This window comes from Maribacter sp. PR1 (assembly GCF_028464145.1).
Lineage (GTDB): Bacteria > Bacteroidota > Bacteroidia > Flavobacteriales > Flavobacteriaceae > Maribacter.
Window position 1 is genome coordinate 1 of record NZ_JAQPCG010000008.1, and the last position, 57,671, is coordinate 57,671.

A 57,671-nucleotide genomic window follows, 5' to 3' on the forward strand; every position below is an offset into this window, starting at 1 on the left:
ACCGCAAGTGTATTTTGGGGGGTGGCGATTCGTTGAAAAACACGCGTTTCTCGTTATCCGACAACGATTCGGACCAAGTGTAGATTTAGTTCGATAAACGACCGAGGGGTAAAAAACAGCTTACCGGAAAAAATGTGTTTTTAATCGGATATTACTACCTTATTTTCAATAACAGATTGGGGTCAATACAATTATTCCGATAGAAATCTAGCTGCTGCTTGGAACATACGCCAGGGTAATCCCCCCTACTGCCCTGCAAATCTTTTATTATTTGAAAATGAAGATGTGGCGCGTAGTTCACATTAATCTCGGGGTTGCCTAAAGTTGCTAAAACACTTTTGGCTTCAAACTTTTTTCCAATCGACAATCCTACTAGCGATTCCAAGCTCAAATGACCATAAAGGGTGTAAAAGACAAAATCCTCCAACGAATGTTCCAAGATAATCGTTGGTCCATAATCCCCAACATTACTATTATTTTTAAAACTATGCACGACCCCGTTGAGGGGAGTGAAGACTTCTGTTCCTTCCGTAGCCCAATAATCAATTCCTAAATGAATATTCCTAGGTTCCCCGAAATTCTGATTGAAACCAGACTTATCCTTATAAAGGTTTCTAACTTCCAAATACCCACCGTAGGCAACTTTCCCAGCCTTACTTTTTAAAATGTTATCAATATAGGACTGACAACTTTCCGGGTCTGTAATATCGAAATCCTTCAATTCCGTATTATCAGCGGATAAATCTAAAGGAACATACGATTGAATGGGCAGGGTATTTTCAAGTATTGGAATTGACTGGTCAGAAAAATTAGTCAGTATATGTTCAAGTGTATTCATTACCTAAAAATAAGGTGACATTTTCTAATCCTTAACATTTTTTAACCATTTATGGGGTAAGTACTTTGTAATTTACCTACTAATTGTGAAAAAGAAACAAAAGATGAAACTATTTAAAATCTCCCTACTTTGCCTAACCGTGTTGATGGTTACCAGTTGTCAATCCAAAACCAAGCAAAATAAAATTTCAGAAAACACCCCGAATACCATTGAGGAATCAAAGGATATTAAAAAATTGAGTCCTCAGGATTTAAGCAAATATGAAACGGCGTACTTTGCCAGTGGATGTTTTTGGTGTGTAGAAGCTATTTTTGAAAGTGTGAAAGGGGTTAAAGAGGTCATTTCCGGATATGCAGGTGGTGAGGAGCAAAATCCTACTTACGAAATGGTGGGGCGCGGACAAACAACACACGCAGAAGCGGTAGAGGTCTATTATGACCCAGAAACTATTTCCTTTGTAGAATTGGTCCAAGTATTTTTTGGATCGCACGACCCAACTACATTAAATCGTCAAGGCCCTGACCGGGGCACACAATATCGATCTATAGCCTTCTATAAAAATGAGAGACAAAAGAAAATTATAGAAAGCTACATTCAAGCACTAAAGGATCAAGATGTATATAGTGGAGCAACGATAACCACTCAAGTAACTCCATTTACCAAGTTCTATGATGCGGAGGACTATCATCAAGACTATGAAAAGAAACATCCCAACAACTCCTATATAAGAAATGTATCCATTCCTAGATTAAATCGATTTAAAGAGAATTTTGGCGATTATCTAAAAGAGGGAGCGCATTAAGCATTTGGCTTAATTGTTATTTTAATTTAGTATTTTAAAGGACGTAAACCCTTCGCCATGAAAAAATTACGTCCTTTTCTCTTTTTGGCCTGTCTCTGTATAATGGGCCTTCTTTCCTTCAATACGCCCGTACAGGAAAGCATGCAGGTCAAGAACATCCTAGGGAAGCTCCTGCTCTATAGCAAGAACGAAAGACCTGAGAAGACCTACTTGCATACGGACAAGGATTTCTATACCAACGGGGAGACCATATGGTTCAAGACCTATCTCGTGGACGGCATAGACCACAGGGCCAGTGATAAGAGCAAGGTCGTATATGTGGAACTGATAGATTCCGAAGGAAACATCCTGGAGCGAAGAAAACAGTTCGTAAGCGATCTGGGCGCAGAAGGAGAAATACAGCTGGAACAAAAACTGGCACAGGGAGAATACACCCTAAGGGCCTATACCAAATATATGCTCAACGAGGAAGAACCTGTATTCTTCGAGAAGAAAATCCCTATTTGGATGCAACAAATGACCAAGGGCGATGTCGCAGGGATTCCACAGAACAGCACTAATTCAGGAGTAACGGACGTAGTCGACGAAAAGGAAGGGGTTTCGAAGACCAAGGTCCGATTCTTCCCCGAGGGCGGGCAGCTGGTCACCGGAATGAGCTCCAAACTGGGGCTTGAGGTCACCGATGGCCAAGGGAACGGACTGGCCTTGCAGGGAACAATCGTGGACCAGGACGGCAACGTGGCCGCGGATTTCAGAAGCGGGGAATTCGGCCTGGGCGTGGTCAACCTCAGACCACTCTCCGGAAAGACCTATTACGCACGGTTGGACGGAGAGGCAACCGATAGTGAATTTGAACTGCCCAGGGCCATGCCCGAAGGATATCTGCTCAACGTTACGGACCGGGGGGAACATATCCTGGTACAGGTGGCCACAAACCTGTCGGACGGACTGCAAGGAGCACTTTTACTGGGCCACCTAAGGGGCGAGGTCTTCCTGAAACAGGTGGTTAACGGGTACGGGACAAAGGAACATGCAGTAAAAATATATCCGGATCAGCTTAAGGAAGGAGTGGCACAGTTCACCCTGTTCACGGCCAAGGGCGAGCCCGTGAGCGAACGGCTCTTCTTCGTGGAAAATCCCGATCAGCGCGCATCGCTTTCCATAGATACGGACAGGAAAAGCTACGGAACAAGGGACCGGGTACAAGTGGACCTGGCCCTTACAGATTCCCAGGGCAAGTCCTTGGAAGGTGAGTTCTCCATGAGCGTGGTTTCCAAAAACGCCCTGTCCTCCGAATATTCCGGCGATATACGCAGTTGGCTCTTGCTCGACTCCGATGTGGGGGCGACCGTTCCCGATGCCGGGTATTTTTTCAGGAATGCCTCCAAGGACAGAAAACAGCTTTTGGACGCCCTGATGCTCACACACGGGTGGAGAAGGTTCAAATGGTCGCAACTTTTGGAGAAAAAGACAAGCAAGAAGCTTCGGTTCCCGCCCGAAAAGGGCATTACCATCAGCGGAAGGGCCGTTAACTATTACGATAATGAAAAATTCGGGAAAAGCCTGGCCAGCCTTACCCTGATGGGCGAGGACCTGGTCTACGACAAGGATTCCACCGACAACAACGGAAGGTTCGCCTTCGGGTCCTTTTTCTTCCAGGACAGCGTGGACGCCATCCTGCAGGCCGAGGGTTTCGGTAAAAGACCGAAGGTCTTGGACATTTTACTGGACGCCCCCTACCCAGAAAATATGCCCGCACCCAGAAAAATACAATATCGGGAAACGCGCCACGTGGAACCCAACAACGACTACATGGCCAATGCCTACAGGCAAAAGGTGGCGGACTTTACCTTCGATCCCGACAAAGTGACCCTACTTGAAGAAGCGACCGTCACGGCCAAAAGACCAAATCCGAGAGATGTTAGAAACAGAATTTTAACCGAACAGATGGATGCTAAGATGACAACTGGCCAGTTTTCAGACAGAGTTCATATGGACTCAATTCAGGGTACAGAAACACTTTCTGCTTTGGAATTACTTCGATATTCAAGATATTCTTTCAGAAGGGGAATTACTTCAGTAAATGCTGGGACAGGTGCGTTATATCTAGTAGATGGTGTAGTTGCAAGCCCAGATTTTATAAGCTCGATGAGAGCTAATGAAATTCAATTTGTGGATATCGTCACTGGTCCAGATGCCACGTTATGGGGTGTCAGGGGTGCAGGCGGAGTTATCGCCTTCTATACCAAAAAGGGAATTTATTTGGGGGATGAGACGAAGGATGTTCCCGGTATCATCAATACCAAAATTATTGGTTTCAACAAGGTAAGGGAATTCTATACCCCTAATTATTCAGTGGACAGAAAAGAACATGAAAAGCCCGATTACCGCTCTACCCTGCTCTGGGAGCCCAACATAATGCTAAAAAAGGAAGGGGACAACAAACTAGAATTCTTTACCGGGGATAACCCCGGCAATTACCTGATCAAGGTAGAGGGACTGACCGTTAATGGAGTCCCGGTTAGCGAGACAATGGAATTGGAAGTGGATTCCTCTAACTAATAAATTGTAAAAAAATTAGTATTTTAAAGGACGTAAACCCTTCGCCATGAAAAAATTACGTCCTTTTCTCTTTTTGGCCTGTCTCTGTATAATGGGCCTTCTTTCCTTCGATACGCCCGTACAGGAAAGCATGCAGGTCAAGAACATCCTAGGGAAGCTCCTGCTCTATAGCAAGAACGAAAGACCTGAGAAGACCTACTTGCATACGGACAAGGATTTCTATACCAACGGGGAGACCATATGGTTCAAGACCTATCTCGTGGACGGCATAGACCACAGGGCCAGTGATAAGAGCAAGGTCGTATATGTGGAACTGATAGATTCCGAAGGAAACATCCTGGAGCGAAGAAAACAGTTCGTAAGCGATCTGGGCGCAGAAGGAGAAATACAGCTGGAACAAAAACTGGCACAGGGAGAATACACCCTAAGGGCCTATACCAAATATATGCTCAACGAGGAAGAACCTGTATTCTTCGAGAAGAAAATCCCTATTTGGATGCAACAAATGACCAAGGGCGATGTCGCAGGGATTCCACAGAACAGCACTAATTCAGGAGTAACGGACGTAGTCGACGAAAAGGAAGGGGTTTCGAAGACCAAGGTCCGATTCTTCCCCGAGGGCGGGCAGCTGGTCACCGGAATGAGCTCCAAACTGGGGCTTGAGGTCACCGATGGCCAAGGGAACGGACTGGCCTTGCAGGGAACAATCGTGGACCAGGACGGCAACGTGGCCGCGGATTTCAGAAGCGGGGAATTCGGCCTGGGCGTGGTCAACCTCAGACCACTCTCCGGAAAGACCTATTACGCACGGTTGGACGGAGAGGCAACCGATAGTGAATTTGAACTGCCCAGGGCCATGCCCGAAGGATATCTGCTCAACGTTACGGACCGGGGGGAACATATCCTGGTACAGGTGGCCACAAACCTGTCGGACGGACTGCAAGGAGCACTTTTACTGGGCCACCTAAGGGGCGAGGTCTTCCTGAAACAGGTGGTTAACGGGTACGGGACAAAGGAACATGCAGTAAAAATATATCCGGATCAGCTTAAGGAAGGAGTGGCACAGTTCACCCTGTTCACGGCCAAGGGCGAGCCCGTGAGCGAACGGCTCTTCTTCGTGGAAAATCCCGATCAGCGCGCATCGCTTTCCATAGATACGGACAGGAAAAGCTACGGAACAAGGGACCGGGTACAAGTGGACCTGGCCCTTACAGATTCCCAGGGCAAGTCCTTGGAAGGTGAGTTCTCCATGAGCGTGGTTTCCAAAAACGCCCTGTCCTCCGAATATTCCGGCGATATACGCAGTTGGCTCTTGCTCGACTCCGATGTGGGGGCGACCGTTCCCGATGCCGGGTATTTTTTCAGGAATGCCTCCAAGGACAGAAAACAGCTTTTGGACGCCCTGATGCTCACACACGGGTGGAGAAGGTTCAAATGGTCGCAACTTTTGGAGAAAAAGACAAGCAAGAAGCTTCGGTTCCCGCCCGAAAAGGGCATTACCATCAGCGGAAGGGCCGTTAACTATTACGATAATGAAAAATTCGGGAAAAGCCTGGCCAGCCTTACCCTGATGGGCGAGGACCTGGTCTACGACAAGGATTCCACCGACAACAACGGAAGGTTCGCCTTCGGGTCCTTTTTCTTCCAGGACAGCGTGGACGCCATCCTGCAGGCCGAGGGTTTCGGTAAAAGACCGAAGGTCTTGGACATTTTACTGGACGCCCCCTACCCAGAAAATATGCCCGCACCCAGAAAAATACAATATCGGGAAACGCGCCACGTGGAACCCAACAACGACTACATGGCCAATGCCTACAGGCAAAAGGTGGCGGACTTTACCTTCGATCCCGACAAAGTGAACTTACTCGACGAGGCCAAGGTTAGAGGGAAGAAAGTGAATATAAGTATTTTACGAAATCATGAGATTACTAGACAAACTGATTACGCGCAAATCACCTCAGGTCCATTTACCTACCGTATTCATGTAGACTCAATTCAAGGTACCGAAACACTTTCTGCTTTGGAATTACTTCGATATTCAAGATTTTCGGCTGTAAGCGGTAGAACTTCAATATACGCAAGTAACGAACCACTATATCTTATTGATTTTATACCCGTTAGCAAAAGTACGTTAAATGGATTTAGGGCAAATGAAATTATGTTTGTGGATGTCGTTAGAGGTCCGGGTGCTTCAATATTTGGCTCAAGGGGTGCTAATGGCATTATTGCGTTTTATACCAAACGACCAATCTTATTTGAAAATAAAATTTTTCAAAAGAAAATACCTGATATTATCGACACCAAGATTATAGGCTTTAACAAGGTAAGGGAATTCTATGTCCCAAACTATTCTGTGGACAAAAAGGAGCACGAAAAACCGGACTACCGCTCCACGCTGTTCTGGCAACCCGATATTCAATTGAAAAAGGACAGGGCAACGAAGCTCGATTTCTTTACCGGCGATAACCCGGGCAATTACCTAATAAAGGTAGAGGGACTGGCCGATGATGGAATCCCGGTTAACCAAACGATGGAATTGGAAGTGGGTTCTTCTAATTAAAAACCCTTAAAATTTACTATCTTCAAGCGTCTTTAACAAGACGCTTTTTTTATAAAACCAATTTAACAACAATGACAAAACAAAAATTAAAGTTTTCCGTAGTATTTATTTGCGCCTTCCTTTTTATATGCTGCAAACAGGAACCTACCGATGACACTCCATGGGTATCCCTTTTTGATGGGGAATCTTTAAACGGATGGACTCAAAAAGGAGGAAAGGCAAATTATACGATTCGGGATAATAGTGTGGTAGGGAGTACAGTCCACAACACCCCAAACTCCTTTATGACCACGGACAAAATGTACGGGGATTTTATTATGGAATTGGATTATATGGTCGATTCCACCATGAATTCGGGCATACAAATCCGCAGCAACAGCTATCCACATTATATGGACGGACGAGTTCATGGCTATCAAATTGAAATAGATCCTTCGGATAGGGCCTGGAGCGCTGGTATTTATGATGAGGCCAGAAGGGGATGGCTAAATCCTATGACCGAAAACCCCGAAGCCCAAAAGGCATTTAAACAAAACGATTGGAATCATTATAGAGTTGAAGCCATTGGGGATACCTTAAAAACATGGATTAATGGGGTACCTGCCGCTCATCTTATCGATGATAGAACATCTGAAGGGTTTATAGCCCTGCAAGTCCATAGTATTGGGGAAGACCAACAAGAAGGAACTGAAATTATTTGGAAAAATATCAAAATATTGACCGACAGTCTTTCGAAGTATTCCAAGGAAACTCCGGTCCCCCCAATTATAACCAAAAACGCCTTGGGTGTCGATGAAGCAAAAAACGGGTGGCAAATGCTTTGGAACGGAGAATCGACCGAAGGATGGCGTGGAGCCCGTTTGGATGAATTCCCCGAAAAAGGCTGGGAAATAAACGATGGTATCCTTACGGTACTTTCATCAGGAGGGGAAGAGTCCGCAGCGGGAGGTGACATTGTCACCAAAGAACTCTATGGCGATTTTGAACTTAAATTGGATTTTAAAATTACAGAAGGGGCCAATAGTGGGATTAAATATTATGTAGATACGGACCTCAACAAGGGACCAGGTTCTTCCATTGGTTTGGAATATCAGATTTTAGATGATGAACGGCATCCTGATGCCAAATTGGGCAATCATGAAGGCAGTAGGACCGTAGCTTCGCTCTACGATCTAATAAAAGCGGACGAAGACAAACCCATCAACCCCATTGGCGAATGGAATACCGCACATATCATTTCTAAGGATGGGCATGTAGAACATTGGTTGAATGGTATGAAGGTGTTGGAGTATGAACGGGGCAGCGACGAATACAAAAAATTAGTGTCCGAAAGTAAATATGTAACCTGGCCAAATTTTGGAGAATCGGAAACCGGTCATATTCTATTACAGGACCATGGCGATAGAGTTTCCTTTAAAAACATAAAAATTAAACCAATCACAAAAGAATAGGCAATGACAACAAGAAGAAACTTTATAAAAAAAACAACGGCAGGTACCGCTGCAGTGACCCTAGGAGGGTTAGTATTACCTTCTTCGTCCTATGGTAATATATTGGGTGCCAATGATCAAATTAATTGTGCGGTAATAGGTGTAAGAAGCAGGGCAAAGGCACACGTAAAAGCCATAAACGAAGATCCAAATGCAAAAATTTTATACAGTTGCGATGTAGATGATGTTATCTTGGAAGAGCACAATGCTTGGTGTCAAGAAAATATTGGGTACATCCCAAAAGTTGAAAAAGACTTTAGGAAAATGTTAGAGGATAAAAAGGTGGATGCCGTTTTTATTGCCACCCCTGAACACTGGCATGCCCCAATGGCAATTTTGGCCTTACAGGCAGGAAAGCATGTTTATGTGGAAAAACCCTGTAGCCATAATCCACATGAGAATGAACTATTGGTGGCGGCACAAAAAAAATATGGTAAGAAGGTGCAGATGGGAAATCAGCAGCGCTCGGCTTTTACCTCCATAAGCGCTATAAAGGATATTAGGGAAGGTGTAATTGGCGATGTCTATAAAGGCGAAGCCTATTATTCGAACAACCGCGGCTCTATTGGTAATGGTAAGGTGATAGAGGTGCCGAAGACATTGGATTGGGAATTATGGCAAGGACCTGCCCTAAGGGAAAAGTATAAAGACAACGTACATCCTTACAACTGGCATTGGTTCAGAAATTGGGGTACCGGTGAAATTCATAATAATGGCACCCATGAAATCGATATTTGTCGTTGGGCACTTGGAGTGGACCTACCCAATAGCGTGACCTCCTTTGGCGGTAAATACACCTACGATGATGATTGGGAATTCGTGGACAACCAGCAGGTCACCTATACTTTTGACAATGATAAGTTTATTACTTGGACCGGTCATAGCAGAGGTGTTCTCAAGCCAAAAAGACCCGGTAGGGGTATCACCATTTATGGTAGTGAAGGCTCTATTATGTTAGATCGGAATTTTTATCAATTGTACGACCTTCAAGGCAACCTCATAAAGGAAGAAAAAGAGGGTGGTTCCAGTGAAACGACCAACACTAGAGGGGAAGGATCACTGGATGTTAACCATGTAGGGAACTTCTTTAAAGCCATAAGAGCGGATGAAAGTCTACATGCGGATATTAAGGATGCAAGTATTTCCACGATGCTATGTCATTTGGGAAATATGGCTCAAGATGCTGGTGAGACCCTAAAAATAGACAACTCCACTGGAAAAGTATTGAACAATGAAATGGCCATGAATTTCTGGAAAAGAGAATATGCCCCAGGTTGGGAGCCCAAGTTATAGCAGAAATAAACTTTTTATAAAAAAGGTCATTTTTTGGATGGATTGTTTATTATACTAAAATTCCTACAACGAATAGGAATTTCTGTATATTTAATTGAATAAACCCCAAATTATTGACTTATGAGATGTATACTGGCCCTAATAATGGTGTTGGTGTCCTTTTCTTGTAACAGGCATGAAACGAAAAAGGACACCAACATTATTGAAGTTTCGCATACAGACGAACCACCAACCATTGATGGAGAATCCAAAGAAACACTTTGGAAGCTCAATGAATGGCTACCACTGGACCAAAATTGGATGGGCGGCCCCTATGAACATGCTGATTTTAATGGCAGGTACAAGTTGACATGGAACAGGGATGCGCTATATGTATTGTTAGAAATTACGGACGACACGCTTTTAGATCGAACCAAAGATCCCCTCAAACTTTATTGGAACGATGACTGCGTAGAGGTTTTTATTGATGAGGACAATTCGGGAGGGCTGCATCAGTATAACCATAATGCCTTTGCATATCATGTCGCTTTAGATGGTAATGTTGTTGATTTAGCACCGGACAAAAATCCAAAACTTTATAATGGGCATATCACCTCCGAACACACTACAGTGGATAACTTAACCACTTGGGAGTTGGCCATACGGGTTTATGATGACACCTATCAAGAAGGACAAAAAAACAATCCTGAGGAATTAAAACAAGAGAAAAGAATAGGTTTTGCCTTGGCCTATTGTGACAATGATCATAGTACGGAAAGGGAAAATTTTATTGGATCTGTTTTCGTTCCAGGAGAGGACAAAAATCAAGGATGGATAAATGCAGATATCTTTGGGACTTTAGTATTAAAAAAATAGACTACTCAACGGTTACTTCGCTAAAATCAGAAGTGATAACAATAGAGCGATTATCATTTTCGGCAATACTATGTCCCTTAAGTATTTTAGTGTTCCCATTTTTTGTCTCTTTCAATTTTAAATTTTTGGGCAAAACCATATCAGAGGCTGTTCCCTTGATATAAATATTAGTGGCTGTAGCAGGTAACTTAAAATTAAGTTCCGCGTTTTTTAAGGAGACATCCAGCTCCTCAAAATCATTGGCAATTGATAAAATTCTCAAGGGGCCAAAATCATTCTTTATAAATGCCTTTTTCAGTAATTTATCTATGGTCACATGAGAAGAATTGGCCTGTAACTGTAAGGTGTGAACCTCGCTTAACGCTATATCTTTGGAATAGTTGGTCTTTAATTGACCATAGTTCCAGTTGCGTACGTTTACTGGCGAATACGATACGGACACTTGGGTTTCATCCCCATCTATGGTCGTAGCCCAAAGGCTTGAATGCGACAAAGTCGCATTCAAGTTCCTAGTATTTTCAGCCAATTTAACCTCTCCATGTCTTACATTCATCTTTATCTTGGTAGACTTGGGCATCTTAATCTTGATGGTTTTTTTAATCTTATAGTTCTTGTTTTCCCCGTCTGTAGAGAAATAAAATATACTGGGACCTTCATGCTTCTCCCTGAGCTCCATCATCTCACGTCTTGCTTCTCTTTGGGCTTCCCTGGCTTCTTGTTGTACTTCCCTGATCTCTATCCTTTGCTCTACTATTTCAGCTCTTTTTTTCTCCATTTCCTCTCTTCGTTTATCCTGGGCCTCAAGACGTTTTTCCATCTCTTTACCCCGCTTTTCCATACGTTCGGCCCATTCTTCCAATCGTTTTTGATGCTTTTCATCAAAACTCTCTTTAAATTCCTTTTGCCATTTTTTCATGTATTCCTCACCATCCTTTTGATAGGCCTTATAATCAAACTTAAAAGCTTCTGTTTGCGGTAAGGGTGGCATTTCAACTATTTCAGGAAAAGGGGCAATCTCTGGAATTTCAACCACAAAAGGAGCGATTTCGGGAATTTCAATATCCAAATCCCTAAATTCAAACTCAACATCCTGGGGTCCAAAAAGGCCAAATCTCTTTGAAGTAGATGTGATTTCAATTCTTGAGCTATTACCCAAAATTTTAATAGGGTCGCTTTCAAAGTAGTTTTCTGACTCTTCTTTTTCGGCCCCTTCCAACTCCACGGTAGCGACTATCTCTACCACATTCTTATTCCATGTTTCAAACTCAATATCCGCATAACTGGTATTGATGTCCAAAACGGCATCCTTATCCACATTAAAGCTTTCCTTGTAGGTCTTACTTTCCTTCTGGCCAAAGACGCCGAACGTGCTGATTAAAAATCCTAAAACAATGATGAGTTGTTTAGATACTATTTTCGGTGATCTGTTCATTTTTTGATGATTTTAATTGATTTAACTTCTTTTTTAACTTCTGTAATAACTGTAATCTTAATTGTAGGTTTTCTATAAGGGCCGATATTGTTTGATCATTGGGGCCCAATTCGTTCAATTCACTGTTTAGATTCTCATATTCAGAATTGAGTTCGGTCAAACGTTCCATAAAACTGTCAACAAGCTCCTTATTCGCTGCAGATACATCCAACTTTGAAAGCTCCATATTGATATTGGCCACATAATAGTTTTCAACTTTCTTCAGATCAGGGGAAAGGTCACCAAAAGAAAATGTATTGTCTTTTTCAATAGGTCCCCCTTTATCCACTATGGTAGTAGGAATATCCTCCGTATTAAAAAATTGTAAGTAGCCAATCATTCCCAAACCTAAAAGAACCACAATTGAGGCAGCAACTTTCCAGATATTCCAAAGCGATTTTTTTTCTACTGGCAGTGCCTCATCCAGCTTGGATAGAAATCGGGCTTCATGTCCTTTCTTAAGTTCAAAACTTTGTTCCTCCCGCTCCTTTTTAAATAATTTTATAAGATCTTGTTTCATCTGCTATTTTTTTGTTTTTTTGGTCAAACACCATTCACCACCGACCGTTTTTATTGTATTTTAAGAATTGTTGCGCCTCATTTCATATTTTTTCGATTGCAACAATTCCTTCAATTGTCCTTTTCCCCTTAATAATCGTGTTCTACATGCCGTTTCGGTTATATCCAATACCTGAGATATCTCCTTATGGTCAAAACCTTCCACTAAATACATCATAACTACATATTTATATTTTTCGGATAACTTCACAATGGCCTCTTTAACATCGTCCATCCCAATTCCTTCCTCAATGGTCCAGTCATCATGCTCTACGGGACTCATATAACTCTCGTCCAAGGCTATAGTCTGTTCCTTTTTGGATTTTAAAAAATCTATGCATTTATTCACCACTATTCGCTTTAGCCAAGCACCAAAAGTTACTTCCCCCTTAAACTGATGTATTTTCTGAAAGGCCTTTACAAAGGCCTCTTGCAATACATCTTCCGCGTCGTCGGCATTCTTCAAAAAACGCATGGCGACACAGTACATTCCGTCACAATACTGCCGGTACAGTTTTAGCTGTGCGGAACGGTCATTTGCCTTACATTTTTCTACAATGTCTAATTGAAACATTGGTCGGTTTGGTGTTTGTTCTTAGTTGTTGTTATTTTAAAGACGAAAGAAAAAAAGTGATGTTGCAAAAAACTTTTATTTTTACGAATCTTTTTTAAATTTTTCGCTTGAAACAAGTTACGATTTCCAATAAATTTATAACGCTAATGGTCTTGGACTACGGTGCAACCATTCAAAAATTATTGGTAAAGGGTAAGGATGGCAACTATACCAATACGGTTGTTGGTTATAATCATCCCAGCAGGTATAGGCTGGATGAAAATTGTCTAGGTGCTTGTGTAGGAAGGTATGCCGGCCGTATTTCCAATGGCATTTTTGAATTGGATCGTGAGAAATTCCTTTTATACCAAGAGGAAGGTGTTCACTTACATGGGGGCAAGGAGGGTTTTCATCAAAAATACTGGAATATTGAAGAAGTGTCCTACTCGGACCATCCAATGATAAAGTTATCCTACCGGAGCAAACATTTGGAAGAAGGATACCCTGGAAATTTAACCGTTAACGTTACCTACAAGCTAGTGGGTAATGCCCTGCAAATTATACATGAAGCGGTTACGGACAGAAGCACTGTGGTAAATTTAACCAACCATTCCTATTTTAAGTTGGACGATAGCCCCTACATAGACGAATGCGAGTTACAGCTCAATTGCCCCTATTATTTGGAAACCGAAGAAAACCTACTTCCCACAGGTAATATTGTACCGGTTAGAAAAACTAGCTATGATTTTTTGTTGCCAAGGGAAATAGGCGTGCAACGATTAGACACGCCGTATGTGAAAGATATAGGAAATGAAAAAGTAGCTGAACTACACTCCAATAAGTCCGGAATTTCTATGAAGGTGTATACGAACCAACCTTCAGTTGTTGTATACACTCCTTTGGATTTTCCAGGAATTTGTTTTGAAACACAAAACTATCCAGATGCACCCAACCAACCCGACTTTCCCAATAGCGTTTTAAAACCTGGTGAAACCTATAACAACATTACCATCTTTAAGTTTGATTTACTACCTTAGAATTACCAAATCTATTAAGCTACAAAGTACCCATGAAATTTTTGAAAAGACTGGTAATCGCTTTATTGGTATTGTTCGGCTTATTTTATTATGTAGGCTTGCCCTATCTAAGAAATCAAACTAAAAAATACAGCCCGGAGCGGACGAGTACCTTTACCTTGAAAGGTGCCGAACTTGCTGTACACTACTCCAGTCCATCGAAAAAAGGCAGGGATATTTTCGGAGACCTGGTCCCATTTAACCAGGTTTGGAGAACAGGAGCAAATGAGCCCACCACCTTTACAACAAGTGAAGCCATAAAAATCATCGACAAACCGCTATCTGCAGGAACGTACTCACTTTGGACCATTCCGAACAAAGATAGTTGGAAGGTCATCTTTAATAAGGAAGTCCCAAATTGGGGTGTGACTTTTTTTGGTAATGGAACCCAAACAACAAGAGATGCTAGTGAAGATATAGTTAATGTGGAGGTACCCTCAAGAAAGGCCATGGAACCCATTGAAGAATTCACTATAGACTTTTCCAAAAATGAGCAGTTATATCTAAGTCTTTCATGGGATGATACCATAATAAACATACCTATAAGCAAATAAGCAATATCCTAACAGTACTACCATTAAATCTAAAGAAAACAGCTCTGAAAAGAAGAATGACTCAGACTTTATTGAAAGTTTGACCAAAGGAGTACTGTCCAATAATACCTCTATCCTGGGCAAAGCAATTACCTTGGTAGAAAGCGAAAGAAGAGAGCATCAAAAACTGGCGAATACACTTCTTGAAAAATGTATAACCCATAGAGCCGATTCAATAAGAATTGGAGTTACTGGAGTTCCAGGTGTTGGAAAAAGTACGTTTATCGAAGCCTTTGGGAAGTTGTTTATTAATGATGGAAAAAAATTGGCTGTACTTACCGTAGATCCATCTAGTAGTATGACCAAAGGGAGTATTCTGGGCGACAAAACCAGAATGGAAGCGTTGTCCAAAAACCCGAATGCTTTTATTAGGCCCTCGGCTTCTGGGGGTTCCTTAGGAGGCGTTGCCCGTAAAACCCAAGAGACAATTATTCTATTGGAAGCCGCTGGATATGATACTATAATCATTGAAACTGTGGGAGTTGGTCAAAGTGAAACGGCCGTAAGGGAAATGGTAGACTTCTTTCTATTATTAAAACTTCCGGGAGCCGGAGATGAACTTCAAGGTATAAAAAGAGGGGTTATGGAAATGGCAGATGCCATTGCTATAAACAAGGCCGACGGGGATAATATTAAATCGGCCGAATTAGCTGCAACCGAATTTAAAAGAGCTTTACACCTTTTTGCGCCAAAAGCAAGTGGTTGGACTCCTGAGGTATTCACTTGCTCTGCCCTCAAAAACAAAGGTTTAAAAGAAATTTTAAGTTGCATAAAAAACTATGTAGCTCAAAACAGGGAAAGCGGTTTTTTTGAGCGAGCCAGACAACATCAAAATAAAAATTGGTTTAAACGTCATTTAGAAAACTCCTTACTAAAGGACTTTCATGAAAATCCAGAAATTTCCAATTCACTTGAGCAATTGGAAAACCAGGTCGTGAAAGGAGAGATTACTCCATTTATGGCTGCCGAGAGATTACTAAAAACCTATAGGGATATTTAGGGTTGAAAATCCTTTCTGTCTTTTTTAAGGATAAAAACATAACTTTGCCCACGTAATCCAAAATCGACTTAATGGATATTGTTACTCCTTCCCTACTCTCCGTAGTAGTGCCTCTCTATAATGAGGAAGATAATGCCGTTCTGTTAACGGAAAAAATCCATGAAAGTCTTGTTGGCTATGATTATCAAATCATTTATATCGACGATTTTTCTGCGGATAATACCAAAAAGGTAGTGAAGGCGATGGATGACCCCAAGGTTCATCTTATCGAACTAAAAAAGAATTACGGTCAAAGTTTGGCACTCGCAGCGGGCATAGATTATGCGGAAGGAGAATTCATTATTACCATGGATGGGGATTTACAAAATGACCCTAGCGACATCCCTCAAATGTTATCCTTTGCTATTGAAGAGGAGTACGACTTGGTAACCGGAATACGGCAAAAGCGCCAGGATTCATTGGTAAAAAAAATACCCTCTAAAATCGCCAATTATTTGGTTAGGAGAGTAACGAAACTGGATATAAAGGATAATGGTTGTGCTCTAAAAGTTTTTACAAAGGATATTGCCAAAGACCTAAATCTATATGGTGAAATGCATCGGTTTATAACGCTTTTGGCCCATTTGGAAGGCGCTCAAATCAAACAGGTGCCCGTAAAACATCATGCCCGTCATGCCGGTGTCTCCAAGTACGGTCTGGAACGTGTATTCAAGGTCGTCGCGGATATGATGCTTTTACTCTTTATCAGGAAATATTTTCAAAGGCCGATTCACCTTTTCGGAATCTTTGGTTTTCTCTTAATCATTTTGGGTGTGCTGATCAACGTCTACTTGTTAATTGTTAAGTTCGGATTGGGAGAGGATATTGGAAACAGACCCTTGCTAACTTTTGGTCTGATGTTTATTTTAGGGGGCATACAACTGTTCACCATAGGAATTGTAATGGAGCTTTTAATTAGGACCTATTATGAATCACAAAAAAAGAGACCTTATCGAATTAAAAAAGTAAGTATAGGTGGCAAATCCTCGTAAGACCTTAACCACCATCCTTAAGTTGGTGATAAGTGCATTGCTTATCTACTTTATTTTCACCAAAATTGATTTTTCGGAGATAATGGGTACGCTAAAAAAAAGTAATCCCCTTTATCTGATTTTCGCCTTATTATTTTTTCTTATTTCTAAAATAATTGCCTCCTATAGACTTAATGGTTATTTTCATCAGTTAAAAATTCCGCTGACCCAAAAAAGTAATTTGAAGCTATATTTACTCGGCATGTTCTATAACCTTTTTTTACCAGGAGGAATAGGCGGAGATGCCTATAAAGGGTATTTAATCAAGAAGAATTTTCAAGTACAGACCAAGCGCGTAGTCAGTGTATTGGTCCTGGATAGGTTAAGTGGGCTTTTACTTCTCTTTGTCTATGCTTGTGGTTTAATTGTAGTTTTAGGAAACAGCCTTTTGGCTCCTTATAAATATCTGTTTATTATCGCCATTCCTTTAGCGATAGGGGTATACTTTTTGTTGAACAAGAAATTCTTTTCCTATGTGCTGCCTGTGTTTTGGAGTTCCTTAGGACATTCTTCCCTAGTGCAGCTTGCACAACTCGTAAGTGTTTTTTTTATAATGCAAGCCTTGGGTATTCATGCAAACATATTGGCCTATTTGGTAGTCTTCCTTATATCCTCCATTGTATCCGTAATACCTTTAACCATTGGTGGACTTGGTAGCAGGGAAATAACATTTTTCTATGGTGCCGAGTTTTTAAATCTAGATGAAAGTACTTCGGTAGGTATTAGTGTGGTGTTCTTTTTAATAACCGCTTTTATCTCTTTGATAGGAATACGTTATCATTTCAAGAAGATAAAGTTAGAGACCACCTCTAAATCCATATAAAACAGAACTTCTACTTCAGAAATAGGGATCACCTATTCATCCAACTTTTAAAATCTGTAGTCTTCGGCCTGCTAACGATAAATTCTTGGTCGCGTGAATTGGTAATGGAAAGTTTCACCCTGTGGTTAAAATAAGAATCTATTTTTTCAATGGAATTTTTGGCTACGATTTGCCCACGATTTATTCTGAAAAATTTATTTGGGTCCAAAGAATCGAACAGTTCGTCTATAGTTTCATTGATAATAAAACGTTTACCCAAAGTTACACCAAACGTAACGCTGTCCTCCGAATAGCAATACAAAAGCTCCGATACTTTGACTTGAAGGAATCCACTCCCCTCTTTGACCAATATACCCTCTCGTTTAGGAGTTATTTGAAAACTACAGAGAAGTTGTTTTAGAATGGATGGGTCGATGGAATTCGGTTTATTGGATTTTTTAAATTTATCCAGTGCCTTCTTCAAATCATCATGCTGTATTGGTTTTAGTAAATAATCCACGCTATTCACCTTAAATGCCTGTATGGCATATTGATCAAAGGCTGTTGTGAAAATAATCGGCGCTTCGACATCCATTTTCTGAAAAATCTCAAAACTCAAGCCATCGGCCAGCTGTATGTCCATAAACACCAAATCTGGTAAAGCATTATCTTGAAACCACCTTACGCTATCTTCCACTGTATCGATTATTGCCAAAAGTTCGTATTCAAAATCACATACCTTTAGCATACGCTGCAATTGATTTGCCGCTCTGGTTTCATCTTCAATAATCAGTATTTTCATCGCTTATTTTTTCATTTGACATTTTTACCAATGGAAGGAAAACCATAAATCGATTTCCGTCATTATTGATCTCAAGTGATTCACTGGAAATTAACGCATACCTTTTTTCGATGTTCGCAAGTCCAACCTTTGTTGATGGAAGTTGTGTGGATTTTGGTTCAATTTTGTTGTCCACCATCAATTTGTTTTCTTTTACCGATACGTTTATTAGTAAAGGTTTCGCTTTGGATATGACATTATGCTTAATCGCATTTTCCAGCAATAATTGTAGGCTCATAGGTACAATCATGAAATCTAGCGAAGTTTCAGGAATATCCCAATTTACTATTAGATTTGTACCAAAACGTTCGGATTGTATATGAATATAGGCTTTGGCGAACTTTAGCTCCTCCCGAAGTGAAATTAGATTTGCGTTCCCTGCTTCCAATAAAAAACGGTAGATATCCGATAATTTGTCCACGAAATCCTTGGCATCCTCCTTTGAATTTTGATCAATGATATCGCGTAAGGTATTCAGGGTATTGAAGAAAAAATGCGGTTGCGCCTGGTTCCGCAATGCGTCAAGTTGGGCCTGTACGATTGCTTGTTTTGATTTTTCCTCTTGCCTTATGGATTTTTTAAGCCTTATGTTGTAATAAATAGCTTCATAAATCGCCATGGTCATAATGGTGATAAAAATAATAGGCAGAAGCATTTTAATTCTAGACACCCTATCGCCGTAATTAAAACCGGGTATTAAGGATAATAAAGTACCACCTACAAAATCCACTAGTACGACCGTACAGGTTATGGCTATGAAAAACAATATAATACGCTTAGCATCATCACGGAATGCAGGGTATTTTCTTCGTAAATAAATCATTATCCCCCTATTGATTACCCAATCGATGGTTGTGAAGAAAAGTGCCACAACCCAACTAATAATCGCTTCGGTGAGAGAAACCATCGCAAACGTATTACTGAAAAGATATGTTGTAACTACACTTAGAATAAAAATACCAACAACAGAAAACCAAAAGTCGTTAAATCCTAAATATTGAATACGTTTCTCTTTGTTCATCTACCTTTTGTTCGATTATTGGCCCAGTAGTGCCATACCTTGTTTCGCTTGATAGAATGTTAACCCTATCCATGAAGCGTAGGTCAAAGCGAATAAAGTTACAACGATAATCTGTTTACGATTGGAGAACCTCCATTTTTTCGATAACCAAATGGCGAAGAACGGAATAACCTGAATACCGTGCAATCCATAAAAATGAGCTATGCGGAGGTCTCCACCAATAGTGCTCCAGTTGACCAATGGGAGCCCCTCTCCCCCATCTGAGACACCAATATTATGACCCATTTGTGCTATCATTTGACCTCCCACCCAGCTACCAAAAAATACAACCAGCCAGCCCATTAATATGGCCCATTGTACCGATTTTGTGGTCTTTAATTTTAAACGTACCGTATCTATAATAAATAAGACCATCGTTAATACGTTAATACCAACAAAGACACCCATTAACATAAATAGTATAGCATCAAAATTAGTAGCGATATTATAATGACTTTGTACGCCCCTAGAACCTTGGTATAGGATGATGAGAAACTCCAATAACAAGGACCACATAGTTATATGGTTGATAAGATTCTTTTTCCTTTTGGAGTATGGATATTTGGAAATCAAATACCCCACGGTTAGTAAGTAGATTGATATGGAAATAGAAAATTTTAATGGCTTTAACCAAACGCTAACTCCCATTAAGGTTCTTTCGTCAATGAACAGACCAATTAAGCATCCTATCCCCAATATTGCGATTACCATGGCTACCCAGAATAATATCGGACTTTCTTTTTTAACTTTCGTTAATAGTTTTCCGATGGTTTTTTGAAAGTTTCCCCAAAGCTTTAATTCGCTGTTTGATGAGTGATTGTTTTCAATTAATGTTTGTGTATAAGAGTTCATATTATTTTCATTTAAATTATTTGCTGTTAATCCAGAAAGGTTTTCGTAATTCATCCAATTTTGTTTTTTATGGTTTTGAGGGTCATGAACAAAAGAAAACCTAAGGGCCCAAACATAAAGGTGAAAAAAAGACAAGGTGCCATAAGCGCCTTATGAATACCTAGTTCCTTGTTTTTGCTTACCATCCACATACCTACTAGAAGATCAAATGCGAGATAATGAATCCAACCAGCCAGAACTGCATTTTCCTTAGTAAACAACTCCTTAACAGATGCAAGACTTCCAAAGTCCATAAGTCCATTATCCATCATCGATTGAATGATGTAAAAAATATAAATTGCAGAGAGCACTATAGGGATTACCTTGAAATCGATCAAGTATCTGGTCAATTTCCACTTCGGCAAGAATATCATCAATAGCCACATGGGCATAACGATGAAGTTTGCGAACGAGAACATAGTAGTTGGTGTCATTTTAAAGTTTTTTAGAATATAATGATGTCCCAAAAATGTGGACAAACCATCACTTTAAAAATGACTTTATGTTGAATCGTCGCTTAAGCATATTGAATCGTCAAGATAGATTCAATATGTATTCTTGTAGTAGTAATATTTAGTAATTTGTGGGATGGTTATTAAACCCCAATCACTGTTTTAAATGCACCAAGTGCATTTTATTGACAACTTTATATCTAGTATTGGGGTTGAGAAATTTTCCCTGTAACCTCGTTATTCTAAATTGGTCCACGGTGTACTGTTGATCCCAGTCCAAAGGAGATTCCCTTATTTTTTCCAATTCTTCAGCATTGACATAGACCCAAACATCTTTCTTGTTCCTAATCGCTGTCATGTTACTGATTTGCACTGGATACTTATTATAAAAATCAAGGGCCCAAGTATATTGTTCTCCAATCTTGTAAATTTTTTCTACTGGAACATTGTTCTGTTTCACCAATTTAGACATATTGGAGCCACCCTGATATTTGAGTAGATTGGGATAGAAATGAAGATTCAATACTGCGTTTAAAAGAAGTGAGGTACAAACGGAAACCGTAATCAAACGTATATAGCTATTCTCGGATTTTAAAGTGAAATAAACAATGACTAGACTTGCGAGAATCAATAAAAGTGGGATAAACACACCATCGAACTTAAAAACAAAAAAACAGATTAAAACAGACGATACAAATACTAAGGACAAAATAAAATATTGGGCACCCATCAAATACTTGGTCGTCTTTTTCTTTTCAAACCGATATAGATCATACATATAGGAAGCCGTAAGTACGGAAAATAATGGAATAGTAACGTTTAGGTAATGAGGAAGTTTAAACTGTGCAAAGCTTATAAGAACAAAGACCAAGGTAATTCCTCCTAAGGTCAGAAACTCATATTTTGGATTGTAAGTAAACTTTAATTTTATGAAGGTTTTTGCTTTACACCAAAATGCCGTCAAGGCTAAAATGGTCCAAGGAAGAAAGACCCACAAAAAAGTATGAAAAAAGAAAAAATAATCGCTGCTGTTCTTACCGATACCCTCCCCGCTCATACGTTCAAAGCTCTGTTCCCAAAAAATAAAAAAGATACCACTACGATTGTCCCGACCTCGAATTATTTTTTCAGGATGCATATCAAACTGTAAGTAATACGCATATAACATCGGTGCGATAGTGAATGCGAATACCGTTAAGGCCAAAATTACTTTCCAGCTTATAAACCGTTTCCATTTTCTGGTATACGCCAAATGACATAATAAAGGTAATCCTATAACCACCAATGCAATCTGACCCTTAGTAGAAAAAGCCATGCCAGCCCCAAATGCTCCCAACAGTATCGCGACCACACTGCCCTTTTCAATATACCTTGCCAATTGCCAAATTGCGAAAATGGTAAACCCTGTCAACACAGCATCGGTACGCACATCGATTGCACCTAAAACAATGGTTTGAGCAGTCATGAAGATTAAAGCCGCTAATTTACCAGTATGCTGATTATACAAAAGCTTTCCAAGCCCAAAACAACTATAGGCCCCCAAAAGTGTTGCCAAAATTCCTGGAATGCGGTATGCCCAATCGTGAATCCCAAAAATTTTATAAGAAAGGGCAGCGAGCCAATAATGCATATGTGGTTTGTCTAAATACTCATTAGGACCCTTAAATAAATTGATGAAATCATTTTCATTGACCATGCGCATGGCCATCACGGCAAACTGAGCAGAATCGTTTTCAAATAGCGTCACGAAAGTACCGGCGATATACACCAAAACTATGAGAACCACTAAAAACCAATACCTTAGGTTGGATATCATACCGAGAATTTCCGAAGTGCAAATATATACAACTTTGCAAATAACCATCCTAAAAATGCTCCGATCAGCGAGCCGGACAGTACATCCAAGGGAAAATGAACCCCAATATAAATTCGGCTGTATGCCACCAAAAGGGCCCAAAAAACAAGTGCTAAACCTATTAACCTAATTTGGGAGCGCAACATTAATCCAAAGAAAATGGCCAATGCAAATGAATTTGAAGCATGTGCCGAATAGTAACCAAACTTTCCTCCACAATAGCTCTTTACCAATCGCATAAGCGGACTCACTTCTGGATCATGGCAGGGTCTTAGTCTAGCGACCCCATATTTAAAGAAATTACTAAGTTGGTCCGAAACTGTAATTAAAATGACAACAGTTAAAACCAATAAAATTGTCTTTTTTAAGCCGAGTTTTTGAAAAGTAAGAATCAATAAGAAAAGATACATGGGAATGGCACTAAACTTATTGGAAACAAATTGCCAAAAAGTATCCCAAGAGGAGGTGCCCAATCCATTTAAGTAAAGAAAAACCTCTTTGTCTATTTGAACCAACTCCTCCAGCATCCCCTATCTAATCCTCATATCTGGATACTTCCCTGTCATAGAATGCCGTTGCGGCCTCAATAAGATTCTCGGCCTCGGATTCCAATTCCTTTTCATCCTCTTTTGAGAATTCCTCCAGCCATTCCACCTCATCGTCTTCAAGGTTAATTACGAACCTTGGATACTCCGTATGAATTACAAAAATAGCCGAAGGGTAATCCGTGTTATCGCCTAATAAAAACTTGGGTAATTCCATCTTTAATATTTTAGTCTAAAGTACTTCCGTTTGCAAGAATGGAAGTTAGGGTTTAAGTATAAGTTTCTGAGTCAAGTAATTAAATCGAATATACAACATAATAGCAGATGCCGTTAGTCCAGTTAAAAGCCCTATCCATATTCCTGTACTTTCCATTGTTGTATATAAACCCAAGTAATAAGAAATGGGAAAGCCTATCAACCAATAGGCCACAAAGGTAATAAATGTGGGAATCTTAACGTCTTGCAAACCTCTTAATGCTCCTAAAACAACTACTTGAACGCCATCGGAAATCTGGAAAAAGGCAGCCACCAATAAAAGTTGAGATGCCAGGGAAATTACAGCTGTGTTGTCAGCGAAATTAAGTACGTCGTCCACATCTAAATACAAGGTCGGAAACCAGTTACGACCCAACACAAAAAGAATTGCAAAAGCGACCTCTAATATCAGCGTAAGAAAAAATATGGATTGTGCCAATCTGCGTAGTTCCGCAAAATTTTTAAGTCCTTTTTGATTACCAACCCTTATCATTGCGGCAACACCCAACCCGATTCCGAACATATACGTCATACTACTAAGATTCAAGGCAATCTGATTGGCGGCTTGGGGATTCTTTCCCAAAACACCACTCAACCAAATAGCAGCCGTGAATATGGCTACCTCAAAAAACATTTGCAAAGCAGAGGGAAAACCTAGCGAAATTATTTTTTTGATCACTCTTTTTTCTATCGTCTTAAAATTGAAACCCGTGACATAATCATGGAATTTTTTCTTGTTCTTTAGAAGCATCCATAAATAGAATACCATGACCACCCTTGCAATCAGCGTACCCAAGGCCGCACCTACTATACCCAGTTTGGGAAATCCGAAGGAACCAAAAATCAGTAGATAATTAAGCGTTATGTTAACCACATTGGCAATGACCGTGGCATACATAGGATATCTTGTTTGGGACAACCCTTCCGAAAACTGCTTAAATGCTTGAAAAACGATAAGGGGAACCAATGAAAAAGCTACAAGGTCCAAGTACGGTAGAGCTAGCTCCACAACTTCTTGGGGCTGTTTCATCAAATGCATGATGGGTTTTGCCAAGAGAATAAGTCCAAACAAGGAGAAACCCAAAATGGTACAGAGCACCAAGCCGTGTTTTAGGGCACTCTTGGCATTTTCTTTATTCCCTGCCCCATCCGCCTCCGCGACCAAAGGGGTTATAGCGGTAGAAAAACCAATACCTAATGACATCGCTATAAAAACAAAACTGTTTCCCAGGGAAACGGCCGCCAACTCAGCTGTTCCCAGTTGACCTACCATAATGTTGTCCGCGAACTGTACAAAGGTATGTCCCAGCATACCCAGAATTACAGGGACCGATAACTTTATGTTGTATGCAAATTCTTTTGTATACTTAGAAAACACCTATTAAAATTTAGAAGGCCAAAGATACTTGTATAAAAACGATTTTTCCGAGGTAGCACTAATCCATTTTTTTGGCTTTCTCCCAATAAGTCTCCATTTCCTTCAAGCTCATATCCTTAAGGGATTTACCCTTTTTGGCAGCTTCCCCCTCCAAAAATTGAAATCTTTTAGAGAATTTTTTATTGGTGCGTTCCAATGCGTTTTCCGGATTGACACCCAAAAATCTGGCATAGTTTATCAAGGAAAAAAGTACATCGCCAAACTCTGATTCAATCTCGTCTTTGTTCCCAAGGTTTACTTCTTCCTGCAGTTCGCCCAATTCTTCCTGAAGTTTTTCAAAAACCTGATGCGGCTCTTCCCAATCAAATCCTACACCGGCCACCTTATCTTGAATCCTATTGGCTTTTACCAAGGCTGGCAAACTCCTTGGAACGCCCTGTAGAACACTATTTTTTCCTTCTTTAAGCTTTATTTTCTCCCAGTTTTGTTTTACTTCTTCATCATTTTGTACGGAGATATCTCCATAAATATGAGGATGCCTATTTACCAATTTTTCACAGATTCCGTTGGCTACATCCCCAATATCAAAACGATTGCTTTCCGAACCGATTTTGGCATAAAAAATAATGTGAAGTAACAAATCTCCCAACTCACCCTTTACTTCATCCAAATTATTGTCCAAAATGGCATCACCTAATTCATAGGTTTCTTCAATGGTTAAATGCCTTAGACTTTCCATGGTCTGTTTTTTATCCCACGGGCATTGTTCACGTAACTCATCCATAATGGTAAGCAGGCGATCAAATGCCTCTAATTTCTCTTCCCTGGTATTCATTTCAATCGTTTTCACAAAAGTACAAATCTATGATTATAGGGATGTTGTAATATTTAGTACCTTAGAAAAATTTGATACTACTCAAGACTTTAATTAAACATATCTTAAAAAACACATGAAAAGAAGAGATTTTTTAGTTCGTTCATCATTGTTAACAGCTGGTACAGCACTTCTACCTTCCTATGGTTTCGCCATGGAAACGGAACAAAAATTTGGGGTCCAGCTCTATAGTTTTAGAGACCAAATGGCGAAGGACCCATTAGGGACACTTGAAGCAATTGCTTCTATTGGTTTGAAAGAAATTGAGTCTGCCAAAAGTAGTAAAGGGCATTATTATGGGCTCACCCCAAAGAGTATGAAGCAGGCCTGCGAAGACCTCGGAATGAAATTAGTCAGCGGACATGTTCACTTAGACCAGGATTTTGAAAAGACGATGGAAGAGGCTGCAGCTTCAGGACAGGACTATTTAATTTGTTCCTCAATGCCTTCCAATGGGCAAACCGTAGATAATTATAAAAAAGTTGCAGAGGAGTTTAATAAAGCTGGGGAGGCCTGCGAAAAACTGGGTATTCATTTCGGCTATCATAATCATGAGTACGAATTTGAATCAGATCAAGGACAAGTACTTTACGATATCCTAATGGACAATACAGAACCTGACCTTGTGCATATGGAACTGGATTTGGGGTGGGTCATTGTCGCTGGTAAGGATCCTCTGGATTATTTTAAAAGATATCCCGGTCGCTTTCCTTTGTGGCACCTTAAGGATATGAATATGGCCGAAAAAGAAAGTACTGAATTCGGCAAAGGTGGATTGGATATTAAAGCCATGATGAACAACCAAGAAGCCTCTGGAGTAAAACATATTTTAATTGAACAGGAGGAGTATGCAAGTACACCTTTGGAAAGTATGAAGCACAACATGGAATTCCTAAAGCAACTATAAATGCGGAAGTATTACATCTCCATCCTAACCCTTTCGTTGATAAGCATCCTATCCTGTAATAATCAAGAAAACACCCCTTATGATATTCTTATAAGAAACGGTCAAATCTTGGATGGTTCGGGTGAAAAATCATTCGTTGGTGATATCGCTATAAATGCCGATACTATTGCTGCCATAGGTGAGTTAGGTCGGGCTCAAGGAAAACAAGAAATCGACGCTACCGATCTTTCCGTTTCCCCAGGATTTATAAACATGTTGAGTTGGGCCAATGTGGCCTTAATTGAGGATGGGCGATCACAGGGGGATATACGACAAGGAGTTACTTTAGAGGTACTTGGCGAGGGATCTTCCATGGGGCCCCTTAATGGAAACATGAAAAAAGAAATGAAAGAAGGTCAAGGTGATATCAAATACGATATTCCATGGACCTCTTTGGGTGAGTATTTAACACATTTAGAAACTAAAGGAATATCCACCAACGTGGCCTCTTTCGTGGGCAATGCAACACTGCGCGAGTATGCCATTGGAATTGAAAAGAGACCCCCTACCGAAGCGGAGATGGATACCATGAAAAATCTACTTCGCCAAGGAATGGAAGAAGGTGCTATGGGGCTATCAACCTCATTGATATATGTTCCCAGCGGCCATGCCCAAACCGATGAAATCATTGAATTGGCCAAAATTGTTTCTGAATACAATGGAATGTACATTTCCCATATCAGGGACGAAGAAGGGGGACTTTTGGAAGCGGTGGATGAATTGATTACCATATCGCGTGAAGCAAAGCTCCCTGCGGAAATTTATCATTTTAAAGCTTCTGGAAATGCAAATTGGCATTTATTGGACAGCGCCATTACAATCGTAAACAATGCTCGAGAAAATGGTTTAAATATTACTACGGATATGTACATGTACAATGCCAGTTCCACAGGACTGAATGTAGTGTTACCGGCTTGGGCCAAAGAAGGTGGGCATAAATCCACCATTACCTTGATGGAGAACCCGGCAACCCGAAAAAGAATGATGGATGAAATTGATTTTCATGTGCCACCCGAAAATATTTTGTTGGTAGGGTTTAGAAATAAGGAGCTGCGTAATCTCATCGGCAAGACCCTGGCAGAGGTGGCTGAAGAAAGACTAAAATCAGCTAATGAGACTTTGGTCGACCTCATCTATGAAGATGATAGTAGAATACAGGTCGTGTACTTTTCTATGTCCAAGGAAAACATCAAGAAAAAATTAAAACTTCCCTATATGAGTATTTGTTCCGATGCTGGTTCTTATAGCACAGAAGGCGTCTTTCTAGAACAAAGTACGCACCCAAGGGCTTATGGTTCTTTTGCTAGACTCTTGGGTCATTTCGTGCGCGAGGAAAAAGTTATATCATTAGAGGAAGCTATTTACAAATTAACTACCCTCCCGGCCACCAATTTAAAATTGAAAAAAAGAGGTGCTTTAAAACAGGGATACTTTGCAGATGTGTTAATTTTTGACCCTAAAACCATAACGGCCAATGCAACTTTTGAGAAACCGCACCAATACGCGACCGGAATGAAGCATGTTTTTGTAAATGGCGGTCATGTTCTAAATGATGGAGAGCATACAGGTACCTTTTCAGGTAGGTTCGTAAAGGGTCCGGGTGCGACGGATTAAACTTTAAAACAAATACTATAATTATTTACTTAACAATGAAATCCATAAATACATTTTTAGCTTTACTTCTTTTGAACTCCTTTATTACCGCTCAAGACATTGTCAAAGAGGGTGAATCACTATCCTTGGTATCTGATTCATTTGAGTTTACGGAAGGTCCGGCAGTCGATAAGGAGGGAAATATTTTTTTTACCGATCAACCCAATGACCGCATCGTTAAATGGGACGCAAAGACCAATACTGTTTCAGATTGGATGCACCCCAGTGGAAGGTCCAACGGGCTCTATTTTGACCACCAAGGAAATTTGATATCCTGTGCCGATGAAAAAAACCAATTATGGAAAATTGATTCAGATAAGAACGTTACGGTACTCGTAGACAAATTTGAAGGAAAATTTCTAGGCGGACCCAATGATGTATGGGTAGACCCACAAGGAGGAATATACATAACCGACCCCCTTTACAAAAGAGATTGGTGGAAAAATCGAACACCAGAGGTAGAGAAAAGACGTGTTTACTATTTGGCTCCTGGGAGCAATTCACTGACCATTGTTGCCGAAGACTTGGTTATGCCCAATGGTATTGTAGGCTCCAAGAATGGCAAAAAGTTATTTATCGCCGATCCGGGTGATAAAAAAACATATGTTTATAAAATAAATAAAGACGGAAGCCTTACAGATCGTAAACTTTTTTGTGAAATGGGGTCAGATGGTATGACCCTGGACAATAAAGGCAACCTTTACCTAACTGGAAATGGAGTTACCGTATTTAATAAATCAGGAAAAAAAATAAAACATATAAAGATTCCAAAGGGATGGACAGCCAACGTAACTCTTGGCGGCCCTGATAGGGACATTCTATTCATAACCGCTTTAGATGCGGTATATACCCTACAAATGAAGGTTAAAGGAATAAACTAATCAATTAAAAATCTTATCATGGCCTGGAAAAACCTGTTTGACAAAAAAGAATCCGAGGAAACCATTGAACGTATACAAAAGCTTACTCCGGAGAAACAGCCTAACTGGGGTAAAATGAATGTATCCCAAATGTTGGCCCATTGCAATGTTGCCTATGAAACCATCTATACCGATAAGCATCCAAAACCAAAGGGGTTTAAAAAATTTCTGGTAAAATTATTGGCAAAAAACGCGGTTGTTGGTCCAAAACCTTACAAAAAAAATGGTCCGACCTCACCTATCTTTAAAATAAGTGATGCACGGGATTTTGAAAACGAAAAAAATAAGCTAATTGGTCATATTAGAAAAACCCAAGAATTGGGAGCGAATCATTTTGAAGGCAAGGATTCCTATGCTTTTGGACCACTGAACAAATCTGAATGGAACACCCTTTTCTCCAAACATCTAGACCATCATTTGCAACAGTTTGGGGTATGATTATGAATTATTGTTTTTCATAAACGTAACTTAAAACCCCTGGAAGGCTTTCTCCCTTGGTTTCTGTAAGTACGGTCCCGTTCAAGGCAAGATTCGTGAAATTTACGTCGTTCAGATTCAGTTGATTATTTTGAAATATATAATTACCTGAGTAGGTAAAAGAAGCAGCACATTGTACAGCATAAAAATCTCCGGTAACCGGTGTTATATTTAAATCCGTCAAGGTTAGATTCCAAGTATTATTCTCGTTAATAGTTAAGACTCCATTTAGGCACGGTAACTCGTCCACCATGTTTGTCGATGATGTTCCGTCTTCATTTGGGTCTAGAGGGATACTTATATTCACTTGAGTGAGATTCCAAGTTCCTACCACCAAGGAATTGTCCACTGTAACAGTTTCACCATCATCCGAAGAACACGAAAAAATTATAATAACAAGACTTATGGAAAAAAGGGATTTTAAGAATTTCATAGCTGACTTTTAGGTAATATTAAAAAAATTGAACAAATAAAAAGTCTTAAAATCTAATTTAACATCTTCACGAAATGTCTTACTTGACCAAATCGAACATTCTTGTATACTTAATTATAAAACTGTTATTAAGTGGATCCCCGTCACGTAAATTATAATTATATACCAAAAATAATCCCGTATTGGCGCGCTCCAACCAACCAAACCTAATATTAGCTGCCCATAATTTATCGGACGTATTATGCTGTATCAATCCTTGAATATAAACATTAGGTTTAAAAGAATAGGACAGTTGGGTCCGAAGGATATTTGCCGTAAAATCTCCAAAGGGCAATTGAAAGTTATTGTATTGAAAGGTAACCTCCGAATTAAACCGATCACCTATTCGATAGGCAGCCGATATGCTCTCAACAAATCTAGTTCCTCCAAAAGAACCCCCAATAACAGATCTTAAATTTACTGAAAATGGTTTGCTTCTATTCGTGAAAAATACAATTTGTGATTCTACATGGTCGTAACTTCCAGGTTGTACAATTACGTTATCCCCACGCGAAATATCAAAGGGAAAAACAACGCCTTCTTTGGTTACATTTACTCCGGTATGGAGTTCGGTCCCGCTTTTCCACTCAAAATGATTATCCAAATGAAGAAAACTTGTTTCTAAAAATCCATCAAAATTCCAATACCCCCGATAGGATATATGTGGCCGGTATTCCAAAATCTTAGAATTGGGGTTCTTCGGTCGTAAATGATACAGGACGAGCCCTTCTGGCTTTTTGAACGCTGAACGTAGTAAAAAACCCACTTCTGGATTAAAGCCTTGGCCAACCTCTGTATAAGCAGCCCTTAATTCCCAATTGTTCCAGTTGTAATCTCCTTGGATTTTATAAGAATTCGAATTAATGGTATCATTTGGATCCGAAGTATGCGCAAAAAATCCAGAAATGCGCGCTTTACTGCCCAATCCTAGTTTTCCATCCAAAGCAAGAGTTCGGTTAAAATCATCAGATTGAAGTCCTTCCTTATTGATGATTGCAGCCCCCAAAGCTGTTCTCCCCTTGAACTCATGGTTAACCCTGGCTACGGTAAAATTATTGGCCTCTATACCCACATCAGATACTTCCTCGGTCCACATACTCAAAAGTCCTACGTTCGTCCTATTAAGTTTGCCAGATAGTCTTGCTCCCCCTATAATGGGAACAATATTACCATTTTCACCTATGCCAATGCGCCTACTAAAGAACAAATCTACTTCCCCAGGACTTCCCACACTGAACAAACCTGCATTCTCCAAAAAGAAAGGACGTTTTTCGGGAAAAAATAGATTAAAACGGTCCAAGTTTACTTGTTGATCATCCACTTCTACCTGGGCAAAATCCGTGTTGTAGGTCAAATCTAGGGTTAGACTTGGCGTCACACTGTATTTGACATCTCCGCCTGCATCGAACTTATAGTTGGATTTTGGGTCGATTACAGTATTATCCTTGGACACACTTCCCAAAACATATGGAATTACCTTCAGATTTCCAGGACTTCGCAAATCCAACCCTGTCAAGTTTCCGGCAAGGGACAATCTTTTAAGGTCCAGGCCAAGTGGAATTGGAGACCAATAGGCTATTTCGTTCGATTTTCTTATGTTTCTTCTAAAATTGATACCCCAATCCTTACCAGACTGAAAACGAAGCGTCCTCAGGGGAATTGCGAATTCAGCGCTCCAACCATAATCCCCAACACTTGCCTTTACTTCCCAAGAACCGTCCCAATTCAAATTAAAACCGCCTATAGTGCCCCCTTGTTGTCTGTTTGCGTTAAAATTTCCTTGTCCTTCATTGTCCACTTGTGCATCATACTCAACTCCTAAAGAATTTGTACCGAACACAAAACCATTCTGGCCATCCTTATACGTGTCTAAAATAAATAAAAAAGCATCCGTATTGTCCAAATCGGCGTCCCTTCTAGCGTCCGAGACCACTAAATTATTCGGTTGGGAATCATAGCATACAACAGATACAAAAAAGGTCTCCGCAGTGTAAGCAATTCTTATTTCCGTTTTTTCCGATGCCGGAATACCAAAATTAGGTTGTGTCTGTGTTAAGTTTCCAATAGGTTCTATGGACTGCCAAACCTCATCATTTATTACAAGGCCATCTATTAAAGGTTCTTCTTCGATGGAAACGGCCAAGGCCGTAGGCCTGACAACATCTATATTTTGAGAATACAGGAGATTTAAATTAAGAAATAAAGAAAAGAGCGGAAGAATCTTAACGAATTTGGTCATGGTTGGCGGTTGGTCGATAAGGATGAACATACCAATATACTACATTTTGTACTGTGATAAATCCTTAATTCAAATAATCAATAATTGGTATTATGAAGCATAATTGGAATAGAATTCACCGTTACCAAAGGAAAAATTGTAGTAACCTGAAAATCCATCTATTTTTTTTATCTTTTACAACTTAAATTAGATAACCAATGACCGCATATATTTTTGAATTCATAGGCACAGGTATGCTCATTCTTATAGGGAATGGGGTCGTAGCCAATTTAGTATTAAAAGGAACTAAAGGTGCGGATAGTGGTTGGGTAGGTATATCCCTTGCCTGGGGAATAGCAGTGTTCATTGGGGTGTTTATCTCTGCAGATGTAAGTGGCGCCCATATAAACCCGGCCGTAACCATTGGTTTGGCCACAGCAGGAAAATTCTCTTGGTCCATGGTTCCCGGTTATATAATTGCACAAATTTTAGGAGCCATGATGGGAAATTTTCTCGTCTGGTTAACCTACAAAAAGCAATATGAACACACCGAGGATGAAGATGCAATACTCGCCACCTTTAGTACTGCACCGGCAATTAGAAGTTTAGGTTGGAACCTAGTTACGGAAATAATTGGAACCTTTGCTTTGGTTTTCGGTGTATTTTATATCGCTGGAGGTGCTTTGGCCAACGAACCTATTTCTTTAGGTTCCTTGGACGCTCTTCCTGTCGCACTTTTAGTCATGGGGATAGGGTTTGGTCTCGGTGGTCCTACGGGTTACGCGATTAATCCGGCTCGGGATTTGGGCCCGAGGATAATGCATGCTATTTTGCCACTAAAGAATAAAGGTAAAAGTGATTGGGCCTATGCTTTAGTACCTATAGTTGGACCAATAATTGGAGCTGTTTTGGCTGCTCTTGCTTTTATCTTACTCAATTAAACTTCGCGTATTATGAGAACAATTTTCTTAGGTTTATTTTTTTGTACGACCTCTATAATTTTCGCTCAAAAAATTATTGAATTACCCTTTAATACAAATGATAATGTCCAATGGAAAGGAGGTGAAAAGGCATACTATTCGAATATTTGGCAAACCGATGTAGTTACCAATGTTTCTATCCCAACCATGGAAGTTTTTAGGCCTAACGAACCCAATGGCACAAGTGTAATCATTGCTCCCGGGGGAGGATTATATGCACTAAGTATTAAAAGTGAAGGTAACGATGTTGCAAAATGGCTCGCTGAAAAAGGAATAACGGCATTTGTACTTAAGTATAGACTGGTACCCACAGCAGAAGATGGTGTTAAAGAAATATCCGAAGAGGGAACAAGCAATCCTCAAAAAATTATGCAACGAGTCGAACCTGTTCTTCCACTTTCAATAGAAGACGGACTAGCTGCGATTAGGTATGTTCGAGCGAATGCATCAGAATATAACATTAACCCTCAAAAAATTGGATTTATGGGCTTTTCGGCAGGTGGTGCGGTTACTATGGGTGTTGTTTATAATTACAATGAGGACAATAGACCGAATTTCATAGTTCCGGTTTATCCTTGGACAACGGCTTTACCGGTTCAAAGTGCTCCCGAGGATGCTCCCCCCATGTTGGTTATCTGCGCCACGGACGACCCTCTAGGGCTTGCCGCCGGTAGTGTTGAATTGTATTCCTCATGGTTAAAGAGAAACAAAAACGCTGGTCTACATATGTATTCTAAAGGAGGTCACGGATTTGGAATGAAAAAACAAGATTTACCTTCGGACGATTGGATTCAACGATTTTATGATTGGTCGGAATTAGAAATCAATTCCCAAAAATAGAAACCCGAATGAATTTGATTCCACCAAATGCTTAACTTTAAACCCTACAAAAAATTCCAAATTGAAACATATATTGAAGTTACTCCCAATTTGTATTATTTTCCTCGGAACAATTTCGTGCCTTCATGCCCAAAACAGTGAACGTTTTGCCAATGAAGTAAATGAACTTTCCAAAAGGAACGATTCGCTGTGGAATAAAAAAAGGGAGACCATAATTTTTACAGGCAGCTCCAGTATTCGAAAATGGGATAATCTTCAAGAATCTTTTCCGGATCATCAAGTCTTAAATAGCGGTTTTGGTGGTTCCGAAGCTACTGATTTACTCTATTATTTGGATACTTTGGTTATAAAATATAATCCTACCAAAGTTTTTATTTATGAGGGTGACAACGATATTTCTGCAAAGAAAAAACCTAATGAAATAATAGAAACCACTGAGGCGATAGTAGAAAAAATTAGAAGAAGGAATTCCAATGTAAAAATTGTATTGATTTCCGCCAAACCAAGTATTAGTAGGTGGAAATTGAGAAGAAAATATAAAAGACTCAACCGGAAGTTCAAAAGAATGACAAAAAAAGATGAGTCACTACTTTTTGTAGATGTCTGGCATCCCATGTTAAACAAAAGAAAACTAATGAAAGATCTCTTTGTTTCAGATGGTTTACATATGAATGCCAAAGGATACGATATATGGTATAATACCATGCAACATCTTGTAAATAACCCCTAAAATTTAAAAATGATAAAAACTGTTTTAATCAGATGTATTTTCTTTTTATCCATTGGAATATTGGTTTTGGCATGCCAAGAAAACCAAAAGCCAAGGATACCTATGCCTGTTACCAACTTGTCCGATATTAGTTTAATTCCTAAACCTACAAAGACCATAGCAACGAATTCGGCTTTTGCATTAGATCAATTCACCGCAATATATACTTCGAAAAGTGCCACTGGTTTTGACAAAGTAGGAAAATTTTTAGCGGAAAAACTAAAAGCGAAAATCAATTTGGATATTCCGGTAAATCAAGAAACTACAAATACAATTGACCGTGTCATTTATATTAACCAATCAGACAGTATAGTGTTGGAAACCCCTGAGGCCTACCAACTTTATATTAACCAAGATTCAATTATTTTGAATGCCAACACTGCTGAGGGTGCGTTTAGGGGCATCCAAACCCTTAGACAGCTCGTTCCGGATGTAAGCACTGATACATTGGCCGAGCAAAAAATATGGCCCGTACCGTCGGGAAAGATTATAGACAGTCCCAATTTTGGTTATAGAGGGGCAATGTTAGATGTGGCAAGACATTTCTTTAGTGTAGAAGATGTAAAAAAATATATAGACCTTCTATCCTACTATAAAATTAATATGCTGCATCTACATTTATCTGATGACCAAGGCTGGCGCATAGAAATAAAGTCTTGGCCAAAACTCACTGAAATTGGTGGCAGTACGGAGGTCGGCGGAGAATCCGGTGGATTCTATACCCAGGAAGATTATAAGGAAATAGTAAGATATGCCCAGGAAAGATACATGACGGTCATTCCTGAAATCGACATGCCCGGACATACGAACTCGGCATCCGCCTCTTACCCCTTTTTAAATGGTAATGGAAAAACGCCTGAATTGTATGAAGGCATGCGCGTTGGTTTTAGCACTTTCGACACCAGGAAGGATACGGTTTATTCATTTATTGATGATGTAGTTAGAGAAATTTCCGAAATGACCCCGGGGCCCTATTTCCATATGGGCGGTGATGAAAGCCATGTTACCAAAAAGAACGATTATATCTATTTTGTAAACAGAGTGGAGAAAATAGTGCAAAAGCATGGTAAAAGAATGATAGGTTGGGACGAAATTGCCAATGCAGATATTGACTCGAATGCAATAGCACAATGGTGGGCAAGTGAAGAGAATGCGAAAAAGGCCGTTGAAAAGAACATGAAAGTCATTGTTTCCCCTGCAAAAAAAGCTTATTTGGATATGCAATATGATACGCTTACCAAATTGGGACTTCATTGGGCCGGATATATTCCGGTAGATACCGCATACCAATGGACTCCTGAAGAATATGGCATACCCATGGAGAACATTTTGGGTACGGAGGCCCCATTATGGTCGGAAACCATAACGAATATAGAAGAATTGGAATATTTGGCGTTTCCTAGGGTAATTGGATATTCGGAGTTGGCCTGGAGTATTCCAGAAAACCGGAATTGGGAAGATTACAAAGTGCGGTTGGGAGACCAAGCCCCATTTTTGGAACGAATGAACGTAAACTATTATCCGTCTAAATTGATAGACTGGAAAAAAAGCAAGTTCACTTATGAAACCATTGAGAAAGACTAGATAAACAAATCAGAACCCCGTCTAACATAAAAAAGGCCCGTAATAAGGGCCTTTTCTTATTTATCTATTCCCGGTAAATTTACAGGTCCCTTATTATTCCATTCAAAAGATTTCGCTGGTTTTTGATTTGGCCATTCCTCGTCCAAAGTATTTGCTTCATATACCTTTCCATTCTTTATGACGTGGGATATGGTATTGGTATTTCTTAAATCCTCTAAGGGATTCTTATCCAGTATAACCAAGTCAGCCAATTTACCCGGCTCCAAACTTCCTAAGTCACCATCAAGTCCAATTGCCTCGGCACCAATTATAGTGGCAACTTTCAATGCATCCATAGGTTTCATACCCCCACTTGCCACAGACCAAAGTTCCCAATGAAAACCCAATCCTTGTAGCTGACCATGACTACCTATCCCAGCCAGTCCTCCTGCTTCAACAAGGGATTTCATAAACTCGGCATGTTTTTTAAAAATATGCTCCTCATCCATAAACCAACCTGGCCTCCTCCTGCTCTTACTTGCGAGTTCTTTATAAGGTGTAAAATATTGTAACTTCTCATCGCCCCAAACATCTTCCCTAGCATAATAATAGTTTTCTGCCCAAGGTCCACCATATGAAACTAATAATGTTGGCGTAACTGCCATTTTGGATTCTGCAATCGTTTTAACCACATCTTCATAAATAGGATATATTGGAAGAGAATGTTCATGCCCAGGATATCCATCCAATAATTGGGTCATATTCAATTTGAAGTCCAAGCCTCCTTCTGTGGTAGGCATTAATTTTAATTCCTTACAAGCCTCGATAACCCATTGGCGCTGTTGCCGGTTACCCACTAAATACATCTTTATGCTTTTAGTGTCAAAATAATCACTGTATTGCTTCAGTACTTCCTTGGTATGCTCCAAGCTTTCCAATTGATAACCCCAATAACCCAGGCCTGGACCTGTACTATAAATTCTAGGACCATCGATCATACCGGCATCGACCATATCAGCATAGGTAAGCACATCTGTGGTTCCCGTTTGCGGATCCCTAGTTGTGGTTACCCCATATGCTAAATTGGCAGCGTACATCCAAACTTGTTGCTTATGTATTCCCCAAGCCGGTCTTAAATGGGCATGGGTATCCACAAATCCGGGAAGTATGGTCTTACCGGTCACATCTATTTCCTTGGTTCCTTTAGGGACCGAAAAACTTCCCGATGGACCAACAGATTTTATTCTATTATTTTCGACTAGTATGTCTCCTTTCTCAAGAATTTCATCATTCTTCATAGAAATAATACGTGCTCCTTTCAACAACAAGGTTCCCTTCGGAAGGTCTTTCTGATAACTAACGTTTATTTTGTATTCATCCGCCTTAAATTCTGGAATATCTTCTTTTTTATCCTTACTCTTTACGGAATCAATTTTCTTCTCTTCTGACTTTTCCTCCTTTACCGTAGCTAGGCTATCCGCATATTTTTTTCCTTTGGCTAGGTTATAGACAAAATGACTTGCCCCTAAGGACCAGTGCACATTTTTACTGGAATAGGACCAATAGGGAAATTCTCCACCTATTTGCGTAAGTTTCATAGCAGGAAATGCTGCTTTTTCAACCTTAGCTACAGAAACTATTGGTGTTTTGCCATATCTAGGAATAGTGGCGACATAAATGTCATTGTTGATTTTAGCTAAGGCCGATTTACCGTCCGGAGAAATACGGATTTCATCTGGTTTTGAAGATTTATCCTTATCATCGGCTTCTACCGAATTCGGTAAAACGGAATGATCATCAAAAATATCTTGAGAACCATAGGTTACAATTCCTTTTAATTTAAGGTGTTCTTTTTCATCCGTACCATCCCATCGAATGGATACTAACCCATTTTTCGAATCGGTTAAGTAGATTCTATCATCAACTTTGGTAAAGTGGGGTACAGTTCTATCCTTTGACTTGTCTATAAATTGAATCTCTCCACCCTCAGTAGGTATCCATACCAAATCCTCCATATTTCTACTCGAAAATAGCCCTAGTAAATCTTGAAACGACTGTGCAGTGCCCCTGTGAAAAACAATGCGGTCTGAATTAAAGGACCATGCAGGATAGGTATAAATTCCAGGTACCGCAGTGAGTTTCTTTATTCTTGCTCTTCCATTCAGATTTACGGAATATAAATGCCCTCCATTTTTCTCCCAAGTGGTAAATACTAAATTGTTACCGTCGGGTGACCAAGCAGGTTGTGCTTCTATAAAATCATTTTCGGTCACCCTTTTGGGCGTACCGTTAGGGAAATCCATAACATATAAACGGTTAAGCGCTGTAAATGCCAATTTACTGCCATCTGGAGAAGGCTTTGCATCCCTAATTTGGGTCGCGAGTGCTTCTTGATTATCCTCAATGGGGTATTTAAAGGATAACCGAGGTCCCATATCCAAGGCTACATCGACCGTAAAAGGGATTTCCTTGGCAGTATTGTCATCAATGGAAATGGCATAGATTTTTCCACCATAGGAGGCTATAAGTTGTTTGCTGTCCGGAGTAAACGACATGCCAGGCAATACACCTAAGGGAGCAATGGATTCCTGCTCATCCCGTTGAACCGGATAGGCCAACCAGCGCTCATCCCCTGTTTTTAAGTTTTGTAATATCAAGCCTGTTTCCGTTTCATAACGTGTACCATAAACCATCCATTTACCATCAGGTGAGATTGTGGGCGTAAAGGCGGAACCATATTTAGAAGTAATTACTGCCATTTCACCATCTTCCATATCATATGTACCAATTTGATACTGTGGTAATTGAGCATTGTAGTTCCAAGCACTTCGCCTTTGGGAAAAATATATGGTTTTACCATCTGGACTGATTGCCGGGTCAATGAGCTTTATATTTTCGGGCTCACTTACTAATTGACTCCCAGAACCACCATCCTTATGATATATGTGCGGCTTAATATTCCTTCTACCTTTTACCCCAATAATATAGTCGCCATCGGGCGTCCACTCGGCAGAGAAAAAATTGTGTTTCTTTTCCTCGGTTATCTGTTTCTCCTCCATAGATTTCAATTCCATAGTCCAAATATTGTCCGAACCGCTTTTGTCCGAAATGTATACCAAACTTTTTCCATCGGGGCTATACCTAGGATGCACGTCATATTGTATACCTTTCGTAATTCTTGTAGCTTTTCCACCGGATAATGGCAAGGAGTAAATATCTCCCATGTGATCAAACATTATAGTCTTACCATCCGGACTCACATCCAAGGACATCCAAGTCCCTGTATCAGTAGAAAATGAAATTTTTCTTTCTGGCTCTAAAGGAAGTTCTTTGGTGGCTTGTTTTGTAGTATCCTTTGGCTCTTGCGCTATAAGTAACATGTTAAAAGCTATACACGCTAATGCGGTGAACAGGTGAAGGTTTTTTTTCATTTCTTGTTTCGTTGAATTTTACTAAAAATACAGAATACACTAATCATATCGCATAAAAAAGCCCCGATTTTAAATTCGGGGCTTTACTTTATTATATAATGATTTAAAGTCTATTGATTTTCTTCTTCCTTATTATCCTCGACTTGGGCCTCTTCCTTGGTAAAATTGGCCAATTCTTTTTCAACTAAAATATTATACCATTGGATTATTTTTTTGATATCACTTGCATACACCCTGTCTTCATCATAATTGGGTAAGACTTCGAAGAAATACTCCTCTAACTTTATCTTTTCGTCCTTATGACTTACAGCTGTTTTTTGTCCGTTTTCCTTATCCTGAATCTTTAGAAATACTTCCCTCAGAGGTAGCTCTTCTTCTAAGGTATAAATAGCGATTTCAGAAAGTACGCTCACATTACTCCTTAGTCCAACACTAATTTTTTTTCCATCCAAAAGTGATTCTGCAACAAAACCAGTTCTAGTCTGAGTAATTAATTTGTACAAACCAGGTTTTCCTGCAACTGATAATATTTTTTCCAACCCCATACGCATTTTTTTATTTAAGTGGGCAAAGATGCCACTTTTCTAATGATTAACGAATTTCTTTATCTTCCTTTTTTTTGATTTGGAAAACGCATTCTATAGTCCACATTTATTTTTCCTTTAGAGATATTGGATAATCTGCCCTTTAAAAGCCTTTTTTTCAAAGTAGATAGTTTATCCGTAAATAGAATCCCTTCTATATGATCATATTCATGCTGAATTACTCTTGCCAATAAACCATCGAATGTTTTTACCTGCTTATTAAAATCTTCATCGAAATAGGTGATTCTAATCGTATCCTTCCTGTTCACATCTTCCCTTATATCGGGGATACTTAGACAACCTTCATTAAACGGCCATTCCTCACCACTTTCTTCCTCTATAGTGGCATTTATAAAAACTTGTTTGAAACCATCCAATTGCTTTTGTTCTTCCTCGGACAAATCCTCGTCATCCGAAAATGGTGTAGTATCTACTATGAATATTCGAATGGGCAGACCAATTTGGGGCGCGGCCAGTCCAACGCCACTGGCATTATACATGGTCTCCCACATATTCGAAATAAGACTCTTTAAATCAGGATAGTCTTTATTGATCTCTGCTGCCACTTTTCTTAAAACTGGATCACCGTAGGCTATAATTGGAAATGTCATAACTATAATTTATACTTTAAATCTTGTTCTAACAACCCTTCCTGTATTTAACCATGCTACCAGGTCCATATACAAAAAAGTAAGTTTATATAATTTTTTCCCGTTCTGCAATTGGGTACTATTCTTTTCGGGGTTTCGCACAACAATATGCTGGTGTGCATTTAGTCCTTCTATTTTATTAATTCCAAAAGAAACCTTATTCTTAAAAGGCAATTCATGAAATTCCCTTATTATATCTTCCGTTGCTCCTCGCCTATCACAAATGGAAAAATAAAAACGGTCATAATCCATGTTCTTTTTTAACCTGTTAACTCTTCTATTCCATTTTTCAGTTGCCTCCGATTCATCCTCATAATGCTGAAAATGAATTTCAATATCATCTAGCATTCCGATAGGATATACCTCCTTTACATTAATTTCATATTTGGTTTTCTCCACAAATTTTAGTTCTTGGTCGAGGTAATATTCAAAATTTTTCAAAAGTTTTATATAACATGGCCCACATAAAAACAAGCCTATAAATGGAGAGTTGTACGGTAAATCAAACCACTTGTAAAGTTGCCCTCCCCAACAATTCTTACTTACTATTACAAAGTCTGTGGTATTTAAATTACGCCTTTCTCTTTTTTTGAAATAGGAATTCAAATATTGCCTAAACTTTCTTCTTATCAATATTTCCGATTCTTCCATACAATTACATTTTATGGGTCTCCATATAGGATTGCAAAATTATGGTAGCGCTGATTTCATCAACCAAGGCTTTATTTCTGCGTTGCGCCTTTTTCAGGCCACCATCCAGCATACTCTGAAATGCCATTTTGGATGTAAACCGTTCATCTTGTCTTGCAATGGGCATATCGGGAAAGTTCTTATTGATTTCTTCTAAAAAAGGAATTATCAAAACCTCTGATTCCGAGGGTTGATTATTCATTTGTTTAGGTTCTCCCACAACCAAAATATCCACATTTTCATCCGTCAAATATTGCGTCAAAAAAGGAATTATCTCATTAGTAGCAACGGTAGTAAGCCCTGAAGCAATTAGTTTTAGCTCGTCGGTTACCGCAATTCCTGTTCTCTTTAGACCATAATCCAGTGCAAGTATTCGTCCCAAATTTAATTTTTGGCAAAAATAAAGGATAATTTGTTATATGAAGATTAACAGATAGCTAATTCCTGTAGTTCAACTTATATTTGAGCAAATTTTGATGAAAATGACAGAATTACGAAACACGATAGAAAAAGCTTGGGAAAATAGGGACCTCTTAAAAGATTCTGGTACACAAAACACAATTAGGGAAGTTATTAATCTTATTGATTTAGGAAAACTTCGTTGTGCAGAACCTAATGGTGATGATTGGCAGATAAACGAATGGGTCAAAAAAGCTGTAGTTCTTTACTTTCCAATCCAAAAAATGGAAACTTTGGAAGCAGGTATTTTCGAATATCACGATAAAATGCCCCTAAAGAAAGGTTATAAGGAAAAAGGAATTCGTGTAGTGCCCAACGCCGTTGCCAGGCATGGAGCCTATATCTCCCCTGGTACGATATTAATGCCAAGTTATGTTAATATTGGTGCATACGTAGACGAGGGTACCATGGTAGATACATGGGCTACTGTTGGTAGCTGTGCACAAATAGGTAAAAATGTTCACCTTAGCGGAGGTGTTGGTATTGGAGGGGTTCTGGAACCGTTACAAGCAGCACCCGTAATTATCGAAGACAATGCCTTCATAGGATCTAGATGTATTGTTGTTGAAGGGGTTAGGGTTGGTAAAGAAGCTGTTTTGGGAGCCAATGTAGTTTTAACGGGATCGACTAAAATAATTGACGTTACGGGAGAAAAACCCATAGAAAGAAAAGGATTGGTTCCACCTAGATCGGTGGTAATACCTGGTAGTTATACTAAAAGATTTAACGCCGGTGAATATCAGGTTCCATGTGCACTTATCATTGGAGAACGAAAGGAAAGTACCAATAAAAAAACTTCCCTGAATGATGCTCTAAGGGAATATAATGTAGCAGTTTAGGTCATTGTTTAGGACTATTTTTTATTTCAAATATTATTTTAATTGGATAGGGAAGTTTCTAATATTTTGACGCAACCTCGTAAGGTTTTAAGCATCTCAAAACAAAATCAAGGTATCTTATAGATTGTAAGAAATTTATTATTTATTACAATTTTTGCCCCATTTTTATGTTATATCTTTGTTAGCCCAATGCTAACTACCCTACTTATTTGGTTTTTATGACAGCACAAAAAGAAAAAATTACTGCGCTTATCATTACTTTTAATGAAATTGGATATATCGAAAAATGCATAGATTCCATTTCTTTTGTTGATGAAATTGTTGTGGTAGATTCATTCAGTACAGATGGTACCTTTGAATATCTTCTAAGTCATCCAAAAGTTAAGGTCATTCAAAATCCATTCGAAAACTTTACCGCACAAAAATCCTTTGCGCTTAAACAGGCTTCAAATGATTGGATTTTATTCGTAGACGCCGATGAAGTTGTACCTATTGCGTTAAAAAATGAAATTCTTGAAACCGTTGAAGAACCAAATGATATTGCTGCCTACTGGTTCTACAGACAGTTTATGTTCAAGAATGAAAAATTGCAGTTTAGTGGATGGCAAACAGATAAAAACTACCGGCTTTTTAGAAAGAGTAAAGCGAAATTCTCAGATCGGAAAATAGTACATGAAACCTTGGAGGTGAATGGTACTTCTGGTGTTTTAAATGAAAAGCTGGTGCATTACTGCTATAAAAACTATGAAGACTATAAGTCTAAAATGTTAAAATATGGTAGGTTAAAGGCGATTGAATGCTTCTACAAAGAAAGGAAATTCAATTATCTATTGATGTATTTAAAAACTAGTTGGAAATTCTTCAATCATTACTTCTTAAGGTTAGGGTTTTTGGACGGTAAAAAAGGATTTACAATTTGTTACCTGAACGCATTGGGAGTTCTTGAGCGGTTCAAGGAACTTAAGGGATTGGAGCAAAAAAATGAACTCGCCTATTATTTGGTAATGCCATAAAAAGTCCAAACACTTTTTTCTTTCTTTGTTTTTTTCCTTATACCCATATTTTTAGCAATGGACTCGGGCGTCTTATAACCTCTTTTATGGTCTAGATGCACACAGACTGCACTGTACCTTAATTGCTTTGATTTTAGTCCGAAGTTAAATAAACGCTCGCCAAGTTCTCGGTCTTGTCCCCCATATTGCATACGCTCGTCAAAGCCATTTACATTTAATATATCATTTTTCCAACCGGAAGAGTTATGTCCGTTCCAACTTGCATTGGTAGGTGTTACCCAATTCAGAATTTTAGAAATAAAACCGTGGGCCGTCAATTTATTGTTCTTAAAGGTCTTTGGAATACCTTTTTCCTTTAGCCAATTGATATTAAAACAGTGCTGTTTTTCAATGTCCTCCAAGGATATTAATTTAGAGATATTCATCGGCAGCATATAATAACCCCCAGAAATAAAAAACCCTTTTTCTTTGTTGATATAGTGTACGTGAACAAAATCTTCCCTAGGAATGCAATCTCCATCGGTCATAATAATATAATCGGCACTACAGGCCACCACGGCCTTATTTAGAATTCTGGATTTTTGAAATCCATCATCCTCCTGCCAAACATGAACTATGGGATAAAACACCTCATTGGCCATTTGGCCTATTAATTCCTTGGTGGAACTTTTAGAACCATCATCGGCAATTACGACCTCAAAATTTTTGAAAGTCTGTTGATTAAAACCCCAAAGCACTTTCCTTAACCATTCTTCGGCATTATAGGTGCTTATGATTACACTAATTTTTGGTTCCTCCAATGTATCGGTCATAGTTTGGCAAAAATATGAAAGTCTTCCTGTATCTTTGGATATTTTACAACGGTAATATCAATAATAACGTCAAAAACTCAAACAAAATTAATTTCCATTTAAAATGAAGGTAAAAGAAATTCCAATATCTATTTACCATACCTTAAAGCTTTTAATAAAACCAACTTCGTCCATAAAATCTATTAAGGCCAATAAAATACCCGTTATCGTTTCCCTTACCTCAATACCTTCTAGAATAGGTATTTTACATATTGTAATTAGGAGCCTTTTAAATCAAAGTGTTAGTCCCTTAAAAATAGTTTTATGGTTGCATGAAGATTTAAAGGAAAACCTTCCAATTAGACTTTCAAAGTTAATTGACCCGATATTTGAAATTCAATATTCCGAACTTACCTGTTCTCATCGGAAATTGGTGCTTACACTGGAAAAGTATCCAGAACATACTATTATTACTTGCGATGATGATGTAATTTACCATCAAGACTGGTTAGAATTGTTATACAAAGAACATAAAAAATACCCAGATTGCATTATAGCAAATCAAGTTCGATATATTCAATATAATAAACAAGGTAATTTATTACCTTACAAGCAATGGGTTAGGAATAAGAATGAGAAAATCGACCCAAGGACTGTATTGCCTATTGGGGTTGCCGGAGTGTTATACCCAAATAACAGCCTTTCCAAAAAAGTTTTGAATCAAGAATTATTTTTAAAGTTGACACCCTCGGCAGATGATCTTTGGTTCAAAGCAATATCACTTTTAGAAGGAACACGGTCCAAACTATCAGAATCGCAACCCAAAAAACCAATTCCAATTCTCAATTCCCAAAAGGAATCCCTTAAGCGAAAAAATGTAGATGAAGACAAAAATCGCACGCAATGGTTGGCAGTAACAGATTATTTTAAAATAAATATCAATGAATAAAAATGTTACGGACGAAATAAAAAAAGCCGTTGAAATACTTCAAAATGGTGGACTTATACTCTACCCAACGGATACGGTTTGGGGAATTGGCTGTGATGCAACGAATGCCGAAGCCGTTAAAAAAGTCTATGACCTAAAAAAAAGACAGGATTCAAAAGCTTTAATTTGTCTTGTTTCCAATGACGCCATGTTGGAAAGGTATATTGAGGAAGTACCAGATATAGCCTATGATATCATGGACCTCGCTACCAAACCAACGACCATAATTTATGATAATCCCAAAGGTGTCGCCAAAAATTTGATAGCAAATGACAATACATTGGCCATAAGGGTGGCCTCGGATAAATTTTGCCAATATCTTATTGGAAAATTTAAAAAGCCCATTGTTTCCACTTCCGCCAACATTGCAGGTAACAAGACTCCTCCTAATTTTGAAGAAATTGACAAGGCCATTTTAACAGGTGTAGACTATGTGGTAAATTTGAAACCTGAAAATAAAAATTCTGTTCCATCTTCTATAATTAAATTAGGTATCGATGGACTAGTAAAGGTGATTAGGGAATAATGCAGTTGAATGTCCAATGAACTATAAAGAGGCGCTAAGCAAAACTATATTTGAAATTATCGGTCGGTCCGCTGACGAAATTAATATGAACACTTATGTTATAGGTGGATATGTACGAGATTACTTCCTACAAAGAGGATCAGCCAAGGATATAGATATCGTTGCTGTTGGCAGCGGAATTGACTTGGCAAGAAAAGTTGCCGAGAAATTACCCGGAAAGCCAAAAATCTCCGTTTTTAAAAATTTTGGTACGGCCATGGTAAAGCACGGAGAAATGGAACTTGAGTTCGTTGGGGCACGGAAGGAAAGTTATCACAGGGATAGTAGAAAACCGGTTGTTGAAGATGGAACTTTGGAGGAGGACCAAAACCGAAGGGATTTTACCATTAATGCCCTAGCATTTTCCTTAAATAAAAATAATTTCGGATCACTTTTAGATCCTTTCAATGGATTACAAGACTTGGAAAACAAGTTGATCAGAACTCCACTTGATCCAGATATTACCTACTCAGATGATCCACTAAGAATGATGAGGGCCTTACGATTTGCGACCCAATTAAATTTTACCATTCAACCCGAATCCTTGAGTGCCATCACAAAAAACAAGGAAAGAATAAAAATTATTTCAAAGGAAAGAATTGTTGATGAACTTCATAAAATAATGCTTTGCCAAAAGCCTTCAAAAGGGTTTTCCTTACTTAACAAAACAGGACTTTTAAAAATAATAATTCCAGAATTAACCGATTTACAAGGAATTGAAGAAATTGAAGGACAGCGTCACAAAGATAATTTTTGGCATACATTGGAGGTGGTCGATAATATTTCTTTAGCGACAGATGACCTATGGTTACGTTGGGCGGCACTACTACATGATATTGGTAAGGCCCCTACCAAACGTTTCCATAAAAAAATAGGTTGGACATTTCATGGTCATGAATTTGTTGGCTCTAAAATGGTGTATAAGCTTTTTAAGAGGTTGCGAATGCCTCTTAACGACAAAATGAAGCTTGTCCAAAAATTGGTGCTTTTGAGTTCCCGCCCCATTATTCTTGCTGAAGAACACGTTACAGATTCTGCTGTTAGACGATTGGTTTTTGATGCGGGTGATGATGTTGAGAATCTAATGACTTTATGCGAGGCGGACATCACCACAAAGAATCCTAAAAAACAGCGTCGTTATAAAAATAATTTCAAACTTGTTCGTGAAAAAATCGAAGAGGTAGAAGAGCGAGATCGAATTCGAAATTTCCAGCCACCGGTTTCAGGTGAAGAAATTATGCAAACCTTTGGTTTAAAACCTTCAAAAGAAATTGGAATAATAAAGGATGCCATAAAAGAAGCTATTTTAGAAGGGGAAATACCTAATGAATATGAGGCGGCAAAGGAATTTATGCTAAAAAAAGGACAGGCAATGGGTTTATCCTTATCCCAGTAAATTGATATTTTCCAGCACCCATAACAAAAACTTCTTGCTATGTTTTTTTGTCTTGAATCAAATCACTTAATAGGCAATCACTGGGCATTTCAACCGAATAATTATTAAAAGAGTATTAATTTTGCCCGTATATCCTAGTATATGAAACTTACTTTTAGAAAACTGTCCAAATTGACTTTAGTACTGGTTTATTTGGTTATTGTTGCGGGTGCTGTGGTACGTATGACGGGTAGTGGTATGGGATGTCCGGATTGGCCAAAATGTTTTGGCTATTATATACCTCCTACTGAAGATTCTGAACTGCAATGGCAACCTGAACATGACTATAAAAAAGGCCAGGTAATCATTGTTGATGAGACCTTGCAGGTTGCAGCTAATAATTTCACTTCAGATACTGAATTTAATTTAGAAAACTGGGAACTATATACCAAACACGACTATGCCTATTTCAATGCTTGGCATACTTGGATAGAATACATCAATAGGCTCTTTGGAGCCCTTGCTGGATTGGCTACACTTATTTTGGCATTTAGCTCCTTTAAGTATTGGAAAAAACAAAAAAGAGTTACTATTTTATCTTGGCTTGTAGTCTTTGGCATGGGTTTTCAAGCTTGGCTTGGTGCCACTGTGGTCTATTCCGTTTTGGAACCCGTGAAAATTACATTGCACATGTTGATGGCACTATTGATCGTAGCCATGTTATTGTATTTAATATATAGGGTTAACGAGGAGGACAAAAGAATACGTTTTGACAAAACCACATTGGTATTCGCCATTTTTGCTTTAGTTCTTACTGTCGTCCAAATAATATTGGGTACCCAGGTAAGACAGTTCGTAGATCATCAAATTGAAATGTTGGGAGAAAACGCAAAAAACAGTTGGCTAGATGACCCTTCGCTCTCCTTTTATATTCATCGTAGCTTTTCGCTTTTGGTAATCTTAATTAATGGTTTTTTAGCTTTCAGAATTTTTAAATTCGACCTTGGTCATATAAAAATAGTCTGGATTCTTTTTCTTCTATTGGTCGAGGCTTTCTCCGGTATGGCCATGTATTATTTAGATTTTCCATTTGCTAGCCAGCCATTACATCTTGTAATAGCTTCTATTTTATTCGGGGTGCAATTCTATTTGGTTTTAGATGCATTAAAGCCTAAAATTAGTCCTAAAACTTTGTAACTTTGCCTTCCGACAAAAACTAAGGCATGGTCTATAAAATCAGAATAATATTAGATGCTGAAGAAGATATCTTCAGGGATTTGGAGGTTGAAGCCCATAATTCCTTAGAGGAATTTCATAATGCTATTACCCAGGCATTTGGTTTTTTAGGCAATGAAATGGCATCTTTTTATACCTGCGACGAAAATTGGAAGCAAGATGAGGAAATTGCCTTGTTCGATATGAGCGAAACAGGTTCTGACGTTCGGTTAATGAACGAAACTTTTTTGGAGGATGTAATTTCTGAAGATAGTCCCAAGATGATTTACGTTTATGACTTTTTAAACATGTGGACTTTCTTTGTAGAATTGGCCGATATTGTAGAAAAAGAAGATGGAAGAGCCTACCCCAATGTACTTTTTAGTTTCGGTGAACTCCCAGAATCGCCACCAGAAAGAAAATTTGAATCGGAAAACAGTGCATTTGATTTTGACGATACCTTTGAAAATTATGATGATTTAGACTTTGACGAAAACTGGAATTAAGCCCATCATCAATAAATTTTACGTAACACCCAAGAATACCTATGATCAACTTATATGCTACCCAGATTGAACATATTTCCATCCACAGAGTTGGAAACAAAAATAAAGCAGAAGGTATATTTCTATCTACGGAGCCATTTGCCCTCAATGACGAGACAACCGGACTACTTAAAGAATACTTTTTTAAGCCCTTTAGGGAAAAAGAGGAAAACTATTATAAGTTGTCCAATGAGGTAGATGTTGAATTCAACGAACTGTACAAATTGGTAAGTGAGGTATTTACTGACCCATCCAATTCGCACATGGCCTCAAAAAAAATAGCAACACATTTGTTTGAGCAATCCAACCACCCACATATTAAAAGCGGAGAGGTATACGTGACCTATCTAACGGGTGTGCAGTTGAACAATGAAAAAGTGGATGCTATTGGTATTTTTAAAAGCGAGCTAAAACATGATTTCTTGCAGTTTCAAGAAAACGGTGCGAACTTGGATATCATAGTTCAGCAAGGAATTAATATAAACAAACTGGATAAGGGTTGTTTGATATTTAATGTAAACAAGGAGGAAGGATATAAAGTACTTTCGGTGGACAGCAATAAGTACGATACTAAATATTGGCTTGAAAATTTCTTAAGTGTTGATCCTTTGTCCGATGATAATTTTAAAACTAAAAACTACTTAAAATTCTGTCAGAACTTCGCCAAGGATGTAGTCCTACCCGCTGAAGATAAGCAACAGGAGGTTCTTTTCATGAATAGGGCCGTTAATCATTTTGCCAAAAATGATGCCTTTGAAGAGACCAACTTTCTCAATGAGGTCATGGAAAATCCAGAGCTCATCCCCGAATTTAAACACTATAAGGTGGAAAAAGGACCCAAGTATAGTATTGAGGACGTATCTAACTTTGATATTGCCAATAAAGCGGTTTCCGATGCTAGAAAGAAAATAAAGAACGTTATTAACCTGGATACCAATATTCAGATTAAAATGGACTTTATTAATCCTGAATCAGCAGAAAAATTTGTTGAAAAAGGTTGGGACGAGGAAAGACAGATGTACTATTACCTCGTTTATTTTAACAAGGAGCAGAAGAGCTAGATTTTTATATTCTGCTCAATAATCTGCTTCATACTAACATCCTCGTAATTCCTTCGGACAAAGTTTAGCGCTAAGTCCAATACTTCCCCCATGGTCTTGCATTTGGCAAAATTGGAATCGGAAGTCAGTGCTTCAATCTGCTCTTTTATCAGGTCTATGTTCTCCTTGGTAGAGATATTGTCCTTCTTGCATATCGCCCTAAGTTTCTTAATTCGATTTCCCGAGCTCAAAATACGTTTTGCCACCATGGACCTTTCCTCCAATTTATACTGGTCTACGGAATCTCTCAACAATTTTTTTCTCACCATCTCCACCATTTGAAAATTCTCTTTAAAAAATTGGGGTCTATAAACTTTTAACTTTCCTTCAAAACATTGCTGGTCAAAATCTATTGCACGTATTTTATAAACCACATGGTCAAAATCATGGGTTGGAACAATAACATAATTATAACTTCGCATGTCCCCCAATAACCTGATCATACAACGCTCATTAAATTTTACAAACTCTTTGGCCAGTTGTGCCTTTTCCGGTTCCGAACAGTTAGGCAACATCGTCTTAATAAACTCATCACCCGGTATTCCGGCAATATGTTCCTCGATTAAAGTATCCTTATAGACCAAAAAATTCAGATTATACGGTGACAGCATATGCTCAAGTTCCAATCCATAAATTCTTGATGCATCCGTTCGCTTTATATAGAAATAGGTGAAGTTGTCGTTCAGTATATTTCTAATCTTAATTCTAAAAGGTTTTGAGTTGCCAAACGTACAGAAATCCACGGCATCCACGTTCAAATATTGATGAATGTTATTACTGCCATCCGAATGTAAAATAGAATAGACTTTCTTCAAACTATCATCTATTTCCTTTCTATCGAATTCGGAATAATATACACGTATCCAAAGGGTATCTTCATCATTGTTATCGTAAACCACTACCGATCCGGAAAATCGAAGTAAATCATCATAGAAAATAGGGATTTCACTCTTCCTATTATAGTGTTTTAGGTAACCGTCCAGTTCCTTACTTACAGGATAAGCCGGTTTTTTCTTTGACATTAATCGTTCTTCCATAGCATTACATTTCGATTTAAAGATACAATAAACTGGCATTAACGATCGTAAACTGTACGTCGATAAAGTACTGATTTTATAGGGTTTTGCAAATCCTTAACAACATTTTACCCTTATGATACCACTGATATATATGAATTGGCAACAATACATTGTTCATAGTTCCTCAAAGTACTTTTTTAGTGGTTGTAAATACGATTTTAGCGATAATGAAAAAAATATTCTTTCTCATAGTTTTGTTCCTAGGTGTTTTTGGTAATGCCCAATTAAGTGATTTGCATTATTTGCCGCCTTTAAAACAAGGACAGAATAATGCCGGAATAAGAGAGCAAGCTATTTATCTATCCACTCCTGAACCTACTACATTTACGGTAAATGCCTATAGGGGAATCAACCCTGTACCTGTAGCTACCTTTAATATTTCAAATAACAGTCCGGCAACTTGGACTTTGGCCAATGGTGACAACAATATTACCTTGGTTAACAATACCAACACGGGTATTGTTTTGACTAATAGTGGCTTACGTTTTGAATCCCCTAGTGGAAATCGTTTTTATGTAAACTATCGTGGAAATTCATCTGCCCAGGCTGCTTCATTAACGGCTAAAGGGAGGCAAGCAATAGGCACTCGTTTCAAATGGGGTGGTGTACCAAACTTAGGAGGTAGACACCCTTCAAAATCCAACACCTTGGGTATTATGGCTACAGAAGACAACACGACTGTTACTGTATTTGGCTATGACCCCAATTGTACTTTTCGTATAGGAAATAATGCCAATGCCATTACCGCAGATACATACACAATAACCTTAAATGCCAACGAATCTTTTGTATTTGAAAACTATGTTGGAAATGTGAATCCACCCTCATTGGCACAACAACAAGGCTGGCTAGGTGCTTCAATAGAATCGGACAAAAATATTGTTATTAGTAACGGTTCAATCAACTTTGGCCGCCAAGTGAATAATAGTAACAGGGATGCTGGTATTGACCAGCCCGTACCTGAAAATCGTCTTGGAAAGGACTATGTATTTGTGCGGGGTAACGGTAACACCAATGGGTGGACTGAGTTTCCTTTAATCATCGCTACAGAGGACAATACTCAAATTTTCGTCAACGGAAATGCGACACCCTTGGCTACATTGAATAATGGAGATTTTTTTGAAATTCCGAGCAGTTATTTTTCATCCAATTCAGTGGGTGCAAATATGTTTGTACAGACCTCCAAAAACGTCTATGCCTACCAATGTATGGCGGGAGCCAGTCAGGTATACACACAAGGTTTGAACTTCGTGGCACCTGTCAACTGTTTGCTACCTGACGTTATGGACAACATACCGAATATTAGGGACATGGCGGGACAGACCGTTACAGGAGGCATGACCATTATAGCAGCCGTAAATACGCCTGACGTGAATATTCAGGTTACCGATGGCAATGGACCTGTTACCTTACCTACATCCAACCCGGTGGCTGGATCATCGGAATGGAAAACCTTCTACATTCCCAATTTGAACGGGGATGTGAGCGTACAATCTACGGGTCCCATGGCCATCGGATTTTTTGGTTTTAATGGTGCCAGGGGCGTTGCCGGTTATTTTTCAGGATTTGATACCGTTCCTGAGGTAACGCTTGAAATTAGAGGCGGTACCGGCTGTTTCGTGGGGTCGGAAATTTATGAAGCGACAGGTAATTTTGATGCCTATCAGTGGTATGAGGACGGCCAACCCATACCTGGGGCCAACGGACCCAGTTATGCACCGTCAGGAGCTGGCGATTTTTTTGTAAGGGGTACCAAAGGGCCTTGTACGTATGATAGTAATACCATCCAGGCTCTCTATTGCGATCCGGACGTGGTTCTTACCAAATCCGTGGACAATGATGAAATCATGGAAGGGGAAACGGCCACTTTTACCGTTAGGGTAAAAAATAATGGCATAGGACCTTTAACCAACCTTCAAATTACCGATAATATTCCAGCCGGACTGACATTGGAAAATGCCTTTACCATCCATGGAAACTGGAGTGGAAACACCTGGAACATTGGCACTTTGGACGGTGGAGACGTTGCACAATTAGAACTTACTGTTCGTGCCGATGAAATTGATACTCTGCCCCTATTGGGCTTGATCAATACCGTTACCAATACCCAGGACCAAACGGATACGAATATAACTCAGGACAACCCCACCGCACTAATTACGGTACACAATGATTCCGATAATGACGGTGTTCGAGACATCACCGATTTGGATGATGACAACGACGGTATTTACGATGAGGACGAATGTGATACGCTCGCATTCAACATCGCTAATGGCAACGGCCATACCAGTCCTTTGATTAGTGTGGACAATTATTTGGTAGTGGATGTTTTCAGTGTTGACAATTCCTTTAACCTAAACGTTAATGGAAATGATGTGGCCGGTGAAATTCAATTCCAACTTGGAGCGGCAGGTAATTTTGCTCGTTTTATGGATGGAACGACCTACGGAGAGTCTGGAAACCCAAGTATTTGGACGGTTAATGGCTCCAATGGCAACCCAACGATTAGGGTTATTATTGACCAATCCGGGCAATTTCAGATTTTTGGGGCCAGAAGTTCCAATGCACCTTTAGAACCCATGGTACTGGACACACCTCCTACCCCCATTTCTTGGAATCCTTCGGGCAACAATACGTTTACCATTGGGCAACAGGTCGTAGGGCCAACCAATATGCGAGGCGTACTTTTAACCGCCGGGTGTGATACCGACAATGATGGTATTCCTGATCATTTGGATTTGGATAGTGACGGTGACGGCTGTAGTGACGCGAATGAATTTTATAAGGAGGGCAATGCCGATGGTGGTGACGGCGGCGAATATGGAACAGGTGTTCCAGCGGTAGATCCCGCTGATGGTACGGTAAATGCGGCATCCTATGTTCAGGTATTCGCTCCAGAAATTTTGCTGGGCAATACTTCAGAAAACTTGGGCGGTGCTTCTTTGACAGGACAATCCATCAATCTTGGGCAATCGTTCCAATACGTACTCCGTTTTCAAAATACGGGCGATGACGATGCCACTAACTATTCCATACGAAATATACTTCCTGCTAATGTTGCCTTGGATGGTATCAATACTTCTGATGCTCCCGGGGTCACCCCCAATCATGATCCGGTGACCAATGAAATTGTATTTCAGGTGCCCGATAATCTAGTGGAAGTGGGAGACCCGGAATACACTATTCGAATTATGGTGACACTTTCGGGTAATTGTTCTGATTTTGTGAATGCCTGCTCGGGTACCTTAATCAATGAAGCCTTTTCTACCTACCAAGGGGTTTTGAATCCCGCAACTTTTACGGACGAGGGTGGAGCCAATTCAACCTCTCCTTGCGAAGTACCCCCTGGAGTGGCAACTAACGACATTTTAAGTGATTTGGCAAATTGTAACGTTGCCAGAACCGTTCAGCTGTGTGGTGATTTTGCCATTTTAACCGCAGGTACTGGGTTCACGACCTACACATGGGCAATCGATGTCAATGGAAACGGACAGATAGATGCCGGGGAAACCGCAATCAATGACGGTGATCCGGACAATAATCCCGGGACCCTTTTGGTAACTGATATAGGAAACTACATCGTTGAAAAATCCGGTGCTTCAGGATGTGTGGACTTGGTAGAAATAATTACCGTTGAACGTTTTGGGACTACCCAGACCAACCCCATAATAGACTATTTCAATATGGTCAACGCGGATCCAAATCCCGATAATGATATTCAAGGGGAAATCGTGACCTGTTCCATTGATGGGGACTTACTACCTAAAATATTCTTATGTGGAGAAAATGACGAGGCTACCCTTCAATTGGGAATATCGGATGCTCAAAGCATTGTTTGGCAAAAATTAGATGAAGGCAGTTGTTCTTCTACAGGTGACGATTGCGCCAACAAGAACGGAACCTGTACTTGGACGAATATGACTGTACAGGACAACTATACCATTACAGATAGCGGCGAGTATCGTGTGGTCATCAATTATTTGAACGGGTGTTTTAGCCGTTTCTATTTCAATGTGTTCAAAAACACCTTGGATGTTGATTTCACTTCAGAGGATATATTATGTAGTACTCCAGGAAACATTCGTATCACCAATGTTGGGTCTGGATATGGTTTTCAATTGGTAGATGCTTCGGATGATTCCGTAGTTGTTCCATTTTCTGCTAACAACGGACCTAGTTTTGATATAACCAACAGCGGGTCTTACTATGTGGAAGTTACCCAGCTAGATCCTACAAGTGGTAACCCTATGGATGGTGCCTGTATATTCACAACGGAAGACATTGGTATATTGGAACGCGACTTTCAGGTAAACATTACACCTATCGCTGCGGAATGCGGTGAACCTGGTGCCATTGATATCCAAGCTTTGAACGTTCTACCGAATTATAGTTATGAACTTCGTTTGGACGATGGTAGCAACGGCGGCTTGGGAACTTTCATAGACAGTCAGTTGATTTCTCCCGATAACACCTATATATTTACCAGCGTAAATGCAGGTAATTATATCGTTATTACCACTACCGAAGATGGTTGTACGGACACCCAGAACATCACGGTACCGAAAATACCAGAACTTTCGTTGACCGCTGTCGTTACGGATAACATTACCTGTAACCCTGGTGTAATTACGCTTACCCCAAACGGTGGTCAACCCAGTCCCGACTATTTTATGGCCATATGGAGCAAGGATGGTACAGATCTGTACCCAAGTCCGCCAAATATGCTGAATATTCTAGTGACGGACCTTTATACGGCCAACAACTTTACTTTTTCGGATGCATCGGATGCGGGGATTTATGAATTCATCGTATTTGATGACAGCGGCTGTTATGCCATTTCCAATTCGGTAGAAATCGAATTTTTGGGCACTCCGTCCCTATCGGCGTCCCATACGGATATCATTTGTTCGGATTCGTCAACTTCCACCTTGACCGTTTCGGCCACAGGAGGAACAGCACCCTATCAATACAGTTTAGATGGCGTAACCTTCCAAACACAAAATACATTTGTTAACCTATCAGCCGGCTTCTATACTATTTCGGTCATGGACTCAAGCGGCACCCCAACGTCTAGGTGTATTGAAACCTTGGAATATGAAATCGACCAGTCTTTTCGTTTGACCGCCTCTGCGGCCATTGTGGAGGATGCTTCATGTAACCCAAGCGGTGCCTTGGTAAAGATTTTAAACGCCAGTGGTGGGGAGGCACCTTATGAATATAGTTTCGATGGCGGCAGCAATTTTGGGGCACTGAACGAGCGGAACCTATTGCCGGGAACCTATCAACTGGTCGTACGTGACAATTTGGGTTGTAGCTATGACATGGACCTAACGGTACCAGCTCCGGCCGCGGATCCCAACCTATCCTACACGGTGGATTATGACTGTGATGGATTGGGAACGATAACGATAATTACATCGAACACGACCGATTTTGACTATACCTACACCCAAAACGGAACTTTGAACACCCCGGCGGATAGCAATGTTTTTGCTAGTGTAGCGGCGGGTACACAGACCGTTACCGTTGATTATTCAAGCAGTAGTACACCCGATCAGACGACCTTGTTCTTTGAAAACTTCGGGGCAGGGCCTAGCACCCAGATCGGTGAAATTGGTCCGGATTATTGCTTTGAACCTCAAAACGGTTCCTTGACCCCTTGTAACCGCGGACCGGCAGGAATATTGGTAAACGGTGAATATACGGTTACAAATTTTGTGACCAATCCTTTGACTACTTTGACAAGTCCTCAAGATCAAACAGGTTTGACCGATGGTCGCTTCTTGGCCATTGACATCTCTACCTTCTCCGATACGGGTAGCCCCGTACTGA

50 protein-coding genes (1 of these 50 running past the window's edge) are annotated in these 57,671 nt (G+C 39.6%); 28 read left to right on the forward strand and 22 right to left on the reverse strand.

Features of this window, described 5'->3' with window-relative positions; all coding sequences use genetic code 11:
• Positions 1 to 154: 154 nt before the first annotated feature.
• On the reverse strand, positions 155 to 838 hold the full coding sequence (locus PP182_RS16310; RefSeq protein ID WP_272652330.1) for a peptidoglycan DD-metalloendopeptidase family protein: 684 nt from the start codon (positions 836 to 838) through the stop codon (positions 155 to 157).
• Positions 839 to 941: 103 nt separating this feature from the next.
• On the opposite strand from PP182_RS16310, the gene msrA reads away from it, so the two are divergent.
• The 6 genes from msrA to PP182_RS16340 all read left to right on the forward strand — a co-directional run bounded on the left by msrA (position 942) and on the right by PP182_RS16340 (position 10,400).
• Positions 942 to 1,640: a peptide-methionine (S)-S-oxide reductase MsrA gene (msrA, locus tag PP182_RS16315; protein ID WP_272652331.1), complete on the forward strand. Its 699-nt coding sequence runs from the start codon at positions 942 to 944 to the stop codon at positions 1,638 to 1,640.
• Positions 1,641 to 1,697: 57 nt separating this feature from the next.
• On the forward strand, positions 1,698 to 4,202 hold the full coding sequence (locus tag PP182_RS16320) for a hypothetical protein (protein ID WP_272652332.1): 2,505 nt from the start codon (positions 1,698 to 1,700) through the stop codon (positions 4,200 to 4,202).
• A gap of 46 nt (positions 4,203 to 4,248) precedes the next feature.
• Positions 4,249 to 6,762, forward strand: a complete 2,514-nt coding sequence (locus PP182_RS16325) for a hypothetical protein (RefSeq protein WP_272652333.1) — start codon at positions 4,249 to 4,251, stop codon at positions 6,760 to 6,762.
• Positions 6,763 to 6,833: 71 nt separating this feature from the next.
• On the forward strand, positions 6,834 to 8,213 hold the full coding sequence (locus tag PP182_RS16330; protein WP_272652334.1) for a 3-keto-disaccharide hydrolase: 1,380 nt from the start codon (positions 6,834 to 6,836) through the stop codon (positions 8,211 to 8,213).
• Between the two features lie 3 nt (positions 8,214 to 8,216).
• Entirely contained in the window at positions 8,217 to 9,545 is a 1,329-nt protein-coding gene (locus PP182_RS16335) for a Gfo/Idh/MocA family oxidoreductase (protein ID WP_272652335.1), read from the forward strand.
• Between the two features lie 120 nt (positions 9,546 to 9,665).
• A complete protein-coding gene (locus tag PP182_RS16340; RefSeq protein ID WP_272652336.1) occupies positions 9,666 to 10,400 on the forward strand; it encodes a sugar-binding protein in 735 nt (244 codons plus the stop codon).
• A 1-nt stretch (position 10,401) separates the two neighbouring features.
• Here PP182_RS16340 and PP182_RS16345 read toward each other — a convergent pair whose 3' ends face one another.
• The 3 genes from PP182_RS16345 to PP182_RS16355 are packed head-to-tail and all read right to left on the reverse strand — an operon-like array spanning position 10,402 to position 13,003.
• Positions 10,402 to 11,832 (reverse strand): hypothetical protein, encoded by a 1,431-nt coding sequence (locus tag PP182_RS16345; RefSeq protein ID WP_272652337.1) that lies wholly within the window; start codon positions 11,830 to 11,832, stop codon positions 10,402 to 10,404.
• Positions 11,804 to 12,391 carry a hypothetical protein gene (locus PP182_RS16350; protein WP_272652338.1) on the reverse strand — a complete coding sequence of 196 codons (588 nt, stop codon included), beginning with the start codon at positions 12,389 to 12,391 and terminating at the stop codon, positions 11,804 to 11,806. The genes PP182_RS16345 and PP182_RS16350 overlap by 29 nt, the downstream gene beginning before the upstream one ends.
• A gap of 60 nt (positions 12,392 to 12,451) precedes the next feature.
• Positions 12,452 to 13,003 (reverse strand): RNA polymerase sigma factor, encoded by a 552-nt coding sequence (locus PP182_RS16355; RefSeq protein ID WP_272652339.1) that lies wholly within the window; start codon positions 13,001 to 13,003, stop codon positions 12,452 to 12,454.
• 107 nt (positions 13,004 to 13,110) lie between these two features.
• Here PP182_RS16355 and PP182_RS16360 point away from each other — a divergent pair, with 107 nt between their 5' ends.
• The 5 genes from PP182_RS16360 (at position 13,111) to PP182_RS16380 (ending at position 17,544) form a co-directional block, all read left to right on the forward strand.
• A complete protein-coding gene (locus PP182_RS16360; RefSeq protein WP_272652340.1) occupies positions 13,111 to 14,019 on the forward strand; it encodes an aldose epimerase family protein in 909 nt (302 codons plus the stop codon).
• Positions 14,020 to 14,051: 32 nt separating this feature from the next.
• Entirely contained in the window at positions 14,052 to 14,612 is a 561-nt protein-coding gene (locus PP182_RS16365) for a DUF2911 domain-containing protein (protein ID WP_272652341.1), read from the forward strand.
• Between the two features lie 22 nt (positions 14,613 to 14,634).
• A complete protein-coding gene (gene meaB, locus PP182_RS16370; protein ID WP_272652544.1) occupies positions 14,635 to 15,651 on the forward strand; it encodes a methylmalonyl Co-A mutase-associated GTPase MeaB in 1,017 nt (338 codons plus the stop codon).
• A 71-nt stretch (positions 15,652 to 15,722) separates the two neighbouring features.
• Positions 15,723 to 16,682 (forward strand): glycosyltransferase family 2 protein, encoded by a 960-nt coding sequence (locus PP182_RS16375; protein ID WP_272652342.1) that lies wholly within the window; start codon positions 15,723 to 15,725, stop codon positions 16,680 to 16,682.
• A complete protein-coding gene (locus PP182_RS16380) occupies positions 16,666 to 17,544 on the forward strand; it encodes a lysylphosphatidylglycerol synthase transmembrane domain-containing protein (RefSeq protein ID WP_272652343.1) in 879 nt (292 codons plus the stop codon). The genes PP182_RS16375 and PP182_RS16380 overlap by 17 nt, the downstream gene beginning before the upstream one ends.
• A 28-nt stretch (positions 17,545 to 17,572) precedes the next feature.
• On the opposite strand, the gene PP182_RS16385 is transcribed toward PP182_RS16380, so the two are convergent.
• From PP182_RS16385 to mazG, 9 genes are all read right to left on the reverse strand, one after another.
• The gene (locus tag PP182_RS16385) at positions 17,573 to 18,325 is read right to left on the reverse strand and encodes a LytR/AlgR family response regulator transcription factor (protein WP_272652344.1); all 753 of its coding nucleotides are present in this window, start codon (positions 18,323 to 18,325) and stop codon (positions 17,573 to 17,575) included.
• Positions 18,306 to 19,385 (reverse strand): sensor histidine kinase, encoded by a 1,080-nt coding sequence (locus tag PP182_RS16390; protein ID WP_272652345.1) that lies wholly within the window; start codon positions 19,383 to 19,385, stop codon positions 18,306 to 18,308. Before PP182_RS16390 ends, PP182_RS16385 begins: the two co-directional genes overlap by 20 nt.
• A gap of 15 nt (positions 19,386 to 19,400) precedes the next feature.
• Positions 19,401 to 20,330: a hypothetical protein gene (locus tag PP182_RS16395; RefSeq protein WP_272652346.1), complete on the reverse strand. Its 930-nt coding sequence runs from the start codon at positions 20,328 to 20,330 to the stop codon at positions 19,401 to 19,403.
• The gene (locus PP182_RS16400; RefSeq protein WP_272652347.1) at positions 20,327 to 20,749 is read right to left on the reverse strand and encodes an ABA4-like family protein; all 423 of its coding nucleotides are present in this window, start codon (positions 20,747 to 20,749) and stop codon (positions 20,327 to 20,329) included. Before PP182_RS16400 ends, PP182_RS16395 begins: the two co-directional genes overlap by 4 nt.
• 172 nt (positions 20,750 to 20,921) lie before the next feature.
• Positions 20,922 to 22,583: an ArnT family glycosyltransferase gene (locus PP182_RS16405; RefSeq protein ID WP_272652348.1), complete on the reverse strand. Its 1,662-nt coding sequence runs from the start codon at positions 22,581 to 22,583 to the stop codon at positions 20,922 to 20,924.
• Positions 22,580 to 23,149 carry a phosphatase PAP2 family protein gene (locus PP182_RS16410; protein WP_272652349.1) on the reverse strand — a complete coding sequence of 190 codons (570 nt, stop codon included), beginning with the start codon at positions 23,147 to 23,149 and terminating at the stop codon, positions 22,580 to 22,582. Before PP182_RS16410 ends, PP182_RS16405 begins: the two co-directional genes overlap by 4 nt.
• Positions 23,150 to 23,156: 7 nt before the next feature.
• A complete protein-coding gene (locus PP182_RS16415; RefSeq protein ID WP_272652350.1) occupies positions 23,157 to 23,384 on the reverse strand; it encodes a hypothetical protein in 228 nt (75 codons plus the stop codon).
• A 45-nt stretch (positions 23,385 to 23,429) separates the two neighbouring features.
• A complete protein-coding gene (locus tag PP182_RS16420; protein ID WP_272652351.1) occupies positions 23,430 to 24,800 on the reverse strand; it encodes an MATE family efflux transporter in 1,371 nt (456 codons plus the stop codon).
• A gap of 58 nt (positions 24,801 to 24,858) precedes the next feature.
• Positions 24,859 to 25,635: a nucleoside triphosphate pyrophosphohydrolase gene (mazG, locus tag PP182_RS16425; protein ID WP_272652352.1), complete on the reverse strand. Its 777-nt coding sequence runs from the start codon at positions 25,633 to 25,635 to the stop codon at positions 24,859 to 24,861.
• Between the two features lie 115 nt (positions 25,636 to 25,750).
• Between mazG and PP182_RS16430 the strand changes: the two genes are divergently transcribed.
• Genes PP182_RS16430 through PP182_RS16445 form a run of 4 tightly spaced genes read left to right on the forward strand, consistent with a single transcriptional unit; the run spans position 25,751 to position 29,631 of the window.
• Positions 25,751 to 26,581, forward strand: a complete 831-nt coding sequence (locus tag PP182_RS16430; RefSeq protein ID WP_272652353.1) for a sugar phosphate isomerase/epimerase family protein — start codon at positions 25,751 to 25,753, stop codon at positions 26,579 to 26,581.
• Positions 26,582 to 28,234, forward strand: a complete 1,653-nt coding sequence (locus tag PP182_RS16435; protein ID WP_272652354.1) for an N-acyl-D-amino-acid deacylase family protein — start codon at positions 26,582 to 26,584, stop codon at positions 28,232 to 28,234.
• Between the two features lie 35 nt (positions 28,235 to 28,269).
• Positions 28,270 to 29,154, forward strand: coding sequence for an SMP-30/gluconolactonase/LRE family protein (locus PP182_RS16440; protein ID WP_272652355.1), 885 nt, complete (start codon positions 28,270 to 28,272; stop codon positions 29,152 to 29,154).
• 18 nt (positions 29,155 to 29,172) lie between these two features.
• Positions 29,173 to 29,631, forward strand: coding sequence for a DUF1569 domain-containing protein (locus tag PP182_RS16445; RefSeq protein ID WP_272652356.1), 459 nt, complete (start codon positions 29,173 to 29,175; stop codon positions 29,629 to 29,631).
• Positions 29,632 to 29,638: 7 nt separating this feature from the next.
• Here the strand turns inward: PP182_RS16445 and PP182_RS16450 are convergent, their stop codons facing one another.
• A complete protein-coding gene (locus tag PP182_RS16450; protein WP_272652357.1) occupies positions 29,639 to 30,103 on the reverse strand; it encodes a hypothetical protein in 465 nt (154 codons plus the stop codon).
• A 79-nt stretch (positions 30,104 to 30,182) separates the two neighbouring features.
• Complete coding sequence (locus tag PP182_RS16455) at positions 30,183 to 32,381, reverse strand: DUF5916 domain-containing protein (RefSeq protein ID WP_272652358.1); 2,199 nt, start codon at positions 32,379 to 32,381, stop codon at positions 30,183 to 30,185.
• A gap of 197 nt (positions 32,382 to 32,578) precedes the next feature.
• On the opposite strand from PP182_RS16455, the gene PP182_RS16460 reads away from it, so the two are divergent.
• From PP182_RS16460 to PP182_RS16475, 4 genes are all read left to right on the forward strand, one after another.
• The gene (locus PP182_RS16460) at positions 32,579 to 33,301 is read left to right on the forward strand and encodes an MIP/aquaporin family protein (RefSeq protein ID WP_272652359.1); all 723 of its coding nucleotides are present in this window, start codon (positions 32,579 to 32,581) and stop codon (positions 33,299 to 33,301) included.
• Between the two features lie 12 nt (positions 33,302 to 33,313).
• A complete protein-coding gene (locus PP182_RS16465) occupies positions 33,314 to 34,180 on the forward strand; it encodes an alpha/beta hydrolase (RefSeq protein WP_272652360.1) in 867 nt (288 codons plus the stop codon).
• A gap of 61 nt (positions 34,181 to 34,241) precedes the next feature.
• Positions 34,242 to 34,910: an SGNH/GDSL hydrolase family protein gene (locus PP182_RS16470; protein ID WP_272652361.1), complete on the forward strand. Its 669-nt coding sequence runs from the start codon at positions 34,242 to 34,244 to the stop codon at positions 34,908 to 34,910.
• A gap of 9 nt (positions 34,911 to 34,919) precedes the next feature.
• The gene (locus PP182_RS16475) at positions 34,920 to 36,533 is read left to right on the forward strand and encodes a family 20 glycosylhydrolase (protein WP_272652362.1); all 1,614 of its coding nucleotides are present in this window, start codon (positions 34,920 to 34,922) and stop codon (positions 36,531 to 36,533) included.
• Positions 36,534 to 36,589: 56 nt separating this feature from the next.
• On the opposite strand, the gene PP182_RS16480 is transcribed toward PP182_RS16475, so the two are convergent.
• The 5 genes from PP182_RS16480 to ruvX all read right to left on the reverse strand — a co-directional run bounded on the left by PP182_RS16480 (position 36,590) and on the right by ruvX (position 42,249).
• Positions 36,590 to 39,943, reverse strand: a complete 3,354-nt coding sequence (locus PP182_RS16480; RefSeq protein ID WP_272652363.1) for an amidohydrolase family protein — start codon at positions 39,941 to 39,943, stop codon at positions 36,590 to 36,592.
• 110 nt (positions 39,944 to 40,053) lie between these two features.
• The gene (locus PP182_RS16485; RefSeq protein ID WP_272652364.1) at positions 40,054 to 40,488 is read right to left on the reverse strand and encodes a DUF5606 family protein; all 435 of its coding nucleotides are present in this window, start codon (positions 40,486 to 40,488) and stop codon (positions 40,054 to 40,056) included.
• Positions 40,489 to 40,547: 59 nt separating this feature from the next.
• On the reverse strand, positions 40,548 to 41,138 hold the full coding sequence (gene def, locus PP182_RS16490) for a peptide deformylase (protein ID WP_272652365.1): 591 nt from the start codon (positions 41,136 to 41,138) through the stop codon (positions 40,548 to 40,550).
• 9 nt (positions 41,139 to 41,147) lie between these two features.
• Positions 41,148 to 41,828, reverse strand: a complete 681-nt coding sequence (locus tag PP182_RS16495; protein WP_272652366.1) for a DUF1919 domain-containing protein — start codon at positions 41,826 to 41,828, stop codon at positions 41,148 to 41,150.
• Positions 41,829 to 41,832: 4 nt separating this feature from the next.
• Complete coding sequence (gene ruvX / locus PP182_RS16500) at positions 41,833 to 42,249, reverse strand: Holliday junction resolvase RuvX (RefSeq protein WP_272652367.1); 417 nt, start codon at positions 42,247 to 42,249, stop codon at positions 41,833 to 41,835.
• A gap of 100 nt (positions 42,250 to 42,349) precedes the next feature.
• Between ruvX and PP182_RS16505 the strand changes: the two genes are divergently transcribed.
• Positions 42,350 to 43,165 carry a 2,3,4,5-tetrahydropyridine-2,6-dicarboxylate N-succinyltransferase gene (locus PP182_RS16505; protein ID WP_272652368.1) on the forward strand — a complete coding sequence of 272 codons (816 nt, stop codon included), beginning with the start codon at positions 42,350 to 42,352 and terminating at the stop codon, positions 43,163 to 43,165.
• A gap of 218 nt (positions 43,166 to 43,383) precedes the next feature.
• Complete coding sequence (locus PP182_RS16510; RefSeq protein ID WP_272652369.1) at positions 43,384 to 44,178, forward strand: glycosyltransferase family 2 protein; 795 nt, start codon at positions 43,384 to 43,386, stop codon at positions 44,176 to 44,178.
• Here the strand turns inward: PP182_RS16510 and PP182_RS16515 are convergent.
• Positions 44,160 to 44,990: a glycosyltransferase family 2 protein gene (locus tag PP182_RS16515; protein ID WP_272652370.1), complete on the reverse strand. Its 831-nt coding sequence runs from the start codon at positions 44,988 to 44,990 to the stop codon at positions 44,160 to 44,162. The two genes, PP182_RS16510 and PP182_RS16515, sit on opposite strands and share 19 nt — an antisense overlap.
• A 103-nt stretch (positions 44,991 to 45,093) precedes the next feature.
• Between PP182_RS16515 and PP182_RS16520 the strand changes: the two genes are divergently transcribed.
• From PP182_RS16520 to PP182_RS16545, 6 genes are all read left to right on the forward strand, one after another.
• Positions 45,094 to 45,918 (forward strand): hypothetical protein, encoded by an 825-nt coding sequence (locus tag PP182_RS16520; protein WP_272652371.1) that lies wholly within the window; start codon positions 45,094 to 45,096, stop codon positions 45,916 to 45,918.
• Entirely contained in the window at positions 45,911 to 46,483 is a 573-nt protein-coding gene (locus PP182_RS16525) for an L-threonylcarbamoyladenylate synthase (protein ID WP_272652372.1), read from the forward strand. The genes PP182_RS16520 and PP182_RS16525 overlap by 8 nt, the downstream gene beginning before the upstream one ends.
• Before the next feature lie 16 nt (positions 46,484 to 46,499).
• The gene (locus PP182_RS16530; protein WP_272652373.1) at positions 46,500 to 47,918 is read left to right on the forward strand and encodes a CCA tRNA nucleotidyltransferase; all 1,419 of its coding nucleotides are present in this window, start codon (positions 46,500 to 46,502) and stop codon (positions 47,916 to 47,918) included.
• A gap of 141 nt (positions 47,919 to 48,059) precedes the next feature.
• Positions 48,060 to 49,094, forward strand: a complete 1,035-nt coding sequence (locus PP182_RS16535) for a COX15/CtaA family protein (RefSeq protein ID WP_272652374.1) — start codon at positions 48,060 to 48,062, stop codon at positions 49,092 to 49,094.
• Positions 49,095 to 49,120: 26 nt separating this feature from the next.
• Positions 49,121 to 49,618 carry an IS1096 element passenger TnpR family protein gene (locus PP182_RS16540; RefSeq protein WP_272652375.1) on the forward strand — a complete coding sequence of 166 codons (498 nt, stop codon included), beginning with the start codon at positions 49,121 to 49,123 and terminating at the stop codon, positions 49,616 to 49,618.
• Positions 49,619 to 49,659: 41 nt separating this feature from the next.
• Positions 49,660 to 50,718: a nucleoid-associated protein gene (locus tag PP182_RS16545; protein WP_272652376.1), complete on the forward strand. Its 1,059-nt coding sequence runs from the start codon at positions 49,660 to 49,662 to the stop codon at positions 50,716 to 50,718.
• Here the strand turns inward: PP182_RS16545 and PP182_RS16550 are convergent.
• Entirely contained in the window at positions 50,715 to 51,794 is a 1,080-nt protein-coding gene (locus tag PP182_RS16550) for a hypothetical protein (protein ID WP_272652377.1), read from the reverse strand. The genes PP182_RS16545 and PP182_RS16550 overlap by 4 nt on opposite strands.
• A 209-nt stretch (positions 51,795 to 52,003) precedes the next feature.
• Between PP182_RS16550 and PP182_RS16555 the strand changes: the two genes are divergently transcribed.
• A protein-coding gene (locus PP182_RS16555; RefSeq protein ID WP_272652378.1) for a T9SS type B sorting domain-containing protein crosses the window boundary here: on the forward strand, positions 52,004 to 57,671 show its beginning. Its footprint extends 6,776 nt past the window's final position; the window shows 5,668 of its 12,444 coding nt (coding positions 1–5,668); its start codon is at positions 52,004 to 52,006; the stop codon falls past the right edge of the window.

What these genes read in the sequence shown, in the direction of transcription:
- PP182_RS16465 (WP_272652360.1), top strand. Translation starts at nt 33,314, where the DNA reads ATGAGAACAATTTTCTTAGGTTTATTTTTTTGTACGACCTCTATAATT.
- PP182_RS16385 (WP_272652344.1), bottom strand. Translation starts at nt 18,325, where the DNA reads ATGAAAATACTGATTATTGAAGATGAAACCAGAGCGGCAAATCAATTG.
- PP182_RS16485 (WP_272652364.1), bottom strand. Translation starts at nt 40,488, where the DNA reads ATGGGGTTGGAAAAAATATTATCAGTTGCAGGAAAACCTGGTTTGTAC.
- PP182_RS16455 (WP_272652358.1), bottom strand. Translation starts at nt 32,381, where the DNA reads ATGACCAAATTCGTTAAGATTCTTCCGCTCTTTTCTTTATTTCTTAAT.
- PP182_RS16325 (WP_272652333.1), top strand. Translation starts at nt 4,249, where the DNA reads ATGAAAAAATTACGTCCTTTTCTCTTTTTGGCCTGTCTCTGTATAATG.
- PP182_RS16310 (WP_272652330.1), bottom strand. Translation starts at nt 838, where the DNA reads ATGAATACACTTGAACATATACTGACTAATTTTTCTGACCAGTCAATT.
- PP182_RS16440 (WP_272652355.1), top strand. Translation starts at nt 28,270, where the DNA reads ATGAAATCCATAAATACATTTTTAGCTTTACTTCTTTTGAACTCCTTT.
- PP182_RS16320 (WP_272652332.1), top strand. Translation starts at nt 1,698, where the DNA reads ATGAAAAAATTACGTCCTTTTCTCTTTTTGGCCTGTCTCTGTATAATG.
- PP182_RS16530 (WP_272652373.1), top strand. Translation starts at nt 46,500, where the DNA reads ATGAACTATAAAGAGGCGCTAAGCAAAACTATATTTGAAATTATCGGT.
- PP182_RS16550 (WP_272652377.1), bottom strand. Translation starts at nt 51,794, where the DNA reads ATGGAAGAACGATTAATGTCAAAGAAAAAACCGGCTTATCCTGTAAGT.
- PP182_RS16400 (WP_272652347.1), bottom strand. Translation starts at nt 20,749, where the DNA reads ATGACACCAACTACTATGTTCTCGTTCGCAAACTTCATCGTTATGCCC.
- PP182_RS16345 (WP_272652337.1), bottom strand. Translation starts at nt 11,832, where the DNA reads ATGAACAGATCACCGAAAATAGTATCTAAACAACTCATCATTGTTTTA.
- PP182_RS16390 (WP_272652345.1), bottom strand. Translation starts at nt 19,385, where the DNA reads ATGAACAAAGAGAAACGTATTCAATATTTAGGATTTAACGACTTTTGG.
- PP182_RS16475 (WP_272652362.1), top strand. Translation starts at nt 34,920, where the DNA reads ATGATAAAAACTGTTTTAATCAGATGTATTTTCTTTTTATCCATTGGA.
- PP182_RS16410 (WP_272652349.1), bottom strand. Translation starts at nt 23,149, where the DNA reads ATGCTGGAGGAGTTGGTTCAAATAGACAAAGAGGTTTTTCTTTACTTA.
- PP182_RS16335 (WP_272652335.1), top strand. Translation starts at nt 8,217, where the DNA reads ATGACAACAAGAAGAAACTTTATAAAAAAAACAACGGCAGGTACCGCT.
- PP182_RS16330 (WP_272652334.1), top strand. Translation starts at nt 6,834, where the DNA reads ATGACAAAACAAAAATTAAAGTTTTCCGTAGTATTTATTTGCGCCTTC.
- PP182_RS16480 (WP_272652363.1), bottom strand. Translation starts at nt 39,943, where the DNA reads ATGAAAAAAAACCTTCACCTGTTCACCGCATTAGCGTGTATAGCTTTT.
- PP182_RS16430 (WP_272652353.1), top strand. Translation starts at nt 25,751, where the DNA reads ATGAAAAGAAGAGATTTTTTAGTTCGTTCATCATTGTTAACAGCTGGT.
- PP182_RS16445 (WP_272652356.1), top strand. Translation starts at nt 29,173, where the DNA reads ATGGCCTGGAAAAACCTGTTTGACAAAAAAGAATCCGAGGAAACCATT.
- msrA (WP_272652331.1), top strand. Translation starts at nt 942, where the DNA reads ATGAAACTATTTAAAATCTCCCTACTTTGCCTAACCGTGTTGATGGTT.
- PP182_RS16435 (WP_272652354.1), top strand. Translation starts at nt 26,582, where the DNA reads ATGCGGAAGTATTACATCTCCATCCTAACCCTTTCGTTGATAAGCATC.
- PP182_RS16510 (WP_272652369.1), top strand. Translation starts at nt 43,384, where the DNA reads ATGACAGCACAAAAAGAAAAAATTACTGCGCTTATCATTACTTTTAAT.
- PP182_RS16540 (WP_272652375.1), top strand. Translation starts at nt 49,121, where the DNA reads ATGGTCTATAAAATCAGAATAATATTAGATGCTGAAGAAGATATCTTC.
- PP182_RS16350 (WP_272652338.1), bottom strand. Translation starts at nt 12,391, where the DNA reads ATGAAACAAGATCTTATAAAATTATTTAAAAAGGAGCGGGAGGAACAA.
- PP182_RS16375 (WP_272652342.1), top strand. Translation starts at nt 15,723, where the DNA reads ATGGATATTGTTACTCCTTCCCTACTCTCCGTAGTAGTGCCTCTCTAT.
- PP182_RS16340 (WP_272652336.1), top strand. Translation starts at nt 9,666, where the DNA reads ATGAGATGTATACTGGCCCTAATAATGGTGTTGGTGTCCTTTTCTTGT.
- def (WP_272652365.1), bottom strand. Translation starts at nt 41,138, where the DNA reads ATGACATTTCCAATTATAGCCTACGGTGATCCAGTTTTAAGAAAAGTG.
- PP182_RS16525 (WP_272652372.1), top strand. Translation starts at nt 45,911, where the DNA reads ATGAATAAAAATGTTACGGACGAAATAAAAAAAGCCGTTGAAATACTT.
- PP182_RS16415 (WP_272652350.1), bottom strand. Translation starts at nt 23,384, where the DNA reads ATGGAATTACCCAAGTTTTTATTAGGCGATAACACGGATTACCCTTCG.
- PP182_RS16355 (WP_272652339.1), bottom strand. Translation starts at nt 13,003, where the DNA reads ATGTTTCAATTAGACATTGTAGAAAAATGTAAGGCAAATGACCGTTCC.
- PP182_RS16505 (WP_272652368.1), top strand. Translation starts at nt 42,350, where the DNA reads ATGACAGAATTACGAAACACGATAGAAAAAGCTTGGGAAAATAGGGAC.
- PP182_RS16520 (WP_272652371.1), top strand. Translation starts at nt 45,094, where the DNA reads ATGAAGGTAAAAGAAATTCCAATATCTATTTACCATACCTTAAAGCTT.
- PP182_RS16365 (WP_272652341.1), top strand. Translation starts at nt 14,052, where the DNA reads ATGAAATTTTTGAAAAGACTGGTAATCGCTTTATTGGTATTGTTCGGC.
- PP182_RS16535 (WP_272652374.1), top strand. Translation starts at nt 48,060, where the DNA reads ATGAAACTTACTTTTAGAAAACTGTCCAAATTGACTTTAGTACTGGTT.
- PP182_RS16495 (WP_272652366.1), bottom strand. Translation starts at nt 41,828, where the DNA reads ATGGAAGAATCGGAAATATTGATAAGAAGAAAGTTTAGGCAATATTTG.
- PP182_RS16545 (WP_272652376.1), top strand. Translation starts at nt 49,660, where the DNA reads ATGATCAACTTATATGCTACCCAGATTGAACATATTTCCATCCACAGA.
- PP182_RS16460 (WP_272652359.1), top strand. Translation starts at nt 32,579, where the DNA reads ATGACCGCATATATTTTTGAATTCATAGGCACAGGTATGCTCATTCTT.
- PP182_RS16450 (WP_272652357.1), bottom strand. Translation starts at nt 30,103, where the DNA reads ATGAAATTCTTAAAATCCCTTTTTTCCATAAGTCTTGTTATTATAATT.
- mazG (WP_272652352.1), bottom strand. Translation starts at nt 25,635, where the DNA reads ATGAATACCAGGGAAGAGAAATTAGAGGCATTTGATCGCCTGCTTACC.
- PP182_RS16515 (WP_272652370.1), bottom strand. Translation starts at nt 44,990, where the DNA reads ATGACCGATACATTGGAGGAACCAAAAATTAGTGTAATCATAAGCACC.
- PP182_RS16395 (WP_272652346.1), bottom strand. Translation starts at nt 20,330, where the DNA reads ATGAATTACGAAAACCTTTCTGGATTAACAGCAAATAATTTAAATGAA.
- PP182_RS16405 (WP_272652348.1), bottom strand. Translation starts at nt 22,583, where the DNA reads ATGATATCCAACCTAAGGTATTGGTTTTTAGTGGTTCTCATAGTTTTG.